Source organism: Aeromonas enteropelogenes (assembly GCF_020097295.1).
Classification (GTDB): domain Bacteria; phylum Pseudomonadota; class Gammaproteobacteria; order Enterobacterales; family Aeromonadaceae; genus Aeromonas; species Aeromonas enteropelogenes.
On sequence record NZ_CP083625.1, the window covers coordinates 1,457,501 to 1,507,500 of the forward strand.

The window sequence follows — 50,000 nt, forward strand, 5'->3', positions numbered from 1 at the left end:
AAGCAGGTTAATATTCCTGCACGACTTGTAATTGCGATGGGGGGACGGAGAAGGCTAGGTGGGCCAGGCGACGGTTGTCCTGGTGAAAGTGCGTAGGCGGTACCTTTAGGTAAATCCGGAGGTGCAACGCTGAGACACGAGACGAACGCACTACGGTGTGGAAGCCATTGATGCCCTGCTTCCAGGAAAAGCCTCTAAGCTTCAGATTACAAGTCATCGTACCCCAAACCGACACAGGTGGTCGGGTAGAGAATACCAAGGCGCTTGAGAGAACTCGGGTGAAGGAACTAGGCAAAATAGTACCGTAACTTCGGGAGAAGGTACGCTCTTGTTGGTGAAGTCCCTTGCGGATGGAGCTGACGGGAGTCGCAGTGACCAGATGGCTGGGACTGTTTATCAAAAACACAGCACTCTGCAAACACGAAAGTGGACGTATAGGGTGTGACACCTGCCCGGTGCCGGAAGGTTAATTGATGGGGTTAGCGCAAGCGAAGCTCTTGATCGAAGCCCCGGTAAACGGCGGCCGTAACTATAACGGTCCTAAGGTAGCGAAATTCCTTGTCGGGTAAGTTCCGACCTGCACGAATGGTGTAACCATGGCCATGCTGTCTCCACCCGAGACTCAGTGAAATCGAATTCGCCGTGAAGATGCGGTGTACCCGCGGCTAGACGGAAAGACCCCGTGAACCTTTACTACAGCTTGGCACTGAACATTGAACCTACATGTGTAGGATAGGTGGGAGGCTTTGAAGGCGTGACGCCAGTTGCGCTGGAGCCGTCCTTGAAATACCACCCTTGTATGTTTGATGTTCTAACGCAGGCCCCTGAATCGGGGTCGCGGACAGTGCCTGGTGGGTAGTTTGACTGGGGCGGTCTCCTCCCAAAGAGTAACGGAGGAGCACGAAGGTTGGCTAATCCTGGTCGGACATCAGGAGGTTAGTGCAATGGCATAAGCCAGCTTAACTGCGAGACGGACAGGTCGAGCAGGTACGAAAGTAGGTCATAGTGATCCGGTGGTTCTGAATGGAAGGGCCATCGCTCAACGGATAAAAGGTACTCCGGGGATAACAGGCTGATACCGCCCAAGAGTTCATATCGACGGCGGTGTTTGGCACCTCGATGTCGGCTCATCACATCCTGGGGCTGAAGTCGGTCCCAAGGGTATGGCTGTTCGCCATTTAAAGTGGTACGCGAGCTGGGTTCAGAACGTCGTGAGACAGTTCGGTCCCTATCTGCCGTGGGCGTTGGATGATTGAAGGGAGTTGCTCCTAGTACGAGAGGACCGGAGTGAACGAACCTCTGGTGTTCGGGTTGTCACGCCAGTGGCACTGCCCGGTAGCTAAGTTCGGAATCGATAACCGCTGAAAGCATCTAAGCGGGAAGCGAGCCCTGAGATGAGTCATCCCTGACCCCTTGAGGGTCCTGAAGGGCCGTTGGAGACCACAACGTTGATAGGCGGGGTGTGTAAGTGCAGCGATGCATTGAGCTAACCCGTACTAATTACCCGTGAGGCTTAACCATACAACACCCAAGAAGTGTTTCTGGCCTTGTAGCGAATGAACGAACTACGAATTCAGTGATAGCGACCAGGTCGTTATTCACGCCAGCTTTCCAAGATTGAAGAATTTGCCTGGCGGCCATAGCGCCGTGGAACCACCTGATCCCATGCCGAACTCAGAAGTGAAACGCGGTAGCGCCGATGGTAGTGTGGCATTCGCCATGCGAGAGTAGGACACTGCCAGGCATCCAATTAAACGGTGATGTGAGAAACACATGACCGGCTGCGAGGATGACACCTCAGAATAAGCAGCAACAGCTTTAGCGAAAGCTAACCGAATGCGGAGCGGTAGTTCAGTCGGTTAGAATACCGGCCTGTCACGCCGGGGGTCGCGGGTTCGAGTCCCGTCCGCTCCGCCACTAACAAGAAGCCCAGTCGATTGACTGGGCTTTTTTTCGTCTCTACGATCTCTCTATCTCATCTCAGTTAGCCCGATTTCGTTGTTTCATCCCGATTCACGCTCATCTGAAATTCGCCGCCGCCCATGGTTGTCGCTATAATGGCCGCCCTCAAGCAAGGTGGTGGTATGAAAGCAGAGTATCTACAGCGATTCGGGGGCATTGCTCGTCTTTATGGTCAGAGTGCGCTGCGCTCCTTCAGCCAGGCGAAAGTCTGTGTGGTCGGGATCGGCGGCGTTGGCTCCTGGGCGGCAGAGGCGCTGGCCCGTGCCGGCATCAACCAGATCACCCTGATCGACATGGACGACATCTGCATCACCAACACCAACCGCCAGATCCACGCCATGCAGGGCACGGTTGGTCGCCTCAAGACGGAGGTGATGGCCGAGCGCATTCGTGCCATCAACCCGGATTGCGAGGTGATGGAGGTGGATGACTTCGTCACCGCCGACAACCTGGCTGAGCACATCAAACGGGAGTTTGACTATGTGGTGGATGCCATCGACTCGGTCAAGGCCAAGGTGGCGCTGATTGCCTTCTGCAAGCGCAACAAGATCCCGGTGGTAGTGGCGGGTGGTGCAGGCGGGCAGATGGACCCCACCCAGATCACCGTGGCCGATCTGGCCAAGACCATTCAGGATCCGCTGGCCGCCAAGGTGCGCTCCGACCTGCGCCGGCTGCACAACTTCAGCAAGAATCCGGCGCGCAAGTTCGGGGTGGAGTGTGTCTTCTCTACCGAGCAGTTGAGCTACCCGGACGGCCATGGTGGCACCTGTCAGGCCAAGGCGGCCAGCGATGGCAACATGAAGATGGATTGCGCCTCCGGCTTTGGTGCCGTGACGCCGGTGACGGCGACCTTCGGTCTGGTGGCCGCGTCCCGGGTGTTGAAGAAGATTGCCGAGCGCGGGGCCCGCGCCGAGAAAGAAGCTAGAAATGAAGAAGTAGGGTCGATTGGCGAAGCCTAATCGACCACTGAACAAGGCGGGTTAGACGGCTTGTTGCCGGATCGCCAACACTATTGCCCTGAGCCCGTTGCCCCGCGACGGGCTCAGGTGTTTCTCGAGCCCGAGCTCGCTGAAATAGGCATCCATATCAAAAGCCTGGATAGCATCGGCAGTCTGATGATTGAGCGCCGCCAGTACGATGACGATCAGACCGCGTACGATGCGGGCGTCGGAATCGCAGGCAAAGTGCCAGTTGCCGTCCTCACCCACTTCTCCCTTTAGCCAGGCCTGGCTCTCACACCCTTTCAGGCGGTTCTCTTCCTGTTGCCACTCTGTTGGCAAGGCGGGTAACAGCTTGCCTAGCTGGATGATAAGTCGGTACTGGTTCTCCCAGCCATGGGTGGCGGCAAATTGCTGGCGGATAGTGTCGGCGTTGGGTTCCAGGCCGATCTGGGTATAGGTTGCGAGGCTACTCATGAAATTGTCTGCCTTAAAAGAAGTCGCTTAACTTGTGCAGGGCGGCCAGCAGGGCGTCCACATCGTCCCGGTTGTTGTAGCAGGCCAGCGAGGCACGCATAGTACCGCCGATACCGAGCGAGTCCATCAACGGCATGGCGCAGTGGTGGCCGACTCGCAGGGCGATCCCCTGCATATCGAGCAGGGTGGCGGCATCCTGCGGGTGGATATCCGTTAGCAGAAAGGAGACCGCGCCGGCACGCTGACCGGGTTCGCCGACCAGATGCAGCCCCGGCACCTGCCGCAGGCCGGCGACCAGATAGTCGGTCAGCACCGCTTCATGGCTGGCCAGCAACCCCCGGTCTTGCTCCATCAGAAAGTCGATGGCGGCGGCAAGGCCGATGGCGCCGGCGATATGGGGAGTGCCCGCCTCGAACTTGAAGGGCAGGGTATTGAAGGTAGTGCCGCTGAAGCTGACTCTGTCGATCATCTCGCCGCCGGCCTGCCAGGGCGGCATCCGCTCCAGCAGTGCAGTGCGCCCCCACAGCACGCCGATGCCGGTCGGGCCGTAGAGCTTGTGGCCGGAGAAAGCGTAGAAGTCGCAGCCGATGGCCTGCACATCTACCTCTAGGTGAGCCACAGCCTGGGCACCGTCGATCAGGGTCAAGGCACCGACCGCCTTGGCGGCCGCCACTATCTGCTCAACTGGATTGACGGTACCGAGGGCATTGGAGACGTGAGCCACGCTCACCAGCCGGGTACGTGGTCCCAGCATGGCCAGATAGGCAGCCATGTCGAGATCGCCCCGTTCATTGAGGGGGATGACCCGGATGACGGCGCCGGTACGCTGGGCGACCAGCTGCCAGGGGACGATATTGGCGTGATGCTCCAGAGTGCTGAGCACGACTTCATCCCCTGCCCTCAGCTCGCTCATCCCCCAGCTCTGGGCTACCAGATTGATCGCTTCAGTAGTGCCACGGGTCCAGATCACCTCGTGACTGTGAGGCGCATTGATAAAGCGGGCAACCGTCTCGCGGGCGGCCTCGAAGGCCCGGGTGGCCCGGCCGCTCAGCGCGTGGGCGGCACGGTGCACGTTGGCGTTGTCGGCCCGATAGTAGTGATTGATCGCATCCAGCACCGCCAGCGGCTTCTGGGTGGTGGCGGCGTTGTCCAGATAGACCAGCGGGTGGCCGTTGACCTCCTGCGCCAAAGCCGGAAACTGGCTGCGCAGCCGGTCGTGCTGTTGCTGGTTCATGCTCCCCTCACTGTCTGGAAAAGTGGTCATCATCTCGAAAAGTCGGTCATGATCCTGAAAACCGTCGCCGAACACAAGGCATCTGGCGAGCTATTGCTCGATGGGGCTGGCCGGGTGATTTCTGTTACAATGCCGCCCCTCATCATAAGCCAAGAGATCCGGCCCATGAAGCTCAACCCCAATCAGAACGAAGCGGTCAAGTATGTCTCCGGCCCTTGCCTGGTGCTGGCGGGTGCCGGATCGGGCAAGACCCGCGTCATCACCAACAAGATTGCCTATCTGGTGCAGCAGTGCGGCTACAACGCGCGCAACATAGCGGCGGTCACCTTTACCAACAAGGCGGCGCGAGAGATGAAGGAGCGGGTCGGCCAGACCCTTGGCCGCAAGGAGGCGCGGGGGCTGATGGTCTCCACCTTCCATACCCTGGGGCTCGAGATAATTCGCCGCGAGCACAAGAGCCTGAACCTCAAGGCCAATTTTTCCCTGTTCGACGATACCGATCAGTTGGCGCTGCTCAAGGAGCTGACCGAGGCGGAGCTCGACAACGACAAGGACAAGCTCTCGGCCCTCATCAGCCAGATCTCCAACTGGAAGAACGACCTCATCCTGCCGGCCAGAGCCATGCGCATCGCCCGCGGGCCGGAAGAGGTGTTGATGGCCCAGCTCTACGAGCGTTATCACCGCCAGATGGTGGCCTACAACGCCCTGGATTTCGACGACCTCATCGTGATGCCGACCCTGCTGCTCAAGAGCAACCAGGAGGTGCGCGAGCGCTGGCAGAACAAGATCCGCTACCTGCTGGTCGACGAATACCAGGACACAAACACCAGCCAGTACGAGCTGGTGAAGCAGATTGTCGGCGAGCGGGCCCGCTTCACCGTGGTGGGGGATGATGACCAGTCCATCTACTCCTGGCGCGGGGCCAAGCCGCAGAACCTGGTGCTGCTGAACGAGGATTTCCCCAATCTGCGGCTCATCAAGCTGGAGCAGAACTACCGTTCCAAGCGGCGCATCCTCAAGTGCGCCAACATCCTGATCGCCAATAACCCCCACGTCTACGACAAGGCGCTCTTCTCCGAGCTGGACGAGGGGGTGAAGCTCAAGGTGCTGTTCGCCAAGAACGAGGAGCACGAGGCGGAGCGCATCGCCGCCGAGCTGATGGGCCACAAGTTCATGAACCGCACCCGCTTCAAGGATTACGCCATCCTCTACCGGGGCAACCATCAGTCGCGCATCTTCGAGAAGGCGCTGATGACCAACCGCATCCCCTATCGCATCTCGGGGGGCACCTCCTTCTTCTCCCGCACCGAGATCAAGGACATCATGGCCTACCTCAAGTTGCTGGTGAATCCGGACGAGGACACCGCCTTCCTGCGGGTGGTGAACCTGCCACGCCGCGAGATAGGCCCCACCACGCTCGAGAAACTGGGCCAATATGCCAATCAGCGCGGCAAGAGCCTGTTTGCCGCCAGCTTCGAGCTGGGGCTGGAGCAACACCTCTCCGGGCGTGGCCTCACCGCGCTGCAGGTCTTCACCAACTGGTTGGTGCGGCTCGGCGATCAGGCCCAGCGTGGCAATCCGGTGGAGGCCGTGCGGGACATGATCAAGGAGATCCACTACGAGGAGTGGCTCTACGAGACCTCTCCCAGCCCCAAGGCGGCCGAGATGCGGATGCAGAATGTTTCCACTCTCTATCGCTGGATCACCGAGATGCTGGAGGGGGACGAGCTGGAAGAGTCGATGACACTCGCTCAAGTCGTGACCCGTCTCACCCTGCGCGACATGATGGAGCGCAACGAAGGGGAGGACGAAGCGGATCAGGTGCAGCTGATGACATTGCACGCCTCCAAGGGGCTGGAGTTCCCCTATGTCTACATGGTGGGCATGGAGGAGGGGTTGCTGCCTCACCAGACCAGTATCGACGAGGACAACGTGGAAGAGGAGCGGCGTCTCGCCTACGTAGGCATCACCCGGGCCCAGACTGAACTCACTTTTACCCTTTGCAAGGAGCGGCGCCAGTTTGGTGAGTCGGTGCGACCGGAGCCGAGCCGCTTTCTGCTGGAATTGCCCCAGGATGATCTGGAGTGGGAAAACCAGAAGAAGGTGACCGCCGAGGAGCGCCAGCAGAAAGGACAGATGGCAGTGGCCAACCTGAGGGCCATGTTCAAGAAGGATTAGGCCTGCGGGCTGTCCGGGGTCAACAAGGGGATGATGTCCGTTCCCGGCATGGGGGGAGATATATAGCGGCCTTGCCCCATCTGGCAGCCGATATCGATCAGCTTCTGCAACTGCTGCTGGTTCTCGATCCCCTCGACTACCATGGTGTAATCGAGATCCTGACAGATATCCCTCATGGCGCGGATCAGGGCCAGATCCTTGGGGGATTGCAGCATGCGCTGGGTGAAGCTGTCATCCACCTTGATGTAATCCACCGGGAAATGGAACAGGGCGTTGAGGGAGGAGAAGCCGGTCCCGAAGTCATCCAGGCTGATCTGGATTCCCTTGGCCCTCAGATCGTGCAGTGATGCCAGGGCGTCCGAGTCTTGCCGCGACAGCTCCCGCTCATTGAATTCAAAGATGAGGTAGCCGTGGGAGATCCCTTCCTCCTCGATGATCTTCATCAACCGCATGATGTGCTCATGGTTGACCAGATGCTTGCCCGAGAGATTGATCGCCACCTTGAACTTGCCTTGCCCTGACAACGGCAGCCAGTTTTTCAGCTGTTGGCAGGTGTGGCGCAGGATTTGGTAATCCAGCTCCAGGATCAGGCCGCACTGCTCTGCCAGCGGGATGAAGTCGAAGGCATCCTTGATAACCCCCTCTTCGGTCAGCCAGCGGGCCATCACTTCCAGCCCGGTCAGGCGGCTGTCCTGCAACCGGATCACCGGCTGGAAATAGGGTACGATCCGCCCGTCCCGCAGGGCCCTGGCCAACATCTCTTCCGGCGAGTTCCAATTCTGGCTGATGCACTCTTCCGAGTAGGTGACGATGCGGCTGCGACCATTGCGTTTGGCCTGATACATGGCGAGATCGGCCTGATGGAGCAACTGGCTGATGTCCGTGGTCTGCTCGGATACGCTTGAAACTCCCAGGCTGACGGTGATGCCCAGTTCGTTGCCCATCAGCCGGAACGGGTAGGAGAGCCGGCTGACGATGCGGTTGAGTACCGGGCTGATGTCATCTTCGTGCCTGCTGTTGTCCAGATAGATGACGAACTCGTCTCCCCCCAGCCTGGCCACCATGTCATTTTGCCGGATGCAGGTCTGCAGGCGGCGGCTGATCTCCTTGAGCAACATGTCTCCCGCGCTATGGCCTAGGGTGTCGTTGATCTGCTTGAAATGATCCACATCGATGAAAATCAGGGAAAATCCCGGCGACTTGTAGCGATTGAAGTGGGTCATGGCGTGGTTGAGGTGGTTCATCAGCAGCGCCCGGTTGGGTAGCTGGGTCAGCGGATCGTGGAGGGCGTCGAATTGCAGGCGCCGTTCCAGCTCCTGATGCTGCTTGAGCTGCTTCTGCAGCCTTATGTTGGTTTGGCGCAGCTGTTGTAGCCGCTGGTTGATGGACTCTTCCGAATTGATTTCATGGAGCTGCTGACGGATCCGCTTCAGTTCCAGCAACAGGGTCAGTTGAGCGCGAAGGAAATCGAGAAACAGCTTGTCGTCTGTCTCCAGTGGCTGGGATGTGCTGATGATGAAATGAGCGAAATATTGTTGCTGTAGCCGCAGCGGCATGCTGTGCCAATAGTGTGACTCCCGGTTGACCTCGATATTGCTGGTGCCATGGCACAGTCCGCTGATGAAGGCGTCACTCTGGTGAGGGTGAGCGGGGTAGATCCGTTCCAGCTTGTGGTTGTTGAGCCGTACCAGCAGCATGTCATCGATGGCCAGCATTTGGCGCAAAACGGCTTCCAGCTGGGAAAAGAGCGCCTGACCGGGTAGGGTATTGGCCAGTCGCATGATGCGGCTGATGCTCTCTATCTTTTTTTTCCAGTTCGGATCCTTGCGGATCAGGGGGGAAGGAGGCTCGGCAAGGTGGGTGCCCGCCTGGGTTTCGGTCAACCGCTTGGCCAGACACTCCAGCAACAGACGCAGAGTCGGGAGATCGGCCGGGGTGCCCCGTGCCAGCAGCCACTGCACCTGGCCATGTTCGATAGGGAATACGCACCAGCCTTCCACTTCGTCCAACTGGGTGAGCTGTTCCGTGATGCGGGACTGCTCCCGCCCCAGCTGCTGTTTGAAGGCGTTGCTGATCTTGTAGGCATAGAGCCAGTGCAAGCCTGAGCCAGAGAGGCCCAGCATGCCAAAATGCTGCAGTGGGCAAAGCTCGTCGATCTGGTGGATGAGGGCGTCGTAATCCTGGGTCGTGGCGGTATGGGGCGCAGGGAAGTCCATGATAGTGGAAACCAACGCCAGCAAGGGAGTCGAATAATGGGGTTCGATGGATTGGGCCGACATGAGCAACTCCCGAGGTATCTACCCTACAAGAGTAGCCGGAAGCCGAGAGATTAAAAGGGCCGCAATTGCGGCCCTTTCAAATACTTAGAGGTTGTCGGTCATGTAATGAATCGCGTTTTCAATCTCTTCATCGCTACAATTCGCGCAAGTCCCTCTCGGCGGCATCATACCGGATTTGCCGGTGAAGCCTTCGATGGCATGTTTCTTCAGTGTGTCTATCCCCTGGGCAACGCGGGGTTCCCAAGCGGCTTTGTCACCGCGTTTGGGGGCACCGGCAGCGCCCGTATCGTGGCAGGCAAAGCAGGCGCCCTTGTAGACGGCTTCACCATCACGGGGGCCGGATGCGGCCGCCGCGGCCGGGGCTGCACCCGCACCGGCAATGCCTTCCAGGTCCTTGGCGGTATAGACTTCACCGACCGGTTTGATCCGCTCGGCAATCGCTTCCGGTGACAGTTCATCGGCAGCCAGTACGGCACCAGACAAGCTGGCGGCCGTCATCCCGACAGCCAGCAAATAGCTCAGTTTTTTCAACACGCTCATATACTCCCAGCAGTCTTTTATTATCCCTGTAAACGACGGGATTATAACCGAATAGTTACAGCCATTTAAACGCTTGTGTGTGAAGTGTTAAACACTCTGCGTACAAAGTTTTGCCCGTATCGGGTCGTGTCAGGGAGCCCTGATCGTAAAAAACCCGGCATTGAGCCGGGTTTCGTGGTCACAGGCGTAGAAACGCTTATTTGTCCCAGCTCAGGATCACTTTGCCGGATTGGCCAGACCGCATGGCATCGAAGCCTTGCTGGAAGTCGTCGATGTGGAAGCGATGGGTGATGATGGGGGAGAGATCCAGCCCGGACTGGATGAGGCTCGCCATCTTGTACCAGGTCTCGAACATTTCGCGGCCGTAGATCCCCTTGATGAACAAGCCCTTGAAGATCACCTTGCCCCAGTCGATGGCCATGGTGGAGGGCGGAATGCCGAGCATGGCGATTTTGCCGCCGTGGTTCATCTTGTCGATCATGTCCTGGAAGGCGGAGGGAACGCCGGACATCTCCAGCCCCACGTCGAACCCCTCGGTCATGCCGAGCTCGCTCATCACATCGGAGAGCTGCTCCTTGGCCACGTTGACGGCGCGGGTCGCGCCCATCTTGCGAGCCAGTTCGAGTCGGTACTCGTTGACGTCGGTGATTACCACGTGGCGGGCACCGACATGGCGGCAGACGGCGGCCGCCATGATGCCGATAGGGCCGGCGCCGGTGATGAGCACGTCCTCACCCACCAGGTCGAAGGAGAGGGCGGTGTGCACCGCATTGCCGAACGGATCGAAGATGGCGGCCAGGTCATCCGGGATGTTGTCCGGCAGCTTGAAGGCGTTGAAAGCGGGTATCACCAGATACTCGGCAAAAGAGCCGGGACGGTTGACGCCGACACCTATGGTGTTGCGGCAAAGATGGGTGCGACCGGCACGGCAGTTGCGACAGTGACCACAGGTGATGTGACCCTCACCTGAGACCCTGTCGCCGACCGCGAAGCCGCGCACTTCCTGACCCACGGCGACCACTTCGCCTACGTATTCGTGGCCGACCACCATGGGGACCGGGATGGTCTTCTGGGACCATTCGTCCCAGTTGTAGATGTGGATATCGGTGCCGCAGATGGCGGTTTTGCGGATCTTGATCAGCAGATCGTTATGGCCGAGTTCGGGGGCCGGGACGTCCGTCATCCAGATGCCGACTTCTTTCTTGAGCTTGGAGAGGGCTTTCATGCTTGTTCCTTCACGATGAATACAGAAAAAGGGGCGCTCGGCCCCTTTTGTTCAAATCAGATGATGCCGAGTTCGCGGCCGATGCGGATGAAGGCATCGATAGCCTTGTCCAGCTGCTCGCGGGTGTGGGCGGCAGACATCTGGGTGCGGATGCGAGCCTGGCCTTTGGGGACCACGGGGAAGGAGAAACCCACCACATAGATGCCGGCAGCCAGCATGCGACTTGCCATCTCGGACGCCAGTTTGGCATCCCCCAGCATCACCGGGATGATGGCGTGATCGGCACCGGCCAGAGTAAAGCCGGCGGCGCTCATCCGCTCGCGGAAGTACTGGCTGTTCTCCTTCAGGCGGGCGCGCAGGTCATGTCCTTCGGCCAGCATGTCGATCACCTTGATGGTGGCCGCGACGATGGAGGGGGCCAGGGAGTTGGAGAAGAGGTAGGGACGGGAGCGCTGACGCAACCAGTCGATCACCTCTTTCTTGCCGGAGGTATAGCCACCGGAGGCGCCACCAAGCGCCTTGCCCAGGGTGCCGGTGATGATGTCTACCCGATCCATGACGCCACAGTATTCGTGGGTGCCGCGGCCGTTCTCGCCGATGAAGCCGACGGCGTGGGAGTCATCCACCATCACCAGGGCGTCGTATTTGTCGGCCAGATCGCAGATGGATTTCAGATCGGCGATGACGCCATCCATGGAGAAGACACCGTCGGTGGCGATCAGTTTGAAGCGGGCGCCATCGGCGTCGGCCTGCTTGAGCTGGGCTTCCAGCTCGGCCATGTCGTTGTTGGCATAGCGATAGCGCTTGGCCTTGCACAGGCGTACGCCATCGATAATGGAGGCGTGGTTGAGAGCGTCGGAGATGATGGCATCTTCGGCGCCAAACAGGGTCTCGAACAGGCCGCCGTTGGCATCGAAGCAGGAGGAGTAGAGGATGGTGTCCTCGGTGCCGAGGAAGGCGGACATCTTCTGCTCCAGCTCCTTGTGCTGGTCCTGGGTGCCGCAGATGAAGCGCACCGAGGCCATGCCGAAGCCGTGGCTGTCGAGCCCCTGATGGGCCGCCGCGATAAGGTCCGGGTGATTGGCCAGCCCAAGGTAGTTGTTGGCACAGAAGTTCAGAACCTGTTCGCCTGCGACGGCAATGCTTGCCTGCTGGGCGGAAGTGATGACGCGTTCCTGTTTGTACAGGCCCTCGGTTTTGACCTGGTCGAGCTGCTCGGTCAGGTGACGATAGAATCCGTTAGACATCCTCGATCCTTATTGGCTATTTCAGCTGCGTATCAACAGAGAGCAACATTTTACTGCAATTTGTTGCGCGTAATTCAAATGATTGTGCTGATTTTCAACAAATGTGAAAAGGATCTCACCTGGCTGGTTGGGCCAGCTGGCGGTAATGGTGCTCCAGCTGACGGATCTGGTTAGCCACCTGGGGCTGTACGTAGGGACGCAGCAGGAACAGCACCTTCAATACGCCCTGATAAAGCAGGGGCTTGGTGATGCGGGTATTGGGGGCCTGGGCGATCTGGAACGGGATCCAGCAGGTGACCACCATCTTGATGGTCTGACCGAGATCCGGCAGATCCTCGTCGTTGACGTCTATGATGCCGCCCTCGCGCAGGCTTTTGAGCAGGGCGACCACGGAGGCACGCATCTGCTCCTGGGCCTTGAGGTACTTCTGCTGCAGCGGCTCGTCGCGGCTCAGGATGTCCGGCAAGTTGGCGTAGAAGAAGCGGAACTGCCACATCAGGTAGAAGATGGCATCCAGATAGCCCATCAAATCCTGCAGGGTAATCTCGCGGTTGCGCGCCGGGACGAAGCTCTCACTCAGGTGGCGGGCATATTGATCGAAGATGGAGTGGATGATGTCTTCTTTATTGCGGAAGTGGTAATAGAGGTTTCCCGGGCTGATGCCCATGTGTGCCGCAATGTGGTTGGTGGTGATGTTGGGCTCACCCTGATCGTTGAACAGCTCGGTCGCGCTGTGAATGATCCTGTCTCTGGTTTTCATCACGCCTCTCTCCTGCGGGATTCGCCCGGGTCGACTGAACGTGGTCGAATCCCCTGACTGCCCATGATAAACTTTTCGGCAATTTCAAATTGGCTCACTATACACAGCTTTAACAAGCAGTCACATGTAGCCATCAACGTACGCGAGGCAAACTCCATGATCGTAGTAACTGGCGGTGCTGGCTTTATCGGCAGCAATCTGGTCAAACAGCTGAACGCTCAAGGACGGACCGATATCGTGGTCATCGACGACCTGACCGACGGCACCAAGTTCGTCAACCTGGTCGACCTGACCATCGCTGACTACATGGACAAAGACGAATTCCAGGCGCGGATCGTCTCCGGTGATGAGTTTGAAGAATGGGATGACGGTATCGAGGTGATCTTCCACGAAGGTGCCTGCTCTGCTACTACCGAGTGGAACGGCAAGTTCATCATGGAGGTCAACTACGAGTACTCCAAGGATCTGTTCCACTACTGCATCGAGCGGGAAATTCCCTTCATCTATGCGTCCTCCGCCGCTACCTACGGTGGCCGCAACGACAACTTCATCGAAGATCCCAGGTTCGAACAGCCGCTCAACGTCTATGGCTACTCCAAGCAGTTGTTTGATCAGTACGTGCGCCGCCTGATGCCGGAAATCAATTCACAGGTGGTGGGCCTCAAGTACTTCAACGTCTATGGCCCGCGCGAGCAGCATAAGGGTTCAATGGCTTCCGTTGCCTTCCACCTCAACACCCAGGTGAAGAAGGGTGAAAATCCCAAGCTGTTTGAAGGTTGCGATGGTTTCCCGAACGGCGGCCAGATGCGCGACTTCATTTATGTGGATGACGTCTGCAAAGTGAACCTGTGGTTCTGGCAGAACCCGCAGCACTCAGGCATTTTCAACTGCGGTACCGGCCGCGCCGAGCCGTTCCAGAACGTGGCAGAGGCGGTGATCAAGTATCACCAACAGGGGTCTGTCGAATACATCCCCTTCCCGGATCACCTGAAAGGCCGCTATCAGAGTTTCACCCAGGCCGATATGACCAAGCTGCGCAGCGTGGGTTATGACGCCGAGTTCATGACGGTGGCCGAAGGGGTGGCCGATTACATGGCCTGGCTCAATAGATAACGCGTAATAGCAATATATTGATACTGTTAGTGAAACCGGAAGCGGACTCTACTCCGCTTCCGGTTTTTCTGGGCTGACTTTCCCTTTCTGCAACGAGTAACCACGCAATGAATATCTTGATGGCACTCTCCCAGCTCGAAGTAACGGGCGCAGAGGTCTATGCCACCACGGTCGGTAACGAACTCACCCGGCGTGGTCACAATGTTTTCTATGTGTCAGATACTCTGACCAAGCCCACGTTGGGCCCGGTATTCAAGCTGCGGTTCAACAAGCGCAGCATTCTGCGCCGTTTCTGGCACGTTTTTTACCTCATCTATCTCATCAAGAAGCATCACATCCAGCTGGTTCATGCCCACTCTCGCGCCTCCGGCTGGAGCAGCTATGTGGCTTGCAAGCTGACCGGTACACCCATGATCACCACTGTGCATGGCCGCCAGCCGGTGCATGCTTCCCGCAAGGCCTTCCATGCCCTCGGCTATCGGGCTGTGGCGGTGTGCGAAGATATTGCCAGCCAGATCATCGACAATCTGGGAGTCGATCCCGCCATCGTTCAGGTGCTGCGCAACGGCATCGAGACCGACAAATTTCAGCCCGTCGCCGCGCCCGCCAATGACAAGCCGGTGATCGCCATCATTGGTCGCCTGAGCGGTCCCAAGGGGGAGCTCTGTTATCGTCTGCTGGACGAGGTGCTGGATCTGGACGCCTGCCAGGTGCGGGTCGTGAGTGGCAGCCAGGTGCCCGAGCGCTTCGCGCGTTTTCGTGACCGGGTCGACTTCGTCGGTTACGTTGACGATGTCCCCGCTCTGATGGCGCAGTGCGATCTGGTGATCGGTGCCGGCAGGGTGGCGATGGAGGCCCTGCTGTGTGGTCGCCCGGCGTTTGCCATCGGCGAGGCCAAGGCCATCGGCCTGGTGACGGAAGAGAATCTGGCCGAGGCGCTCGCCAGCAACTTCGGCGATATAGGCCCCAAGGATCTGGCGATCGATTTTGTCGCCCTCAAAGCCAGTATTGCCCCTGCGCTTGCCAGCAAGGCGGTGCCGGAGGCGATCCGCCAGCGTATCCAGGATGAGTATGGCTTGCAGGGGGTTGTCTCCGGGCTGGAGTCCATCTACCAGGATGCAGTGGTCGAAACCCTGCGCCGGGAGATGCCGGTCATCATGTATCACCGCTTTATCGAGCATGAGAGCGAGAAGGGGGTACACGGTACCTGGATGCCGATCACCATGTTCGAGAAGCACCTTCGTTTAATGAAGTGGCTCGGCTATGAGACTCTGACGTTTGGCGATTTGGCAGACAAGGGCTTCATCCATCGTCTGCAGTACGGCAAGAAGTATCTGATGATCACTGCCGATGACGGCTATCAGGACAACCTGACCCGCATGTTGCCGCTGCTGGAAAAATACGGTTATAAAGCTGTGGTATACGTAGTCACGGGGGAAGGGTATAACCGTTGGGATGTGGAACATACGACCAACCCGGATACCCGGGTGTCCCTGATGAACGGTGAGCAGATCAAGGCGCTGGCGGCCAGCGGCCATGTGGAGATCGGGGGCCATACCCTGACCCATCCCCGCCTGAGCCAACTGTCTGTAGAGCAGCAAGTTCATGAAATTCAGGAAAATAAGCGTCAGCTTGAGGCCCTGCTTGGTTATCCGTTGATGTCGTTTGCCTATCCTTACGGGGATATGAACGAGAGTGCCAAGGAACAGGCCAAAAATGCTGGTTATCGCTTTGCCGTCGCCACCAACAGCGGCCCCAAAGCCATGCACCAGGACCCTTTCCAGATCCGCCGGATCGCCATCTTCCCTCGTACCGATGTGTTCGGGCTATGGCGCAAAATCCGCGGGAATTATGTTTTTAGAAAGGCATAATGAATATGGCGCAGCACTTTCATCGGTTGAATGTTCTTCTTTTTTCTTGCACTTTATTTTTTACATTGTGTGGGTTATTTCTCGTTCCACAGGGAAATCATTATCTTTCCAAACTATTGGTTCTGTCATCTGTTGTTGGCTTCATAAATTATTTTATTGGAAACAAGGATAAGCTTGGCGTATCAGCTAGGAACCTTTACGTCTGTGTTCTTATTTATATTGCTGCTATTGGTGCCAGTCGACTGGTACATGATGATGAAAGCTGGTTGATCCGAAACTTGTTCTATATTTTGGTGTTCTTTCTGCTCATTCCGAGAGAGGCTATCGTCATTCGTGCTTTCAAATTAGGGGCACTTCTTGGTGGTATATCCATTGGTTTACTTGCCATTTGGCAGCATCACAATGGTATGTTCAGAGTCGAAGGTTTCACCAATGCCATATTATTTGCTCAAGGTGCATTGATTCTGGTGGTTCTAAATGGATTCCTCGGTCAAGTTGAGTCCAACAAGTTTGTTAAGTGTGGTCATTTTATCGGTGCTGGGGCTGCTGTTATCGCTATTTATTTATCACAGAGTCGAGGCGTGTGGCTTGCTTTATTGATGCTTACAATGCTGGCACTTTCGATAAAAGCAATTAAAAAACCAGTGAAGTATATAGCTCTATTCATCATGGTATTTATTTTGCTTACTATCGTTTTTTCTGAAACTGAAATATTTAAAATTCGCATCCAGGAAAGCCTATCTGAATTGAGCATGATGGAGAGCAACAACTACAATACCTCTTGGGGATTGAGAGTGATGGCTTGGAAAAGTGCCTGGTTTGGTTTTATTGAACATCCAGTATTGGGGATCGGTCTGGATGGATTTAAGAACATACAACACCAGCAACTATTGGATGGGATAGTTGACAATTTCTATGTTAATTACGGCATGTATCATGCCCATAATCAGTTTATGCAAAACATGGTGGTTCGTGGCATTTTTGGGTTGCTTGGCGCAATTGCTGTTCTTGTTTACCCAATGATATTTTTTTACCATAGAACAAAAGTGCTCTCTGCAGGCTTTATGGTATCTTTTGGTATCTTTGTTTGTGCTCTTTCCGATGTGCCAATGGAGCATCAAAACACTTTATATATATACATGATAACATTGTTTTCATTGTGCTTGTCCTATGAGATAGAAAAAAATAAAGAGGCCATGTCATGACCAAGAACCTTTTGTTTTTCATCCACTCATTGGGCATGGGAGGGGCTGAAAAGGTTCTTCTTTCTTATGTGCGCAGTTTGGTTGACCGCTATGGTTATAAAATAACGGTAGCAACGAACGAAGACAGTAGTCAGCATATAGTTGCAAAATCAATAGCTGACGTGGCAACAGTGGTTCATTTCGATTTTGATGGCAGTAAAAAAAATAATTTCATTGAAAAAATAAATTTTTCTTTCAAAAAACAGTCAAAAATAAACAAGTTGATTGATGAGCATGATGTCGTAATTGATTTTTTGGATGGCGATTTTTTCAAATATCTGAAGAGATGCAAGAGGCCTAAAGTGATGTGGCTGCACTCCAGTTTCTTTAATCTTGAAAAGAGAAAAAGGCACATGGGTAAACGATGTGCCAGTTATGATCGCGTCGTTCTTATTTGTCAGGATATGCTGACCGAGCTCCAGCGTGAACATGTTAGTTGGTTGCACAAGGCTCGTGTGATTTATAACCCTTTCGATTTTAACCGACTACTCAATCTGGCAGAGCAGGCCGCTGAAAACTCGCAGGAAGAGACAGTACTGCTTGAGCAAGATTATATATTGAGTGTCTCTCGTCTTGATGAACAAACCAAAGATATTGAAGGTCTGCTTCTTGCCTATGCCAAAGCGGTTGAAGGGGGACTAGATAAAAAGCTGTTAATCATTGGTGACGGGCCAGACAGAACACATCTGGAACGCGTGGCTCAACGCCTGGCGTTGCAGGACCGAGTCCATTTTCTCGGGCTTAAGGCCAACCCCTATGTATGGATGAAACATGCCGATACGTTTGTCCTTAGCTCCAAGGGGGAGGGATTCGGGTTGGTACTGGTGGAGGCTCTGTATTTGTGTGGCAGAGTCATCTCGACAGATTGTCCTGTGGGGCCAAGTGAGATCCTTGAGCGAGGACGATTGGGCACTTTGATCCCCATGGGGGATGTCTCGGCATTGGCCGAGGCTCTTTCAAACACGGGGCCAAAGCTTCCAAATATCGATCTTGATAAATATTCAAGCGAGAGTGTGCTGCGTGACTTTGATACTATGCTGCAAGAGCTTTTATAGCCGTTTATGACGCTTGGCGTTTTTGCATTTTTCGGCCTCTTGAGTGATATATTCCATGATTCCAGTTTTTGTCATCAGTCTTTCCCGTAGTCTCGAACGTCGGGAAATGGCGCGTAAACAGATGAGCCACCTAGGCATCAGCTACAGCTTTTTTGATGCCGTGGATGGCCGCAATCTGATGGATGAGGATGTCCGTCGAGTCGACCAGGTTGAAGCCAAAAAGTTTTCTGGCCATGATTTGAGCCCGGGCGAGATTGGTTGTGCGCTCAGTCACATCAAGCTCTACGAGATGATGGTTGAAGAGGGAATTGAACGCTGCGTCATTCTCGAGGATGACGCCTATCTGCACATGCATTTCAAGAAAATTGTTGAAGCCATCGTCTCCTGCAATCACTCTGACATTGTTTTTTTGCATCATGGCAAAGCCAAAAAATGGCCCCTCTTGCGTGCCTTGCCAGAAGGCTACCGGCTTGCCAGATATCGAACGCCCAGCAAACATTCCAAACGGGCTGTGCTTTCCGCAGCAGGTTATGTACTGACTCTTGAGGGGGCCAAAAAGCTGTTGGCTCAGGCTTATCCCGTTCGCATGCCGGCAGATTATCTGACCGGTCGCCTGCAAATGACCGGCCTGAGCGCCGCCGGTGTCGAGCCCTGTTGTCTGGATGTGGATCTGTTTGCCACGACCATAGAGGACCGTGCCTATGGCCACTATCTCGAGCAAAACGAGAGTGACAAGGGTTAAGAGCAAGGCTGTTGCGTTATGAATCTGAAAAAATGGGTCAAATACCGGTTTGCTCGCCGTTTGATGGCGGCGCAGCCGGCTGTCGCCGAGATAAATGAGCCGGTCAAATCTCTGCTGGTGATCTGTTTCGATGCCATCGGGGATTTCGTGCTCTCCCTACCGGCGCTTGATGCACTGCGGCGTCGTTACCCTGATGCGCAGATGGAGTTGCTTTGCAGCCCGCGCAATCTGGTGCTGGCCAGACAGGTGGATGGCGTGGTGGCCTGCCATCCGGTGACGCTCAATGATCGTCTGTTTGATCGTGCCGGTTGGAATACGCTTCGTGAGCTGAAGGTTCGGCGGTTTGATGCGGTAATTAACCTTTTCGATGAACCGGACGAGCTGGCGATGGCCAGAATGCTCTATGTGGCCAATGGCCGCCTGCTTTCCCTGCCGCTGCGTCGAAAGAGCGACAACCAGCAAAAACTGTTACCGCTTTTTCGCCAGTGTGCGCGTGAGGTGGCCGCAACGACCCAGCCCCATTTCGTCTACCGGATGCTGGCCATCGTGGAGGGAGAGGGGGCCTTGCCTGCCAATATTCCCTGCCCATACAGCCCGGACTATGACACGCGCCGGTTTGGGCGTTATGTCGTCGTCAACCTGGCGGGAAGTCAGAGCGGCAACTCCATCAGCCGGGAGCGGCAAACGGCCATTCTGGCCGCCCTGCCGATATTGGATGATGTACGCTATCTCTGCTTCAGCTCCGAGCCGCTGGCGGTCGAGCGTTCCGACCTCACTGCGCTCTACCCCGATTCGATCCTGGATGCCGCCAGCCTGGTGCGTGATGCGGTGGCGGTCGTCTCGACAGATACCTCGATCGTCCATATCGCCGCCTCCCATGAAGTGCCGACCCTGATCCTGATGAACGACGAGCCCTGGCGCGAGGCCTTCATTCCCCTGCACGGTCCTCACCGCATTATCAAGGTGCCTGGCAACAGTCTGGATGCACTCAAGTCTGGTGAAGTGGCTGCCGCCCTGAGTGACATGCTGGTATCCTGAGCCCCTTTTCTCTGCATTCGAGGATCCCATGGCGTTGATTAACAAGCTGCAGCTGGCGCGCGATGTGCTGCGTCGCCGACTGGGGCGCTGGCTGTTTGACAAAGCCTGCTCGCGCCCTGCCGATGATGGCAAGAGCAAGGTCGTATTGTTGCGCTGGGATGCCAAGCTGGGAGACGCCATCGTCTCCTCCTGGGTGGCGCGGGAGATCCACAAGGCCCAACCCGGCCGTGAAGTCTGGGTGGTGACGACACCGGCCATGGCACCGCTGTTTCGCGAGCATTTCGGGGTGGACAGGGTGGTCGAAATCCCAAAACGTCCCGGTTATGGTGAACTCAAGCGGTTGGCTCGTTCCCTGGGGCGGGTCGGCTATCTGGTACATCTGGGCAAATCGCTGAAGATGAAGGATATCTACTTCCTGAGCCAGGTCGATGCTTGCCACGTGGCCGGGATGGATGACGAGCTTGCCTGCATCGATATCAAGCTGGGAGCCCGCACTGCAGGGCGCCATTTTGCCGACAAGTTCGCCGAGCTGCTCGCCTGCATGGGGATCGCATCCCCTGACACTCGCTACATCATCCCGGCAAAAGCTGAATGGGAGAGTGCCCTGGCCGTATGGTGGCCGACGGATCGACCCGTTATTGCCTTCAATCCCTATGGTAGCGGTGGTGCCCGTCGGCTACGGCCGGACCGCATCGCTTCCATGCTGGAAATCATGCTGGCAGGCTGCTCGCAATCCATCTGTCTGTTGTTTCCACCCGGGTTGGAACAGGAAGTTGCCGGCCTCAAGGCCGGCGCTTCTGCGCCAGAGCGGATCCGGCTCTCTCCCGAGCAGCCCTCACTCGGCGGCCTCTTTACCCAGCTTCGGCACAGTGCCGCGCTGGTGTCGGTCGATACGGCAACTGTGCATATCGCGGCCGGGCTGGGTCTGCCCATCCTCGGGCTCTACAACCCGGATCTGGGTGGTGGAGGCGAAAATTACGCCGAATGGCATCCGAACACACCGGATGCGATGATCCTGTTTTCAACATCGCTGGAGACCCAGGATATCAACTCGCTGGATATGCAGGCTTTCGAGCAGGCATTTGCCAGATGGGTTGCCACCATGGGAGGAGAAAATCGTGCTTAATACCGCAGTGACAACCAACCGAGCCACAGGGGCTGAATGACATGAATGAGAAGGCGAAGTCGGACAGACTTTTTTATCTGGGGGTTATCGGGGGCTTGCTGATGTCTCTTGTCTTCTTCCAGTTTCAGCTCCTCACCGGCGACCAGACCCAGATGCTCTACAAGGGCTATCTCGGTGCCTATGAGGGGGTCTGGCTCAGCTACGGCAACGCGGCGAGTGCGGTGGGCAATGTGCCGGGCAGCTTGTCGGCCTGGCTGATCGGCGGGCCGCTGCTGCTGTGGGATTCACCCTACGCGCCCGTGCTGCTGTTGCTGGCGATGCGGCTGGTGGGTTTCCTGCTGTTTGATGCGGTGATCCGTCAGGTGTTTGGTGACAGGGTACGGCTGCTGTTTCTGGTGCTCTGCTGGCTCAACCCCTGGTTCCAGTACGAGAGCCTGCTCTACAACCCTTCCTATCTCTTCCTCTTCTCGGCCATGCACTGCTGGTCGGCCTGGCATATGCGCGAGCGGGCCTCCTTCTGGCACATGATCGTCCATCTGCTGGCCATCGGCATGGCGATGCAGCTGCACTACTCCTGGCCGCTGCTGGCGGTGATGTCGACCTACCTGTTCTGGCGTCGCATCCTCAAGGTGAGCTGGAGCGGCGTGGCGGTAGCGGCCCTGTTGATCGGCGCCTCCCTGATCCCCTACGCCATGGAGGTGATGAGCAACAGCCAGATCACCCAGAACGTCGACCCCGAGGCGCGCCAGCGTTACATCGGCTGGGGTCTGGTGCACGTCTATCCGGTGCTCAAGTCCGTACTCTACTGGCTGCGTTACGGCTCCTGGTTGTTTGCCAGCAAGCTGGTCAACGATACCCAGTTCATCTGGCTGGCGGGCCATGAATATTTGCAACTGGTCGCGGTCTGGCTGTGGCGCCTGGTGATCTACGGGGTAGGCTCGGCCACCGTGCTGCTGGCGGCCAAAGCCAACTGGCAGTTGTGGAAGAGGCTCAAACCGCGGCTGATGCGCAGCGACCGCGCCCTCGTGGATGGCGAAAGCTGGCTCGGCCTCTATGCCGTCGCGGCCGTGTTGGCGGTGCTGGTGAGTGCGGCGCTATCGCCCATCATCTTCAACTACTGGCACCTGATGCTGATATTCCCCTATGCCCTGTTCCCCATGCTGTTGTTGCTGGTGGAGTGGAGTCGCCGTTATCCCCAGTGGGTGGGCAAGGGACTGTTGGCTGCGACCCTGTTTTGCACGGTCGTCAACCTGATTGCCGCCACCGACAGCACCAAGTTCTCCTATCAGGCGGACTACCAGCAGCAGGTCGAAACCTATCTGCAAGAGGAAGGCCTCGCCCCTCGCCAACCCTGATAACCCGTCAGCCCCGCTCTCGTGCGGGGCTGATGCTATTTGGGGCGTGCTGGCTGGGCCGGTTATCTCTTCACATACATCAAAGGTGCGATCGCGCCGCGCTCCTATACTCCATCAAGATGCTCATCTCAGGAGTAAACGGCCATGCGTCTACTGTTTCTCTGCTGCTTGTTCGTAGGGACTCCGCTGCTGGCGGCGCCGATCCAGCTCAAGTTGCTGGAGTGGGGTTATCTGCCCGCCGGGTATGAGCAGCAGTTTGCCGACTATGCCAGGGCCAACGGGATGGAGGTGACGGTCAGCCGGGTCGAACCACTGCTGACCGACTTTGACAGCGTTTACCGGGCCTTGCGGACCCGCTCTGCCGATGTGGTGATGCCGACCAGCTATTTCTACAAGGCGCATCATCACCCCCTGTTCAAGTTGCTGTTGCCCATCGACTTCAGCCGTCTGAGCCACTATCCGGAGTTGAAACCGACCCTCAGGAATACCGAATATGACAAGCAGGGGGAGCGCAATTACTCAGTCCCGTTCACATACGCCATGTTCAGCCTGGCCTACGACAGTAAGCAGATTGCCCAGGCGCCGACCAGCTGGCAGGTGTTGGCTGACGATCTGCCCCAGGGGCAATTTGCCGTGTTTTGCGATCAGTTCGAGCCCCTGTTGTTCTCCGTGCTGCTCTCCCTTGGCAAATCACCCGCCCTGTTTGCCAGTGGCGAGATGCTGGCCGATCAACCATTGCAGCAGGAGGTGGAGCGGCTCCTGACCCGGCGTCTGAAGTCCAGTCGCGGTTTCTGGTTCAATCAGACCAATAGCTGCGAGGCTCTGCGTCAGCAGCGGCTGGCCACCACCTGGGGACTGGAGCTGGTGGAGTGCAACCGGCAAAACGGCCAGCAGTGGCGGATCGCCATGGTGCAGGAGGGGGCCATCTATGCGCTGGATGCGCTCTCCATCGCCCGCCATGTGAAGGATGACCCGGACAAGCTCAAGGCTGCCTACCTGCTGATCGACTTTCTGCTGAGTGCCCCGTTGCAAAGCCGGATGCTGGTGGGCACCCCCACCATATCAGGCAGCAACCTGGCTGCCCGACCCCCGCTCACTCCCGAGGAGCAGGCTGTGCTGCCCGAACGCGCAATGCCTGAATTTGATGAACGGCTGCTGGTGCCCGCACTGCCCGCCCATATCAAAAACCGTTACAAGCGGATGGTGCAGCAGGCACTGGTCGCCAGCGGCAAGGCGGAACTGGCCAAGCAGTGTCCCTGGGATGTGGAGAACTGACGTCTGCCCCGTGATTGACCGCTATCGTGGGATCGTCAGAGCCAAACAACGGCAATTCTGGCTTTTTCTTGAACCGAGTGGCTTGGCCTTTCCGTCATCCCGAGGCTTGGCATGGTTCACGCCTCTTTCTTTTTTCGGCCTTCTCCCGGCGCTTATACCGGATCGATCTGCGCTCTCCTGCCTGTCTGGCCGTGATCGCTGCGACAATATTGCGCGCGCTCTCTTGATAGAGTGGTCATTTTGAGACTGGAGAACACCAGATGAAGCGAGTGCTATTTCCCATCCTGATGGCGGGCATGCTGGGGGCCTGCAGCAGCACGCCGCAGCAACCGCAATGTGCCGCGCTGGCCGGTGGCTGGCAGGTTCAGGCCCTGCCGAATACCCAGGCCGACGCCGCACTGGCCAGTGTGCTGGCACGCATGAACACGGCTGCCAAGCTCGAGAGCATCCGCGAGGTGCGCAGCCAGGTGGTGTCCGGAGTCAACTACGATATCGAATTCCAGCTCGACAATGGCGAGGTATGGAACACCCGCGTCTATCGGGATCTGAAGGGCAATTATCAGATGACCCGGGTTGCCCAACAGGGCGAACTGCCCCCGCTGCCATGCATCAAGGGGAAGTAACAACGACTCCCATCAAGCCCCTCGCCTGAGGGGCTCATCTGGCCAGCCGACTTCCGCTATTCCTATGCCCAGCAGCAAAGGTAGGATGAGCGTCCACCTTTAGCGCCCGTGCCACAGGAGCCCGCCATGAGCCGTCACCCATTCATCAAACACTGGAGCGAACTGCAAGATCCGGGGCCGGGTTGCTACGCCGGCAGCCAGGAGCGACTGTCCCAGGGTAGTCCCCTTGGCAGGCACTACGGCTTTGCCCGCATCGGCATACACCACGAACTGCTGGCCCCGGGTCATCGCACCAGCTGGCCCCACGCCGAAGAGACCGAGGACGAGTTCGTCCACGTGCTGGAAGGCACTCCGGATGTCTGGCTCGATGGCACCCTTCATCGGCTGCAGCCCGGCGACTCGGTCGGCTTCAAGGCGGGCGATGGCTTGGCCCACACCTTTATCAACAATACCGACAAGCCGGTGCGGCTGCTCTGTGTCGGCGACAGGGATCGGGATGACAATCGCATCCACTATGCCCTGCACTCCGAGCGAAACCGCCAGATCGGCGAGCGCCACTGGGACGATGTACCGGCCCGTGAGCTGGGGGATCACGATGGCCTGCCCGACAAGCTGCGCGAGAGCCAAGGGCCGTTTTAGCGCCTGGCTGCCCCTCTGAAACGCAACAGCCTGCCGGATGGCAGGCTGTTGGTTATCTGGTGGCTTGTTCTCGCGACGGTGATCCGGTGTGGTGCCGGCAATCCTTACTGCAGCTTGATCCCGCCCAGATAGTCGCGCTTGCCGAGATCGACTCCCGCCTGGCGCAGCAGGGCATAGGTCATGGTGAGGTGGAAGTAGAAGTTGGGAATGCCGTACTCATGAACGCAGGTATGGCCGTCCATCCCCTTGCCACCGGCCCAGTAGGGGAAGTAGTGGCCGCTTTCGTAATCGCTGTAGTCGGCATCCAGCTTGCTTTGCAAAAAGGCGATGGTGTTGCCGATATGGGCGCGCAGATCCGCCATGGTTTTGGGGTCGTCCACCATGGCCGGTGTCTCGCTGTGGCTGGCGGTGGCCACCACGGCGCGGGCCGAATCGCAGCAGATCAGCACCTGTTTGGCGAGCGGCAGCATGTCGACGATAAGGCGCTCGTTGAAGAAGTTCTCCACATTGAACTGTTTCGCCTCGGCATGGGATTGCGCCTTGGCCAGGCAGTGGTCGAGGTTGGTCAGCATCTTGATAAACTGGGCTGTGATATCGCGGTTCATGGTGCATTCCCTATAGGTTGAAAGCGGCTTGGTGCTAGCGAGGTTCACTATAACGGATCCGCCTTTCGCTTCGAGCCCATGGCGGCAGAAAGCGCAGCTCGCGGGCGTGTAACGCGACAGGCTCTGCCTGCGATCCCGGGTTTCCTCGCCGTGATGAGTCCCTCTTTGCCCCTTTTTTGATCTGTGACATACATCCCGTTTTTTCAGGGGCGTAGTCTGGCTCCGTTGTCCCGGGCACAGGCCCGGACACAGGAAAAGGAGAAAGTAATGAAGATCTATGATCGCAACAGAAACGTGCTGAACATCGGCCAGCGCGTAATGATTGCCGCCACCGGCGCCGTCGATACCCTGAAGGAGGCCCACACCGACAATATGACCCCCTATGAGGCAGAGCATGAGAAGTGTGTGCTGCTGGCAAACTCCGGGGAGCGTTACGCGCCCATCGAGTTGATTAGACTAGGCTGATAACCCGCTTTATCTGTCACCCTATTCTTTACAATTCACCCGGCCGCAGCACCTCGTCTGACGGCCGGGTTTCTGACTCACCTCCGGCTTTACCACCAACGTTTATTACGTGGATGTGAGTCTGCGCCCCGGCCTTATCCATGGCCTCTTATGATGCCAATACGATGCAACTGGCCGGTATCCAGCCGGATTCGCCCCGTTCCCCTTGCACCCAGAGCCAGCCGGCCAGCTCACGTACTACCGTGACCAGCTCCCCCACCGCCACATCCAGCTCGCGGGCGGTGTAATCCTGCTGCGCCAGCGCCTCTCCTTCGCCGATGGAGGTGAGCAGCGACAGCGGGGCCCACCCCTCGTTGCCATCGGACGTGACGGTACGCACCCAGCCTGGAAATTCGTCGTCTTCATGGCCAATACGCACTCGCTCCCCGGCCTGAAAGCCGATGGGATTGGGGTAACTGGTTTGGTGAGCTGTGGTGATCAATGCCTGCATGGTCTCTCTCCAGATGAGTCATCCTCTCGCCACTATCGCAGCAACCGATCAGCTAGGGGGAGAGAAGCTGCATATCGGCCTCGATTAATTCCCGGAAAAGAGAGGCGGGTCACGGCTTGAAGGGCAATGGGTAATTGCCTGCCAACCAAGCTCCATGCGAACCTTTACCTCCCTTTAATCCAATAAAAACAAAGACTATGTTCAGGAAAATAATGGTAACCGCCGCCCTGCTGTCGGCGGGTCTGTTGTCTGGTTGTGCCTCCGTGCCCATGGCCGATACCTCGGCGGATGCCCAGGCCAAGCAGTTTGTCGCCCCGGCCAATGCCGCCAACCTCTATATCTATCGCAATGAAACCTTCGGAGCCGCCGTCAAGATGCCGGTGCTGGTGGATGGCATGGCGGTCGGTGACACGGTTGCTCACACCTATATCCTCAAGCAGGTGACGCCGGGCAGCCACACCATCACCTCCAAGTCGGAGAACGATGCCACCCTGACCCTCAGCACTGAGGCGGGTAAAAACTACTACGTCTGGCAGGAGGTCAAGATGGGCCTGCTGATGGCCCGCTCCAAGCTGAGTCAGGTCAGTGAAGAGGAAGGCAAGCAGGGGGTGATGGAAAGCAAGCTGGTCAAGTGACCAGATATTTTCACCTAACAAATACGGCGTAGCCTCATCAGCTACGCCGATGTCAGAAAGGTGGGTGTCCCAGATGGTCCATAGTTAACAAGAAACTTATAGTCTGTAGACTTATAGTGTTCAGCATGCAGATAATATCTGCATGAAAGAAATAAAAAAGAAGTTTGGTGAAAATATGAAATTTCACCGACAAGAGCAACATCTATCACAAGAAGAACTTGCGGATAGATGTTCTTTACATAGAACGTATATCAGTTCTGTTGAACGTGGTGAGCGAAATATTAGCTTGGAGAATATTATTATCATATCCAGAGCATTAGATATTACACCAGCAGAGTTGCTTAGAGGTATTAAATGAACAGATCTCCCTACGCCGGTCGTGACAAGTCAGAATGGAAGTCAATAACAGATAAATTAATTAATGAACATCCATTATCAGGTGAATTTATTGTAAAGGTGGTACATGCTGCTTGGGATGGTCTATTCAATACATCCATAGGAAATAATGGACTTAAAATAGGTGAGCATATATTCCCTAAACCTCAAGTCATTGGCGCATTGCTCCATGAACTTATTCCAGCAGAAATAGAAGCTACTTTACCAAGGGAATGGAGAGGCGAAAAAAATGCAGGTGATAAAGACATCGTGTATATTCCAGATGACTTTTATTCTATAGAGTTAAAAACATCGTCAAATTCATCTCGAATTTTTGGCAATCGCAGTTATGCTCAACAGCCTACAAAAGGTAAAAAAAGTAAGGATGGTTTCTATTTGGCAGTAAATTTCTGGAAATTTACTGCCAATAAAGTAAAACCTGAAATTCAGACTATCAGATTTGGATGGCTTGACCATACTGACTGGAGAGGCCAGAAGGCTCCATCTGGACAACAATCCAGTCTTTCACCAGAAACTTACGAGCTAAAATTTAAAACTCTATACTCAAAAAGATAAAGCACACTGAGCTGTTTTTAGCTTTGAATCCTCTTGGTAATTGGTTATGCGTTGGCCTGCATAACCAATATATTTCTCTTCAAGCTCAAATCCTATAACCATTCTCTTGTTTCTAAGAGCACACTCTGCCGTACTACCAGATCCCATGAAAGGATCTAATATCAGATCTCCTTCATTGCTAGAGGCAAGCATCATCCTCTCAACCATTGCCATAGGGAATTGAGCGGGATGTGGAGTCCTTTCCGCTGATGAGCGATTTTTACCTGATGTAACTTTAGGAATCTGCCAAACATCAGAAGGATTCTTACCATTAGGATTACATTTCAATTTTCCATTTTTTTTCTGATTTGGATACTTCACATCCGGATCGCGGACATCGTCCAAATTGAATATGTAATCATTTTTGTCCTTTACATACCACAATAACTTTTCATTCCGTGGGGAGAATCTTTTCTTGCATGCAACTCCAGCAGAATAATTCCAGACTACTTCTTGAATTAGATAAAAAGGTGTTCTATCCCAAAGAAGGTATGGAATAGGAACAGCCAACCCTTTGGATTCAACTTCTAGGTATCCTAAGTTAAGCCAAAATGTCCCATTGGGTTTCGTTATTCTGTGAACCTGTTGTATCCACGACTCACACCAAGACAAGTAATCATTAAGATTACTTAACGTCTCGTACTCTTTACCTATATTGTAGGGAGGAGATGTAATAGTGGCATCAATTAATCCATCAGGTATTTGTTTCATGCCCTCGAGGCAATCTCTATTATAAATAACCACACCATCTTCTTCAAAAGAAGGCGTGCCTAAAATAGACTTAATTAAGTTTAATTTTTTCATTGTCATGAAACTTATAGTATTCACCAATTAATGTTGAGTCAAGCTTATTCATTGCAAACTCCCCGACAAAAAACAGTTTGTCACAGAACCATATGAGCACCACTTGGAGTCAAACATACCGCTTAGCAAAGCCGAAGTGGCCTCGATTGGGCGCAAGGATACGGGAATCCGAAGTGGACTTGGGCTGGAACCATGGAAGAAGAAGACGCAAGCTCAAGTGCTGTCTGCGGCGGCCCGTCCGACGTTGGCTTTGAACCGAGGGAACTGACGAAGTCAGCGCATTAGCGGGGGGGGGCTTTTTTTCGGTGACTTTTCTTTAGCTACACAAAGAAAAGTCACCCGCCTAAGCCCGAAGGGCGGGCGAAACTCTGTCGAGAGCAGAGACCTCGTGCCCTGCACCGCATTAGCCGTGCCACGCTGTCAGCGACAAGCCCTAGCGAATGGTACGATCCATTCATCCCAAAACCAGCTCCCGTGAGGAGAGAAGGACACAAGACGGCGGTGGCGGGTATGCTTGCGCACTACAGCGCTTCCAATCTGGCATACGCCGTCACCAGCCACTTGGCGCCGACGTCGTCGAACTGGATCTGCACCCGGCTCTGCTGGCCGACCCCTTCGAAGTTGAGCACTATGCCTTCGCCGAATTTTGGATGCAGCACCCGCTGGCCGAGCTTGATGCCGCTGGCGTCGAAGCTCTGCTGCACCTCGTTCTGGCTAAAGCGGCCGTACTGGGTGGGGCGGCTGACCTGGGTGCGCAGCCGGATCTCTTCCAGACACTCGGCGGGCATCTCGCGGATAAAGCGGCTCGGCTTGTGGAACATCTCGCGGCCGTAGATACGGCGGCTCTCGGCATAACAGATGTAGAGCTTCTCCATGGCGCGGGTCATGCCCACGTAACAGAGGCGCCTTTCCTCTTCCAACCGGCCCGACTCCTCGGTGGATTGCTGGCTGGGGAACATCCCTTCTTCCACGCCGACCAGCAACACCAGCGGAAACTCCAGCCCCTTGGCGCTGTGCAATGTCATCAGCTGCACCGCGTCGGCATATTCGTCGGCCTGATTCTCGCCGGATTCCAGCGCCGCGTGGGCGAGGAAGGCGGAGAGATCGCTCATATCTTCCAGCTCGTCCGGGCGCTGGTACTGGCGGCAGGCGGTGACCAGTTCGTCCAGGTTTTCTACCCGTGCCTGGGATTTCTCGCCCTTCTCCGCCAGATACATGGCCTTGAGGCCGGAGTTCTGGATGGCGATATCCGCCTGCTGGTGCAGGGGCAGCATGGAGACCTGCTCTTCCAGCGCGTCAATGAGCTCGACAAAGCCGCGCACCGCATTACCGGCGCGGCCGGTCAGCACCTTGTCATTGAGCAGCCCCTTGGCCGATTGCCACAGGTTGAGCCCCTGATCCCGGGCGTTATTGCGCAGGATCTCGAGGGTGCGATCGCCGATGCCACGGGTCGGGGTGTTGACCACCCGCTCGAAGCTGGCGTCGTCGCCGCGGTTGTTGATAAGGCGCAGGTAGGCCATGGCGTCCTTGATCTCCTGGCGCTCGAAGAAGCGCAGGCCGCCGTAGATGCGATAGGGCATGGCGTCCTGCATCAGCGCCTCTTCCAGCACCCGCGACTGGGCGTTGGAGCGATAGAGGATGGCGCAGTCGGCGAGCAGGCCGCCTTTCTCTTTCCAGTCCTTGAGGCGGCCGACCACGAAGCGCGCCTCGTCCACCTCGTTGAAGGCGGCGTAGAGCGAAATCGGCTCGCCCTCGGCCCCTTCGGTCCACAGCTCCTTGCCAAGGCGCTCGGCGTTGTTGGCGATGACGCTGTTGGCGGCTTTGAGGATATTGGCGGTGGAGCGGTAGTTCTGCTCCAGGCGGATGGTCTGCGCCCCCTCATAGTCGGTCAGGAAGCGCTGGATGTTCTCTATCTTGGCGCCGCGCCAGCCGTAGATGGACTGGTCATCGTCGCCGACGATCATCACCTTGCCGCTGTTACCCGCCAGCATCCGCAGCCAGGCGTACTGGATGCCGTTGGTATCCTGAAACTCGTCCACCAGGATGTTCTGGAAGCGGTCGCGGTAGTGCTCGAGGATGTGCGGCTTGTTCAGCCACAGCTCGTGGGCGCGCAGCAAGAGCTCGGCAAAATCCACCAGCCCGGAGCGATCGCAGGTCTCCTGATAGGTCTTGTAGATCTGCTGATAGGTACGGGTGACGGGGTCGCCGTAAAGATCGATGTCGCCGGGGCGCAAGCCCTCGTCCTTCTTGCCGTTGATGTAGCCCATCACGGCGCGCGGGGCCCAATGCTTCTCGTCGAGGTTGAGCGCCTTGAGCACCCGGCGAATGAGGCGGTACTGGTCGTCGGAGTCGAGGATCTGGAAGTCCTGGGGCAGGCCCGCATCCAGATAGTGGGCCCGCAGCAGGCGATGGGCGATGCCGTGGAAGGTGCCGATCCACATGCCGCGTACGCCGTCACCGATCACCTTCTCGACCCGGCCGCGCATCTCGGCCGCCGCCTTGTTGGTAAAGGTCACCGCGATGATGGAGAAGGGTGAACAGCGTTCCACCTGCATCAGCCAGGCGATACGGTGCACCAGCACCCGGGTCTTGCCCGAACCGGCACCGGCCAGCACCAGCAGGTTGCAACGGGGGGCCGCCACCGCGTCTCTTTGCTTGTCATTGAGCCCGTCGAGCAGGGTTGAAACGTCCATCACCACTCCTGTTTATTTATACAGGCTGGGATTATACGGCCATCCCCCCGTCAGACCAAACCCAAAGTCAGGGGGCGGGCATCGGGGGAGGGGCCAGCATTCCGATGTGATGTCTATCTCGGGCGTAAACCGAAGAAGGGGATGAAGGGGGCGGCGGGCCACACTGTCGTCACAGCCCCGGCGCAGTGCGGGAATTTACGAGCCGAATCACGGACGGGCAGGGGGAGAGATGAATCTCGGGAAAACGATTTACATTAACCCATTGAACAATAAGAGAAATATCTTTTGGGCCTTTAGTCATTCAGAACAAAAAACTTAAAAATCGCCAAAAAACAACATGTTATATAGTTACTTGCTTATAACTCAAACCGTTAGCGCAAACGTTTTTCTATTATCATCTGCTTGACCCCCACCCGGGCTGACTTAGAGTAAGTCTGCGTGCTAGTTGGCCTGCCCGGGCAGGCAAGCAGGTTCCCTCACTTAATAACAATCAAGGATACGATCGTGACTAAAGTGCTCAAGCTGGCCACCGTGGCCACCCTCACCCTCGCCGCCCTCTCAGCTCAGGCTGCTTCCGAGCCCGCCGTGATCTACGACACCGCCGGCAAGTTTGACAAATCATTCAACGAAGCCGTGTTCCGCAACGGCGTCGAAGTCTACAACAAGGACAAGGGGGTCAAGGTCAAGGAGTTCGAACCCCAGAACGAAGCCCAGCGCGAACAGGGCCTGCGCCGTCTGGCCAGCCGTGGCAACGGCCCCATCGTAGCGGTCGGTTTCAACATGGGCTCGGCAGTAGAGAAGGTCGCGACCGAATTCCCGAAAACCCAGTTCACCATCATCGACATGGTGGTCGACAAGCCGAACGTGCAGTCCGTCATCTTCAAGGAGCATGAAGGCTCCTTCCTGGTCGGTGCGCTGGCGGCCATCGCCTCCAAGACAGGCAAGGTCGGTTTCGTGGGCGGCATGGATATCCCGCTGATCCGCAAGTTCCAATGCGGCTACGAGCAGGGCGCCAAGTACGTCAACCCGAAGATCGACGTGTTCCAGAACATGACCGGCTCCACCCCGGCGGCGTTTGCTGACCCGGCCAAGGGGGCGGAACTCGCCAAGTCCCAATTCGCCAAGGGTGCGGACGTGGTCTATGCCGCCGCCGGCGGTACCGGCATCGGTGTTTACCAGGCTGCCAAGGACGAGGGCAAGCTGGCCATCGGCGTGGATTCCAACCAGAACCACCTGCAACCGGGCACCATGCTGACCTCCATGGTCAAGTCGGTGGGCCTGGCCGCCTACCAGACCTGGGATGACGCCGCCAAGGGCGAGTGGAAGCCGGGCATCAAGAATCTGGGCCTGGCCGAGGGCGGTGTGGATTGGGCACTCGACAAGGATAACGAGAAGCTGATCACTCCGGAAATGAAGGCCAAGGTAGACGCCATCAAGGCCGACATCATCGCCGGCAAGATCAAGGTTCATGACTACATGAGCGACAACTCCTGCAAATACTAATCAGAACCTAGCTACGACTCTCAACGCACCGACCGGCCCGCACGGGCCGGTTTTTAGTCTTACTTCATGACACGCAGGGCTGCATCATGGACCAGACAGATCGCTATGCCATCGAATTAAGAGGTATCGATAAGCGGTTTGGCGACGTATACGCCAACAAGCTGATTGACCTCCAGGTTCGTAAAGGCAGCATTCACGGCATTGTCGGCGAGAACGGCGCCGGCAAATCCACCCTGATGAGCATCATTTACGGTTTCTACCATGCCGACAAAGGCGAAATGCTGATCGACGGGAAACTCTTCAAACCCCATGGCTCACAAGATGCGATTGCCGCAGGGGTGGGCATGGTGCACCAGCACTTCATGCTGGTGAACAACTTCACTGTGTTGGAAAACGTCATCCTCGGCGCCGAAAACGGCTGGCACCTGCGCCAGAGCGTGGCGGCGGCGGAAAAGCTGCTCGGCGAGCTGGCGCGGGACTATGGTCTCGAAGTGCCGCTGCACGAGAAGGTGGAAGATCTGCCGGTGGGCCTGCAGCAGCGGGTCGAGATCCTCAAGGCGCTCTATCGCGGCGCCCGCATCCTGATCCTCGACGAGCCGACCGGGGTACTGACCCCGCAAGAGGCGGATCACCTGTTCGAGGTGCTGAAAAAACTGCGGGATCAGGGGGCGACCATCATCCTCATCACTCACAAGCTGCGGGAGATCCTGGCCATCACGGATCAGGTCTCCATCATGCGCCGTGGCGAGATGGTGGCCCACGTGGCCACCAAAGACACCGACAAGGAGCAGCTCGCCGAGCTGATGGTGGGGCGCAAGGTGCGCCTCAAGGTCGACAAGGGCCCGACCCGGCCGGGCGAGGCCAAGCTCAAGGTCGAGGGGCTGTGCTATGTCGACGCCAGCAAGGTGGAGCGGGTCAAATCGGTCAGCTTCGAGGTGCGGGCCGGTGAAGTGGTCGGTATCGCCGGGGTCTCCGGCAACGGCCAGTCCGAACTGCTCAGCCTGCTGGGGGGCATCCTCAAGCCGAGCAAGGGGGGCTTTACCATCAGCAGTCGCGACGGGGTGCACCGAGTGAGCGCCGAGCATCCCGCCGATCCCGAGCTAGTGCGCAACTATGGCCTCGGCCATGTGCCGGAAGACAGGCACAAGATGGGCCTCATCAACCGCTTCGAGGCGAAAGAGGCCTTCATCCTCGGCTATCACCGCCGCCCGCAATACAACAAGGGGTGGCTGCAGAACAAAGACGCGATCCAGCAGGATTGTCAGGCCAAGATGGAGAAGTGGGACGTGCGCCCGCCCAGCCCCGAGCACAAGACAGCCAACTTCTCCGGCGGCAACCAGCAGAAGCTGGTGATCGCCCGGGAAGTGGAGCAGGACCCTGACGTGCTGCTGATCGGTCAGCCGACCCGCGGGGTCGACATTGGCGCCATCGAGTACATTCACCAGCAGGTGATCGCCATGCGCGACAAGGGCAAGGCGGTGCTGCTGGTGTCGGTGGAGCTGGACGAGATCATGAGTCTGTCGGATCGCATCCTGGTCATCGCCGATGGCCGCATCGTTGGCGAGCTGGATGCCGCCAAGGCGGATGAGCGCACCATAGGCCTGATGATGGCGAATATCGTTCCCGATGAAGTGGCTGCTGGCCCGACACAAGGAGCGACGCCATGATGATCACCTCTATTTGTCGTCAGCGCGGTCTGATGATGGTCAATACATCCGTGACCGATGACGTTGCCAAGGAGGCCCGCTGATGAGCCAAGTTCGTGTCCCTGCCTGGGTCTCCGTGGGCGTCTTGTCTGCGGTCAATATTCTGCTGGCCTTTCTGGTGTCGGCGATCCTGTTCTACTACCTCGACATCAACCCGGTCGATGCCGCTGAGATCATGTGGTACGGCGCCTTCGGCACCGGCGAGGGGATAGGTTTCACCCTCTACTACGCCACCGGTTTCATCTTCACCGGTCTGGCGGTGGCGGTGGCCTTTCACGCCGGCTTGTTCAACATCGGCGGTGAGGGGCAAGCCTACATCGGCGGTCTCGGCGTCGGCCTGGTTTGTCTGCTGCTCGGCGATGTGTTGCCGTTTGCCCTGCTGCTGCCGCTGGCCATCATTGCCGGCGGCCTGTTTGGTGCGGCCTGGGCCTTTATCCCGGCCTGGCTGCAGGCCAAGCGCGGCAGCCACATCGTCATCACCACCATCATGTTCAACTTCATCGCCGCTTCCCTGATGGCCTATCTGCTGGTGGAGGTGTTCAAGCCGCCCGGATCCATGGCCACCGAGAGTCGGGTGTTCGCCGAGGCGAGCTGGCTGCCCAAGCTGAGCACCATGGCGGCCAGCTTCGGGATGGAAGTGCCCAATAGCCCGCTCAACATCAGTTTCGTCTGGGCGTTGATCTGTGCGCTCCTGGTGTGGGTCTTCATCTGGCATACCCGCTGGGGTTACGAGATCCGGGCGGTGGGGGCGAGCCAGAGTGCCTCCGCCTACGCGGGCATCTCCTATCCCAGAGTGGTGATCCTGGCCATGGTGATCTCCGGCATGCTGGCGGGTTTCTTTGCCCTCAACGTGCTGCAGGGGGAGCTGCACCAGATCAAGCTCAACTTCGTGGAAGGGTTTGGCTTCACCGGCATCGCGGTGGCCCTGATGGGGCGCAACCACCCGGTCGGCGTCATCATCGCCAGCCTGCTGTTCGGCTTCCTCTATCAGGGGGGCGCCGAGCTCAGCTTCGAGTTCGGCGTTGACCGCAACATAGTGGTGGTGCTGCAGGGGTTGGTGATCCTGTTCTGCGGCGCGCTGGAGCACATGATGCGCCCGCGCATCGAGCAGCTCTATCTGGCCTTTGCCAGCCGCTCAACTGCACAAGTGAAGGGGGCCTGATCATATGTTTGAACTGCTGATCCTGATGCTGGATGCCACCATCCGCACCGCGCCGCCCCTCATACTGGCGGCCATGGCGGGCATGTTCTGCGAGCGCTCCGGGGTGGTCAACATCGCCCTGGAGGGCAAGCTGCTGGCGGCCGCCTTCGCCGGCGGTGCCGCCGCCGCGGTCTCCGGCTCGGCCTGGGTCGGGCTGGGGGCCGGGGTGCTGGTCTCGGTGCTGTTTGCCCTGATGCACGGCTTTGCCACCATCACCCACCGGGGTGATCAGGTGGTGAGCGGCATGGCCATCAACATCCTGGCGGCCGGTCTGACCGTCACCCTGGGCCGTTACTGGTTCGATCAGGGGGGCCAGACACCGGCGCTCTCCGGCGATGCCCGCTTCGCCCCCATCGATCTGCCCTATGCCAAGGAGCTGTATGACGTGCCCGTCATAGGCCAGCTCTACAGCGAGCTCCTGAGCGGCCACTCCCTGCTGGAGTACCTGGCGTTCGCCGCCGTGCCGCTGGCCTGGTGGGTGCTGTTTCGCACCCGCTTCGGCCTGCGGCTGCGGGCGGTGGGCGAGGCCCCGGCGGCGGTCGATACTGCCGGCATCTCTGTGGTGCGGATGCGCTACACGGCGCTCATCATCGGCGGCCTGCTGGCGGGGCTGGGCGGCGTCTACCTGTCGGTGGCCCAGACTGCCCAGTTCATCCCCAACATGAGCGCGGGCAAGGGCTTCATGGCGCTGGCCGCGCTGGTGTTCGGCAAGTGGCGCCCCTGGAATGCCATGGCTGCCTGCCTGCTGTTCGGCTTCCTCGATGCGGTGGCCATCCGCCTGCAAGGGGTGAGCGTGGGGGGCTTTGCCATCCCGGTACAGGCCATCGAGGCGCTGCCCTATATCCTGACGGTGTTCCTGCTGGCCGGTTTTATCGGTCGTGCGGTGGCGCCCAAGGCGCTCGGCACCCCTTATGTGAAGGAGCGGGAGTAGCGTCTACGCGTTCTCTATGCCCGGGGCCCCATTGGCGGGCCCCGTTCCAAAGCCCCCTCGTCATAGAGGGGGCTTTTGTTTTTACAGGATCTGGCGTTGGCAAATTGCCCGACAAGAGGTTGATGCGCGATGACGACCCGTTTCCGGCCCATTGGAGTTACAATACCGGCCTCCATGTGACCACTGCAGGTCAGATGCACCGAACTGAAAGGGTCTCTTGTTATGATGAAGCTTCGTTATCCCCTGATTTTTCTGCTGTTGACAAGCTGCCTCATCTTCGCGTTCTACGTCACCCGGCCAGAGATGCCGGAGCATGCCGACTACTATCCCGCCGCACGGGACATCAATGACTTCACCTTTACCGACGCGGACAATCAGCCCTTTACCCCCGCCAATCTGCTGGGACACTGGACCTTCCTGTTCGTCGGCTACACTTTCTGCCCCGATATCTGTCCCACCACCATGGCCGATTTGCGTTCCATCTACGGCGAGCTCAAGCAGCTGGCACCCAACAGCCAGGTGGTGTTCGTCTCGGCGGATCCCCAGCGGGATACCCTGGAGCGCCTCAAGACCTACACCGCCTTCTTCAATCCCGAGTTCAAGGCAGTGACGGCAGATCACGACAAGCTGTTTCCCTTCGTGCGCAACCTGGGGCTCATCTACTCCATCGCCAATCAGGGGGAGAAGGATTACCTGATCGATCACTCCGCCTCCATCGTGCTCATCAACCCCAAGGGCAAGCTGCAGGGCGTGTTTCGCCCGCAGGTGGCGCCGGGTCAGGTGCCACGGGTGCAGATGGCGACCCTGCTCTCTGACTTCTCCCGCATTCTGAAGCTGTCGGGCAACCGGGAGTGACCCGTCCGGTTGCGCCCTGGTGGCGGGATCCCGCTCGCCACGGTGCCGTCTTTGCCCTCGCCCTGCCCATGGTGTTTTCCAACATCACCACCCCCATGCTGGGGCTGGTGGACACCTGGGTGATCGGTCATCTCGGCGAGGCCTGGTTTCTCGGCGGTGTCTCGGTCGGCTCGACCCTCATCAACCTGATCTTCTGGCTGCTCGGCTTCCTGCGCATGTCCACTACCGGGCTCACGGCCCAGGCCCATGGCGCCGCCGATCAGCGCGCCCAGCTCGATGCCCTGGTGCGGGCGCTGGGGCTGGCCATCGTCATGGGATTGGGGCTGCTTGTGCTGCTCTTTCCCCTGTTGCCCTGGCTCATCGCCCTGAGTGGCGGCTCTGCCGAGGTGCAGCTCTATGCCGGCCAGTACGTGGCGGTGCGGATCTGGAGTGCGCCGGCGGCGCTGTGCAATCTGGTGATCATGGGTTGGCTGCTGGGGATGCAGGATGCCCGCAGTCCCATGGTGATGCTGATCCTCACCAATCTGGTCAACATGGCGCTGGATGCCCTGTTCGTACTGGGGCTGGGCTGGCAGGTGCGCGGCGTGGCGGCGGCCTCCGTGCTGGCGGATTACGGCGCGCTGACAGTCGGCATCTGGCTGGTTCGCCACCATCTGCGCCAGTTGTTGCCCGAGGTGTGGCAGGACGGCTGGCAGCGCTGGCGGCGGCTCGCCCCCCTGAAGCGGCTGCTCGGGCTGAACCGGGACATCTTCCTGCGGGCGCTCTGCCTGCAACTCTGTTTTGCCTTCATGACCCTGCAAGGGGCCAGGCTGGGGGACGTGGCGGTGGCTGCCAATGCGGTGTTGCTCAACTTCCTGATGCTGATCTCCTACGGGCTGGACGGCTTTGCCTACGCGGTGGAGGCCATGGTGGGCCGCGCCATCGGCCAGCGGGATCGCCAGAAGCTGCGGGAGGCCATCCTGCTCAATCTGGGCTGGGCCGCCCTGATCGCGGCTGGATTTACTTTGGGATTTGCCCTGCTGGGCAGCCAGTTTATCGGCCGGATCACCGATATCCCGGAGGTGGTGGTCGCGGCCAATGGCCAGCTGCCCTGGCTGGTGGCCATGCCGCTGCTGGCGGTCTGGTGCTTCCTGCTGGACGGGGTCTTCATCGGCGCCACCCGGGCGCAGGAGATGCGCAACAGCATGCTGCTGGCGGTCTTCGGCGGTTTCTTCCCGGTCTGGTGGCTGACCCAGTCGTGGGGCGTGGCCGCCCTGTGGGCGGCGATGGCCGCGCTCATGGTGGGGCGTGGCCTAACCCTGGGGTTCCTGTGCTGGCAACTGGAGCGCAGCGGCCGCCTGCTCGACGCCCGCCACTGATTTTCCAACCTTAGAGGGCGCCTTCGTAGCCCAGCTGGCGCCAGCTTTCGTAGACGAACACCGACACCGCGTTGGAGAGGTTCATGCTGCGGCTCTGGGGCAGCATGGGGATGCGCAGCCGCTGTTCGAACGGCAGGCTCTCGATAAGATCCGCAGGCAGGCCGCGGCTCTCCGGGCCGAACAGCAGGGCATCGCCCAAGGCAAACTGGGCTGCCGAGTGGGCGGTGCGTCCCTTGGTAGTGCAGGCGAACACCCGCTTCGGCGCCACCGCCGCCAGGAAGGCTTCAAAGTTCGGCCAGCGCTTCACCTCGGCAAATTCGTGATAGTCGAGCCCCGCCCGCTTCACCCGCTTGTCATCCCACTCGAACCCCAGCGGCTCTATCAGATGCAGCCGGTAACCTGTGTTGGCACAGAGCCGGATGATGTTGCCCGTATTGGGCGGAATTTCGGGTTGGTAGAGCACGATATCGAGCATGGCAAGGCTCCTGCTGGGACGGAAAGGGCGCCAGCATACCCAGCGCCCGTGGCGTTGAAAAGATCAGGCGATGGGCAGGCGGATGGTAATGGTCAGCCCGGTCGGCTGGTTGCTGCTGGCCTGAATGGTGCCGCCGTGACGATGGATCGCCTCCGAGGCGATGGCGAGCCCGAGCCCTGTGCCCCCGGTCTTGGCGTTGCGGGCATCGTCGACCCGAAAGAAAGGCAGAAACAGCTGCTCCTGCTGCTCTGGCGGCACGCCTGGGCCGTCGTCGCGGATGATCATCACCCACTCCCGCCCCTCCCGATACCACTCCACCTTGATGAATTCGCGGGCATATTTGAGCGCGTTGCGCAGCGGATTTTCCACCGCCCGCGCCAGCAGCTCGGGCCACATCGGCAGCGACTCGGCCGGCAGTGGCGGCAGGCGCAGCTGCTTGCCGCTCTGGTTGGCTTCGAACATGGCGTCTTCTAGAATGGGCTCCAGCAGCTCGGCCAGCGGCTGCACCACTGGGGCCTCTACATGCTGCTGTACCCGCGACAGATCCAGCAGGTCGCCGATCAGCTTGTCCAGCCGGCCAATCTCCGACTCTATCCGCGCCAGTTCGGCGCTGTCGCCCTGCTTGCGGCGGATCAGGGCCTGGGCCAATTGCATCCGGGTGAGCGGGCTGCGCAGCTCGTGGGAGATGTCAGATAGCAGCTGTTTCTGCTTCTGGATCATGCTCTTGAGGGTATCCACCATGTGGCTCACGTTGTCGGCCAGCTGGCCTATCTCGTCACCCCGGCCGAGGTTGGGGATCTGGGTCTCCAGGCTGCCGGCAGCCAGCAGGGAGACCGCTTTTTGCAATTGCAGTATGGGGCGGGTCAGGCGCCAGGCGAGCAGCAGGCAGAGCGGTGTGCTGACCAGCATGGCGACCCCGAGGATGCGGATCGGGTGATCCAGGATCTGGATGAACAGGAACAGATAGGGGGTATCGACGTTGAGCCCGAAATAGACGTGGTACTGCTGGCCGCGATGCTCCATCAGGAAGGGACCGACGATGGCCTTGCGATCCTCGTGACCCAGCATGGGGTGGTTGGGGTTGTCGGCATCTACCATGAAACGGACCACGAACTTGCGGGGATGGACGGTGGACTGGATCTGGCCGTTGGCACCGCGCACATAGACGTTGTCCACCGGCAGCATGGTGATCTTCTCCATCGCCTTTGCCAGATCGAAATCCCGCGCCGGGTCGGCGGCATCCTTGAGGATCTGCACGTTGTGCTGCATCCGCATCGCCTCGTGGGCAGGCAAAGGGAGCTGGTTGCGCGGATCCAGGTTGGGCAGGCTGATGACGGCGGCCATCATCACCAGCAGGATCAGCCAGAACCAGACGAAGATCTGGGTGGAGAGGCCGCTGATCGAGGGCGCTTTGATTACTCCTGTTCTAGCCACAGATAGCCGCGCCCCCGTACAGTCTTGAAGCGGGGCTGGCCATCGAGCCGTTCCGGCAACTTTTTGCGCAAGTTGCTCAGGTGCATGTCGATGGCGCGATCGAAGGGCTCCAGCTTCTTGCCGAGCACCTGTTCCGAGAGGTGACTCTTGCTGATGATCTGGCCCGGGTTGCGCAGCAGGCACTCCAGCAGGCCGAATTCGGTGGCGGTCAGCTCCAGCGGCTGCTCGCCGCAGCATGCCTGCTGCAGGCCCGGTTGCAGTACGATGTCCATGAAGTGAATTTCGTCGGAGCCGTGGCCGCGTTGGGGCTGATGATTCTGGGTGCGGCGCAGGATGGCCCGCACTCTTGCCAGCAGCTCCCGATCATCAAATGGCTTGGCCAGATAGTCATCGGCGCCGGCCTCCAGGCCGTTGACCCTGTCCTGGCTGTCGCCGCGGGCGGTCAGCATCAGCACCGGGGTGTCGTGGGTCTTGCGCAGTTGGGTCAGCATGGCAAAGCCGTTCAGTTTGGGCATCATTACGTCCAGCAGCACCAGATTGAAGCGTTGCTCTGCCAGTCGCTGCAATCCCTCTTCACCATCCTCGGCGACCGTGACCTGAAATCCTTCCAGGGTCAGAATTTCGGTGAGCAGCTGGGTCAATTCAAGATCGTCATCGACCAGGAGTATTCTGTTCATCGGGTGTTCTTCCGCAGATTTTCGCGCCAAACTGACGCCGGGGTGAAGGTATAATAATTTTTTACGCGATAGAGGAAAGCCGGATTTGAGCCATCAACACTATTCCCGTTGGGTGACCTTTGCCAGCATGGCGGCGGTGGCGACAGCCACCCTGCTAATCATCGGCAAGCTGATCGCCTGGATCATGACCGACTCGTCGACCCTGCTGGCCTCCCTCACCGACTCCTTCATGGATGTCAGCGCCTCCATCATCAATCTGCTGGCGATCCGCTATGCGCTGGCTCCCGCCGATGACGAGCACAGCTTCGGCCACGGCAAGGCCGAGTCCCTGGCCGGGCTCATCCAGGCGGCGTTCATCTCGGGCTCGGCCCTGCTGCTGGTGATGCACGGCATCTCCTCCCTGCTCAACCAGACGCCCATTCTGCGGCTGGAGGCGGGGATCTGGGTGACGGTCGGTTCCATCGTGCTGACCCTGCTGCTGGTCAGTTTCCAGAGTTTTGTCATCCGCAAGACCAACAGCGTGGCCATCAAGGCCGACATGCTGCACTACCGCTCCGATCTGCTGCTCAACGGTGGCGTGCTGCTGGCGCTGGTGCTGGCGGGGCAGGGCTGGTATTGGGCAGATGGTCTGTTTGCCGTGCTGATAGGTGGCATTTTGCTGTGGGGAGCCGTCCATATCGGCTACGAGTCAGTGCAGGCGCTGCTCGATCGTCAGTTGCCAGCGGAAGAACAAGCGAGAATAATGGCCCTCTGCTGTGCCGTAGATGGCGTTCACGGCGTCCACGATCTGCGTACCCGTCAATCCGGGCCGACCCGATTCGTTCAGTTGCATCTGGAGCTTGACGATCAGATCCCCCTGGTCAAGGCCCATCAGATAGCCGATGAAGCCGAGCAGGCGATACGCCAGGCATTCGAGCGAATGGATGTCATCATCCACATGGACCCCATCTCGGTACTGATAAAAGAACAACAGAGTCCTCACCCCGAACAACAGTAGGTTGCACCACATGGATGATCTGGTTGCCAAAACCTGGCAAAAAATTCAGCAAGAAGCGCTCTGCATGGCGGCCGAAGAGCCCATGCTGGCCAGCTTCTTCCACTCCACCATTCTCAATCACAAGAATCTGCGTTCGGCTCTCAGCTTCCAGCTGGCCAACAAGCTCGACAGTGCCACCATGCCCGCCATCGCCCTGCGCGAGGTGATCGAGCTGGCCCTGCGCAGCGAACCCGAACTGCTGGCCATGGTGGCGGCCGATATCTGCGCGGTGCAGGAGCGTGACCCGGCGGTCGATCTCTTCTCCACCCCGCTGCTCTACCTCAAGGGCTTTCATGCCCTGCAGGGGTACCGGGTCGCCAACTGGCTGTGGCGCCAGGGGCGCCGTTCCCTGGCGCTCTATCTGCAAAACCAGATCTCCGTAGTTTTCGGGGTGGATGTGCACCCGGCGGCGCGCATCGGCAAGGGCATCATGTTTGACCATGCCACCGGCATAGTGGTGGGTGAGACGGCGGTGATCGAGGATGATGTCTCCATCCTGCAGAGCGTGACCCTGGGCGGGACCGGCAAGGAGAGCGGCGATCGTCATCCCAAGATCCGCGAAGGGGTGATGATAGGGGCGGGCGCCAAGGTGCTCGGCAATATCGAAGTGGGCAGGGGCGCCAAGATAGGCGCCGGCAGCGTGGTGATCAACCCGGTGCCGCCCCATACCACGGTGGCCGGGGTGCCGGCCAAGATTGTGGGCCACCCGGAGTGCGACAAGCCTTCCCTGGATATGGATCAGTGCCTCTGATCCCCTGACCGAGACGATTCGATGGCCAAGCGCTGGTCAGGTTATCTGATCCTGGGGATGTGGCTGCTCAACCTGCTGCATCTCTATCTGGGATTCTCCCCCTGGCCCGCGGCCATCGCGGCCTGGGCAGCCTCTCTCCTCACCTGGCCCTGGCTGGTGGGGGCGGCCAGACGCCAGGCGCTGGCCCTGTACGGAGCGGCCCTGCTGCTGTTGCTCTTCGCCTGGTGGCAGGGGGCCAGCCTCAAGGCCGGCGACTGGCTGCTGCCCAACATCAACATGCTCACCATGTTTGCCGCGGTGAGCACCCTCAACCTCGCCACTTCCGGCCTGCTCACCGACACCACCTCCTGGCCCGGTCGCAAGGGGTTGTGGAGCACCATGGCCGGCCTCAACCTGCTGGGGGCCGTCATCAACCTTTCGGTGCTCTTCATCATCGGCGATCGGCTGGAACGCAACGGCAACCTGGAGCGGCGCCAGGTGATGGTGCTGAGCCGGATCTTCTGCGCAGCCGCCTTCTGGTCCCCCTTCTTCGTCGCCATGGCGGTGGCGCTCACCTACGCTCCCGGCCTGCAGCTCTCGGCGATCCTGCCCTTCGGCATCGTCGGCGCCCTGTTGGCGATGGGGCTGACGGCCTGGCAGGTGGAGCGACTCGGCGTGCAGGATTTTGCCGGGTATCCGCTGCGCCTGCAGACCCTGGGGCTGCCGGTGGCGCTGGCGTTGCTGGTGCTGCTCATCAAGCAGATCTGGCCAGAGCTCGGCATTCTGGCGGTGATCGCCCTGGTGGCGCCGCTGCTGGCACTGATCTTCATGCCAAGCGCCGGCCGCAAGGCGGCAATCAAGCGCCAGGTGGTGGAGCGCTTCCCCGCCATCGGCGGTCAGCTGGTGCTGTTTCTCGGGGCGGGTCTGCTGGCTGCCGGCATCAACAGCGCCCTGTCGGTGATCGATCTGGGAGGCGGCCACGGGCTGCCGTTCTTCAACCACTTCGGCTGGCTCGAAGCCTCCCTCACCCTGCTGCTGATCCTGCTGGTGGCCATCGTCGGGGTGCATCCCCTCATCAGCATCTCGGGGTTGGCACCCCTGCTCTGGCCCCTGGCGCCGGATCCCAGCCTGCTTGGCATGAGCTTTTTGCTGGGTTGGGGGCTCGCCACCGGCACCAGCCCGCTCTCGGGATCCAACCTGGCGCTGGCCTCCCGCTACAGCCTGAGTGCGGGGTCTATTCTACGCTGGAACCTGGGTTATGGCCTGGCGATGTACGGTGTTGCCTGCCTGTTGCTGGGGGCCTATATCGCCCTGCACGGCTGATGGTCGGGGCTGTCCCCTACTTGGGAAGCAGGATGCGAGAAAAATAGACGCATATTTGGACAATACCTCTACGGAAGGCGCATTTTACAGCGTGCTGGCTTGTTTGTGCCGATGTGCTCGGGGTATGCTGGCTTCACGCGCTTGAATCGCCCTTTGTGGGGCATCGCAATTGAACAAACAGGTATGCATATGTCACTAGAAGTCCTTGAGCAACTCGAATCCAAAGTACAATCCGCCGTCGACAACATCTCCCTGCTGAAGATGGAGCTGGACGAGCTGAAAGAGCAGAACAGCAAGCTGCAAGACGAGAACCATCAGCTGCGCAACGAACACGTTGCATGGCAGGAGCGTCTGCGTGCCCTGCTGGGCAAGATGGATCAGATGGGCGAAAGCATCTAATCCGTCGCTATACGCGAGAATTGAAAACGGGCCGCTCCATGAGCGGCCCGTTTGTTTTGGCGCAGCGGGGGATCACAGGGCAAGCAGCTGCTTGACCGTCTTCTCGATGCCGTCCGCGGCCTCCACTATGTTGCTGGCCAGCATGTAGGCGGGAGTGGAGATCACCTTGCGCTCCTGATCCACCACGAACTCGTCGACCGGGCAGTTGAGATGGCTGCCGCCCATCGCCTCGATGGCGTTGGCGGTACCCTCGTCGTGGCCTACGGTGGCTAGGGTGCCGGCGCCGTAGATAAGCGGGATCATGGCCGGGGCGATGCAGATATAGGCCGCCGGTTTGCCGGCCTTGGCAAAGCTCTGGCAGGCCTTCAGCACATCCGGCTGGATCTGGCACTCCGCCCCCTTGATGGCGAAGTCGCACAGGTTCTTGGCGGCGCCGAAGCCGCCCGGCACCAGCAGGGCATCGTAGTCGGCCGCATCCAGCTCGGCGACATCTTTGATCTGGCCACGGCAGATGCGGGCGGCTTCGACCAGCACGTTGCGGCTCTCTCCTTCACTCACCTCGCCAGTCAGGTGGTTGATCACGTGGAGTTGCGCCACGTTCGGGGCAAAGCATTGGGTGGTGGCGCCATGGCGAGCCAGGGCCAGCAGACTGATGACGGCTTCATGGATTTCTGCCCCGTCGAAGACGCCACAGCCACTCAAAATCACGGCCACTTTTTTCATGGAAAACTCCTCGTTGTTGAAAATGTGAGCCAGGATGGATTGTTGTACTTTTGTATGGTTATCGCTCGCCATCCGCTGGTCAAGTCATCTCGCTGTGCTAGGATTGTTTCGTTTTGGATCCTGCCGTACCTACTCCCTTAAAACTTTTTCCACATTGATCGAGATCATTTCAACGGTCTATCGATCTGATCTTGTGTTTCTATTTAATTGTTTTTATTGGCATTTATGGTTTTTATGCACAGCTTTGTCACTACTGGTAATAATTAGCCCCATTTTTGAACACAGAGTTATCCACAGATTTTTATCCCGTCAGCAGCCATGCAGGCTGTTACCAGGCCCCTTGGTGTGAAGGGGGCCCTGTGGCATCCTAGCGGCTGTTTATCTCTGGCAGGACGATTTCATGGCCCCTAGCAATCCCCTTATTCTGGTCGACGGCTCTTCATACCTTTACCGCGCCTTTTTTGCCTCCCAACAGGCCGATCTGCGCACCTCGACCGGTTTGCCGAGCGGCGCCGTCCGTGTCATGGCCAACATGATGCGCAGCCTGCGTAAGCAGTACCCCGACTGCCACGTGGCCGTGGTGTTCGATGCCAAGGGCAAGACCTTCCGCGACGACATCTATCCCGAATACAAGGCCAACCGGGCCAGCATGCCGGACGATCTGCGCAGCCAGGTCGCCCCCATCCACCAGATGATCAAGGCGATGGGCTTCCCCTTCCTGATGGTGGAAGGGGTCGAGGCTGACGACGTGATCGGCACCCTGGCCCGCCAGGCGACCGAGAAGCAGTTGCCCGTGCTCATCAGCACGGGGGACAAGGACATGGCGCAGTTGGTCTCCGACCATGTCACCCTGATCGACACCATGAAAGATGTGAAGACCGATCGGGAAGGGGTGATCGAGAAGTTCGGCGTACCGCCCGAGCTCATCATCGACTACCTGGCCCTGATGGGAGACAAGGTGGACAACATCCCCGGCATGACCGGCGTCGGCGAGAAGACTGCACTGGCCCTGCTACAGGGCATCGGCAGCATCGACGAGATCGCTGCTAATCTGGACAAGGTGGCTGCGCTCGGTTTCCGTGGCTCCAAGGCGTTCGCCGACAAGTTCCGCGAGCAGGAGGAGCAGGTGCGCCTCTCCTACGTGCTGGCCACCATCAAGACCGACGTGGCGCTGGAGCAGGAGCTGGAACAGCTGACTCTGGGGCCGGTCGACAAGGAATCCCTGCTGGCGGTCTATCGCGAGTATGAGCTGCGCAACCTTATCAAAGAGCTGGAGTCCGGCGGCGAGGAGAGCGGCACCGAGGGTGATGAGGAAGGCTCCGCCCCGGCAACTGCCATCGAGACCGACTACCGCTGCATTCTGGACGAGGCCGAGTTCGACGATTGGCTGGCCCAGTTGCAGGCGGCGCCATTGTTTGCCTTCGACACCGAGACCACCAGTCTCGACTATATGGAGGCGCGGGTCGTTGGCGTCTCCTTTGCCATCGAGCCGGGCAAGGCGGCCTACGTCCCCTTCGGCCACGATTATCTGGGAGCGCCGGTACAGCTGACCGAGGCCGTGGTACTCGGCAAGCTAAAACCACTGCTGGAAGATCCGATCCGCCTCAAGGTGGGGCAGAACCTCAAGTACGACCGCAACGTGCTGCTCAATCACGGCATCGAGTTGCAGGGTATCGCCTATGACACCATGCTCGAGTCCTATGTGCTCAACTCCACTGCCAGCCGCCACGACATGGATTCGCTGGCCCGCAGATATCTGAACGCCGAGACCATCTCGTTCGAAGATATTGCCGGCAAGGGGGTCAAGCAGCTTACCTTCAACCAGATCGAGCTGGAGCAGGCGGCTCCTTACGCGGCGGAAGATGCCGACATCGCCCTGCGCCTGCATCAGGCGCTGTGGGGCAAGCTCGCTGCTGAGCCGGGCCTCGCCAAAGTGTTCAGCGAGATCGAGCTGCCGCTGCTGCCGGTGCTGGCACGGATGGAGCGGCTCGGGACCACCATCGAGCCCAAGCTGCTGCATCAGCAGAGCCAGGAGATCGAAGTGCGACTGGCGGAGCTGGAGAAACAGGCCCACGAGCTGGCCGGGCAGGAGTTCAACCTCTCCTCGCCCAAGCAGCTGGGGGAGATCCTCTTTACCAAGCTGGGGCTGCCGATCATCAAGAAGACCCCCAAGGGAGCCCCATCCACTGCGGAAGAGGTGCTGGCCGAGCTGGCGGAGACCTATGAGCTGCCGCAACTGCTGATGGAGCACCGTGGCCTGGCCAAGCTCAAGTCCACCTACACCGACAAGCTGCCGCTGATGATCAAGCCGCAGACCGGGCGGGTGCACACCTCCTATCATCAGGCGGTGGCGGCGACCGGGCGGCTCTCGTCTACCGATCCCAACCTGCAGAACATCCCGGTGCGCAACGAACAGGGGCGTCGCATTCGGCAGGCCTTCATCCCGTGCGCCGGTTACAAGCTGGTGGCGGCGGACTACTCCCAGATCGAGCTGCGCATCATGGCCCACCTCTCCGGTGACAAGGGGCTGCTGACCGCTTTCGCCGAGGGCAAGGACATCCACAAGGCGACCGCTGCCGAGGTATTCGGGGTTGAACTTGATGCGGTGACCAGCGACATGCGCCGCAGCGCCAAGGCGATCAACTTCGGCCTCATCTACGGTATGAGCGCCTTCGGTCTGGCCAAGCAGCTGGGCATCGGCCGTGCCGAGGCGCAGAAGTACATGGATCTCTACTTCGAGCGCTACCCGGGCGTGCTGGAATACATGGAGCGCACTCGCCAGCAGGCAGAAGCCCAGGGCTATGTCGAAACCCTGTTTGGTCGCCGCCTCTATCTGCCGGATATCAAGTCGCGCAACGCTGGTCTGCGCAAGGCTGCCGAACGGGCCGCCATCAACGCCCCCATGCAGGGCACGGCCGCCGACATCATCAAACGCGCCATGATTAACGTGGATGGCTGGATCCGGGGCATTGAAGACCAGTCGATCCGCATGCTGATGCAGGTGCACGATGAACTGGTGTTCGAGATCCGCGAAGAGAAGCTGGAGGAGTACATCGCCATCATCAAGGAGAAGATGTCGAGCGCTGCCGAACTGCATGTGCCGCTGGTGGTCGAAGCGGGCACCGGTGACAACTGGGATCAGGCCCACTGATCACTGTCAGTCGTCATCGACAACATATATAGCTATACCTAAGAAGCGAAGCCCGGCATCATGCCGGGCTTCCTGTTTGTGGCTACGGTGTTTCAGGACTCTTGCAGGTATTCGTCCTTGAGCAGGACATAGTTGTCGGCCGAGGTTTTGAGGAAGGCGACCTCGGCCGGCTTGAGAGGGCGCGCCTGCTTGATGGGATTGCCCATATAAAGAAAGCCGGCCTCGAGTCGCTTGCCCGGTGGCACCAGACTGCCGGCACCGATCATCACATCATCTTCGACCACGGCCCCGTCCAGCAGGATGGCACCCATGCCGACCAGCACCCGGTTGCCAATGGTGCAGCCATGCAGCATCGCCTTGTGGCCGACCGTGACATCTTCCCCGATCAACAACGGATAGCCGGCAGGGTTGCTGGCACTCTTTCGAGTCAGGTGCAGCACTGTGCCGTCCTGAATGTTGCTGCGGGCACCGATGCGGATATGGTTGACGTCCCCTCTGGCGGCCACCATGGGCCAGATGCTGGCATCATCACCCAGCTGGATATCACCCACCAGGGTGGCACAGGGGTCTACATATACCCGTTTGCCCAGTTGCGGGCGTTTTCCCTTGTAAGGTCTCAGTCGCAAGTCCATCTCGGCCTCCTTGTTTTCGGCCATTCTAGCAATTCGGTGCTGGTTTCTGTGGATAAGTTTGTATAAAAGCTGTGCTTGGATATGAATAACTAAAAAAGTGCAGTTTTTTGCAATTTTATTGCAAGGAAGGGGTTGCCAGAACGAATTCACTCCCTATAATGCGCCTCCATCGACACGGCAAGCGGCAACGCAAAGCCCGAGTCGATAACCTCGAAAAGCCTTTGAAAATAAGACTTGACTCGAGAAGGCGGTTGAGTAGAATG

General features: G+C 58.4%; 44 protein-coding genes, 1 tRNA gene and 2 rRNA genes (1 of these 47 cut by a window edge). 31 read left to right on the forward strand and 16 right to left on the reverse strand.

Annotation, left to right across the window (positions count from 1 at the left end; genetic code table 11):
* The 4 genes from LA321_RS06860 to tcdA all read left to right on the forward strand — a co-directional run.
* Positions 1–1,521: ribosomal RNA gene (locus LA321_RS06860) — 23S ribosomal RNA — on the forward strand (it extends 1,368 nt beyond the left edge of the window).
* A 108-nt stretch (positions 1,522–1,629) separates the two neighbouring features.
* Positions 1,630–1,744: ribosomal RNA gene (rrf, locus tag LA321_RS06865) — 5S ribosomal RNA — on the forward strand.
* A 96-nt stretch (positions 1,745–1,840) separates the two neighbouring features.
* Positions 1,841–1,917 (forward strand) — tRNA-Asp (locus tag LA321_RS06870).
* Positions 1,918–2,084: 167 nt separating this feature from the next.
* Positions 2,085–2,921: a tRNA cyclic N6-threonylcarbamoyladenosine(37) synthase TcdA gene (tcdA, locus tag LA321_RS06875; protein WP_042072484.1), complete on the forward strand. Its 837-nt coding sequence runs from the start codon at positions 2,085–2,087 to the stop codon at positions 2,919–2,921.
* Positions 2,922–2,942: 21 nt separating this feature from the next.
* Here the strand turns inward: tcdA and LA321_RS06880 are convergent, their stop codons facing one another.
* Complete coding sequence (locus LA321_RS06880; RefSeq protein ID WP_042072435.1) at positions 2,943–3,377, reverse strand: SufE family protein; 435 nt, start codon at positions 3,375–3,377, stop codon at positions 2,943–2,945.
* Between the two features lie 13 nt (positions 3,378–3,390).
* Positions 3,391–4,611, reverse strand: a complete 1,221-nt coding sequence (locus tag LA321_RS06885; protein WP_042072436.1) for an aminotransferase class V-fold PLP-dependent enzyme — start codon at positions 4,609–4,611, stop codon at positions 3,391–3,393.
* 165 nt (positions 4,612–4,776) lie between these two features.
* Here LA321_RS06885 and rep point away from each other — a divergent pair, with 165 nt between their 5' ends.
* Positions 4,777–6,789 (forward strand): DNA helicase Rep, encoded by a 2,013-nt coding sequence (gene rep, locus LA321_RS06890; RefSeq protein ID WP_042072437.1) that lies wholly within the window; start codon positions 4,777–4,779, stop codon positions 6,787–6,789.
* Here the strand turns inward: rep and LA321_RS06895 are convergent.
* The 5 genes from LA321_RS06895 to LA321_RS06915 form a co-directional block, all read right to left on the reverse strand.
* Positions 6,786–9,068, reverse strand: a complete 2,283-nt coding sequence (locus LA321_RS06895; protein ID WP_042072439.1) for a putative bifunctional diguanylate cyclase/phosphodiesterase — start codon at positions 9,066–9,068, stop codon at positions 6,786–6,788. The genes rep and LA321_RS06895 overlap by 4 nt on opposite strands.
* A gap of 84 nt (positions 9,069–9,152) precedes the next feature.
* The gene (locus tag LA321_RS06900) at positions 9,153–9,608 is read right to left on the reverse strand and encodes a c-type cytochrome (protein ID WP_026458477.1); all 456 of its coding nucleotides are present in this window, start codon (positions 9,606–9,608) and stop codon (positions 9,153–9,155) included.
* Positions 9,609–9,804: 196 nt separating this feature from the next.
* The gene (gene tdh, locus LA321_RS06905; RefSeq protein WP_042027022.1) at positions 9,805–10,833 is read right to left on the reverse strand and encodes an L-threonine 3-dehydrogenase; all 1,029 of its coding nucleotides are present in this window, start codon (positions 10,831–10,833) and stop codon (positions 9,805–9,807) included.
* A gap of 56 nt (positions 10,834–10,889) precedes the next feature.
* Positions 10,890–12,080 (reverse strand): glycine C-acetyltransferase, encoded by a 1,191-nt coding sequence (locus LA321_RS06910; protein ID WP_042072443.1) that lies wholly within the window; start codon positions 12,078–12,080, stop codon positions 10,890–10,892.
* 115 nt (positions 12,081–12,195) lie between these two features.
* Positions 12,196–12,840 carry a TetR/AcrR family transcriptional regulator gene (locus LA321_RS06915; RefSeq protein WP_026456568.1) on the reverse strand — a complete coding sequence of 215 codons (645 nt, stop codon included), beginning with the start codon at positions 12,838–12,840 and terminating at the stop codon, positions 12,196–12,198.
* 156 nt (positions 12,841–12,996) lie between these two features.
* On the opposite strand from LA321_RS06915, the gene rfaD reads away from it, so the two are divergent.
* From rfaD to LA321_RS06970, 11 genes are all read left to right on the forward strand, one after another.
* Positions 12,997–13,953, forward strand: a complete 957-nt coding sequence (gene rfaD, locus LA321_RS06920) for an ADP-glyceromanno-heptose 6-epimerase (RefSeq protein WP_042027023.1) — start codon at positions 12,997–12,999, stop codon at positions 13,951–13,953.
* Between the two features lie 107 nt (positions 13,954–14,060).
* Positions 14,061–15,824 (forward strand): polysaccharide deacetylase family protein, encoded by a 1,764-nt coding sequence (locus tag LA321_RS06925; RefSeq protein ID WP_042072445.1) that lies wholly within the window; start codon positions 14,061–14,063, stop codon positions 15,822–15,824.
* Positions 15,825–15,829: 5 nt separating this feature from the next.
* Positions 15,830–17,029: an O-antigen ligase family protein gene (locus tag LA321_RS06930; RefSeq protein WP_167335335.1), complete on the forward strand. Its 1,200-nt coding sequence runs from the start codon at positions 15,830–15,832 to the stop codon at positions 17,027–17,029.
* Positions 17,026–18,123, forward strand: a complete 1,098-nt coding sequence (locus tag LA321_RS06935) for a glycosyltransferase (RefSeq protein WP_052445747.1) — start codon at positions 17,026–17,028, stop codon at positions 18,121–18,123. The genes LA321_RS06930 and LA321_RS06935 overlap by 4 nt, the downstream gene beginning before the upstream one ends.
* A gap of 55 nt (positions 18,124–18,178) precedes the next feature.
* Positions 18,179–18,865, forward strand: coding sequence for a glycosyltransferase family 25 protein (locus LA321_RS06940; RefSeq protein ID WP_042072447.1), 687 nt, complete (start codon positions 18,179–18,181; stop codon positions 18,863–18,865).
* 18 nt (positions 18,866–18,883) lie between these two features.
* Positions 18,884–19,903, forward strand: coding sequence for a glycosyltransferase family 9 protein (locus LA321_RS06945; RefSeq protein WP_042072448.1), 1,020 nt, complete (start codon positions 18,884–18,886; stop codon positions 19,901–19,903).
* A gap of 28 nt (positions 19,904–19,931) precedes the next feature.
* Positions 19,932–21,029: a glycosyltransferase family 9 protein gene (locus LA321_RS06950; protein ID WP_042072450.1), complete on the forward strand. Its 1,098-nt coding sequence runs from the start codon at positions 19,932–19,934 to the stop codon at positions 21,027–21,029.
* 152 nt (positions 21,030–21,181) lie between these two features.
* Positions 21,182–22,384, forward strand: a complete 1,203-nt coding sequence (locus tag LA321_RS06955; RefSeq protein ID WP_082043441.1) for a 3-deoxy-D-manno-octulosonic acid transferase — start codon at positions 21,182–21,184, stop codon at positions 22,382–22,384.
* A 144-nt stretch (positions 22,385–22,528) separates the two neighbouring features.
* On the forward strand, positions 22,529–23,659 hold the full coding sequence (locus tag LA321_RS06960; RefSeq protein ID WP_042072452.1) for an ABC transporter substrate-binding protein: 1,131 nt from the start codon (positions 22,529–22,531) through the stop codon (positions 23,657–23,659).
* Positions 23,660–23,919: 260 nt separating this feature from the next.
* Entirely contained in the window at positions 23,920–24,282 is a 363-nt protein-coding gene (locus tag LA321_RS06965) for a cystatin domain-containing protein (protein ID WP_042072453.1), read from the forward strand.
* Between the two features lie 126 nt (positions 24,283–24,408).
* Positions 24,409–24,921, forward strand: a complete 513-nt coding sequence (locus tag LA321_RS06970; RefSeq protein WP_042072455.1) for a cupin domain-containing protein — start codon at positions 24,409–24,411, stop codon at positions 24,919–24,921.
* Between the two features lie 104 nt (positions 24,922–25,025).
* Here the strand turns inward: LA321_RS06970 and LA321_RS06975 are convergent, their stop codons facing one another.
* Positions 25,026–25,526, reverse strand: a complete 501-nt coding sequence (locus LA321_RS06975; RefSeq protein ID WP_042072456.1) for a DUF1993 domain-containing protein — start codon at positions 25,524–25,526, stop codon at positions 25,026–25,028.
* Between the two features lie 267 nt (positions 25,527–25,793).
* On the opposite strand from LA321_RS06975, the gene ydfZ reads away from it, so the two are divergent.
* The gene (ydfZ, locus tag LA321_RS06980; protein WP_042072458.1) at positions 25,794–25,991 is read left to right on the forward strand and encodes a putative selenium delivery protein YdfZ; all 198 of its coding nucleotides are present in this window, start codon (positions 25,794–25,796) and stop codon (positions 25,989–25,991) included.
* Positions 25,992–26,139: 148 nt separating this feature from the next.
* Here ydfZ and LA321_RS06985 read toward each other — a convergent pair whose 3' ends face one another.
* Positions 26,140–26,481 (reverse strand): SH3 domain-containing protein, encoded by a 342-nt coding sequence (locus tag LA321_RS06985; RefSeq protein WP_042072459.1) that lies wholly within the window; start codon positions 26,479–26,481, stop codon positions 26,140–26,142.
* A 197-nt stretch (positions 26,482–26,678) separates the two neighbouring features.
* Here LA321_RS06985 and LA321_RS06990 point away from each other — a divergent pair, with 197 nt between their 5' ends.
* The 3 genes from LA321_RS06990 to LA321_RS07000 all read left to right on the forward strand — a co-directional run bounded on the left by LA321_RS06990 (position 26,679) and on the right by LA321_RS07000 (position 28,067).
* Positions 26,679–27,116, forward strand: coding sequence for a DUF2846 domain-containing protein (locus tag LA321_RS06990; RefSeq protein WP_026456495.1), 438 nt, complete (start codon positions 26,679–26,681; stop codon positions 27,114–27,116).
* 142 nt (positions 27,117–27,258) lie between these two features.
* Entirely contained in the window at positions 27,259–27,474 is a 216-nt protein-coding gene (locus LA321_RS06995) for a helix-turn-helix domain-containing protein (RefSeq protein WP_082043439.1), read from the forward strand.
* Positions 27,471–28,067, forward strand: a complete 597-nt coding sequence (locus LA321_RS07000) for a ScaI family restriction endonuclease (protein ID WP_082043440.1) — start codon at positions 27,471–27,473, stop codon at positions 28,065–28,067. Before LA321_RS06995 ends, LA321_RS07000 begins: the two co-directional genes overlap by 4 nt.
* Here the strand turns inward: LA321_RS07000 and LA321_RS07005 are convergent.
* Both LA321_RS07005 and uvrD read right to left on the reverse strand, forming a co-directional pair.
* Positions 28,056–28,910 (reverse strand): DNA-methyltransferase, encoded by an 855-nt coding sequence (locus LA321_RS07005; RefSeq protein WP_209418317.1) that lies wholly within the window; start codon positions 28,908–28,910, stop codon positions 28,056–28,058. The genes LA321_RS07000 and LA321_RS07005 overlap by 12 nt on opposite strands.
* A 521-nt stretch (positions 28,911–29,431) precedes the next feature.
* Positions 29,432–31,603 carry a DNA helicase II gene (uvrD, locus tag LA321_RS07010; RefSeq protein WP_042072460.1) on the reverse strand — a complete coding sequence of 724 codons (2,172 nt, stop codon included), beginning with the start codon at positions 31,601–31,603 and terminating at the stop codon, positions 29,432–29,434.
* Positions 31,604–32,107: 504 nt separating this feature from the next.
* Between uvrD and LA321_RS07015 the strand changes: the two genes are divergently transcribed.
* From LA321_RS07015 to LA321_RS07040, 6 genes are all read left to right on the forward strand, one after another.
* A complete protein-coding gene (locus LA321_RS07015) occupies positions 32,108–33,106 on the forward strand; it encodes a BMP family lipoprotein (protein ID WP_042072461.1) in 999 nt (332 codons plus the stop codon).
* Positions 33,107–33,192: 86 nt separating this feature from the next.
* The gene (locus LA321_RS07020; RefSeq protein WP_042072463.1) at positions 33,193–34,773 is read left to right on the forward strand and encodes an ABC transporter ATP-binding protein; all 1,581 of its coding nucleotides are present in this window, start codon (positions 33,193–33,195) and stop codon (positions 34,771–34,773) included.
* Between the two features lie 82 nt (positions 34,774–34,855).
* Positions 34,856–35,974: an ABC transporter permease gene (locus LA321_RS07025; protein WP_042072464.1), complete on the forward strand. Its 1,119-nt coding sequence runs from the start codon at positions 34,856–34,858 to the stop codon at positions 35,972–35,974.
* A 4-nt stretch (positions 35,975–35,978) separates the two neighbouring features.
* Positions 35,979–36,944, forward strand: a complete 966-nt coding sequence (locus LA321_RS07030) for an ABC transporter permease (RefSeq protein WP_042027341.1) — start codon at positions 35,979–35,981, stop codon at positions 36,942–36,944.
* Between the two features lie 222 nt (positions 36,945–37,166).
* Positions 37,167–37,799 carry an SCO family protein gene (locus tag LA321_RS07035; protein ID WP_042072466.1) on the forward strand — a complete coding sequence of 211 codons (633 nt, stop codon included), beginning with the start codon at positions 37,167–37,169 and terminating at the stop codon, positions 37,797–37,799.
* Positions 37,800–37,867: 68 nt separating this feature from the next.
* Positions 37,868–39,157, forward strand: a complete 1,290-nt coding sequence (locus LA321_RS07040; protein ID WP_082043442.1) for an MATE family efflux transporter — start codon at positions 37,868–37,870, stop codon at positions 39,155–39,157.
* A 10-nt stretch (positions 39,158–39,167) separates the two neighbouring features.
* Here LA321_RS07040 and trmL read toward each other — a convergent pair whose 3' ends face one another.
* The 3 genes from trmL to LA321_RS07055 form a co-directional block, all read right to left on the reverse strand.
* The gene (trmL, locus tag LA321_RS07045) at positions 39,168–39,632 is read right to left on the reverse strand and encodes a tRNA (uridine(34)/cytosine(34)/5-carboxymethylaminomethyluridine(34)-2'-O)-methyltransferase TrmL (protein ID WP_042072469.1); all 465 of its coding nucleotides are present in this window, start codon (positions 39,630–39,632) and stop codon (positions 39,168–39,170) included.
* Between the two features lie 63 nt (positions 39,633–39,695).
* Entirely contained in the window at positions 39,696–41,066 is a 1,371-nt protein-coding gene (locus tag LA321_RS07050; RefSeq protein ID WP_042072472.1) for an ATP-binding protein, read from the reverse strand.
* The gene (locus LA321_RS07055) at positions 41,048–41,743 is read right to left on the reverse strand and encodes a response regulator (protein ID WP_042072473.1); all 696 of its coding nucleotides are present in this window, start codon (positions 41,741–41,743) and stop codon (positions 41,048–41,050) included. The genes LA321_RS07050 and LA321_RS07055 overlap by 19 nt, the downstream gene beginning before the upstream one ends.
* A gap of 85 nt (positions 41,744–41,828) precedes the next feature.
* Between LA321_RS07055 and fieF the strand changes: the two genes are divergently transcribed.
* The 4 genes from fieF to LA321_RS07075 all read left to right on the forward strand — a co-directional run bounded on the left by fieF (position 41,829) and on the right by LA321_RS07075 (position 45,231).
* Positions 41,829–42,740: a cation efflux pump FieF gene (gene fieF, locus LA321_RS07060; protein WP_042072475.1), complete on the forward strand. Its 912-nt coding sequence runs from the start codon at positions 41,829–41,831 to the stop codon at positions 42,738–42,740.
* Positions 42,741–42,750: 10 nt separating this feature from the next.
* Positions 42,751–43,530 carry a serine O-acetyltransferase gene (cysE, locus tag LA321_RS07065; protein ID WP_026457437.1) on the forward strand — a complete coding sequence of 260 codons (780 nt, stop codon included), beginning with the start codon at positions 42,751–42,753 and terminating at the stop codon, positions 43,528–43,530.
* Between the two features lie 21 nt (positions 43,531–43,551).
* The gene (locus LA321_RS07070; protein WP_042072476.1) at positions 43,552–44,832 is read left to right on the forward strand and encodes a hypothetical protein; all 1,281 of its coding nucleotides are present in this window, start codon (positions 43,552–43,554) and stop codon (positions 44,830–44,832) included.
* A 189-nt stretch (positions 44,833–45,021) separates the two neighbouring features.
* On the forward strand, positions 45,022–45,231 hold the full coding sequence (locus tag LA321_RS07075) for a cell division protein ZapB (RefSeq protein ID WP_005307594.1): 210 nt from the start codon (positions 45,022–45,024) through the stop codon (positions 45,229–45,231).
* A gap of 72 nt (positions 45,232–45,303) precedes the next feature.
* Here LA321_RS07075 and elbB read toward each other — a convergent pair whose 3' ends face one another.
* A complete protein-coding gene (gene elbB, locus LA321_RS07080; RefSeq protein ID WP_042072478.1) occupies positions 45,304–45,954 on the reverse strand; it encodes an isoprenoid biosynthesis glyoxalase ElbB in 651 nt (216 codons plus the stop codon).
* 400 nt (positions 45,955–46,354) lie between these two features.
* Between elbB and polA the strand changes: the two genes are divergently transcribed.
* The gene (gene polA, locus LA321_RS07085; protein WP_042072479.1) at positions 46,355–49,105 is read left to right on the forward strand and encodes a DNA polymerase I; all 2,751 of its coding nucleotides are present in this window, start codon (positions 46,355–46,357) and stop codon (positions 49,103–49,105) included.
* Positions 49,106–49,197: 92 nt separating this feature from the next.
* On the opposite strand, the gene LA321_RS07090 is transcribed toward polA, so the two are convergent.
* Positions 49,198–49,737 (reverse strand): gamma carbonic anhydrase family protein, encoded by a 540-nt coding sequence (locus LA321_RS07090; RefSeq protein WP_042072481.1) that lies wholly within the window; start codon positions 49,735–49,737, stop codon positions 49,198–49,200.
* Positions 49,738–50,000 lie beyond the last annotated feature (263 nt).

Bases quoted from the DNA above. Each gene is read 5' to 3' on its own strand.
- LA321_RS06990 (WP_026456495.1), top strand. From the start codon at position 26,679: ATGTTCAGGAAAATAATGGTAACCGCCGCCCTGCTGTCGGCGGGTCTG.
- rep (WP_042072437.1), top strand. From the start codon at position 4,777: ATGAAGCTCAACCCCAATCAGAACGAAGCGGTCAAGTATGTCTCCGGC.
- LA321_RS07070 (WP_042072476.1), top strand. From the start codon at position 43,552: ATGGCCAAGCGCTGGTCAGGTTATCTGATCCTGGGGATGTGGCTGCTC.
- LA321_RS06945 (WP_042072448.1), top strand. From the start codon at position 18,884: ATGAATCTGAAAAAATGGGTCAAATACCGGTTTGCTCGCCGTTTGATG.
- LA321_RS07025 (WP_042072464.1), top strand. From the start codon at position 34,856: ATGAGCCAAGTTCGTGTCCCTGCCTGGGTCTCCGTGGGCGTCTTGTCT.
- LA321_RS07090 (WP_042072481.1), bottom strand. From the start codon at position 49,737: ATGGACTTGCGACTGAGACCTTACAAGGGAAAACGCCCGCAACTGGGC.
- LA321_RS06975 (WP_042072456.1), bottom strand. From the start codon at position 25,526: ATGAACCGCGATATCACAGCCCAGTTTATCAAGATGCTGACCAACCTC.
- LA321_RS06915 (WP_026456568.1), bottom strand. From the start codon at position 12,840: ATGAAAACCAGAGACAGGATCATTCACAGCGCGACCGAGCTGTTCAAC.
- rfaD (WP_042027023.1), top strand. From the start codon at position 12,997: ATGATCGTAGTAACTGGCGGTGCTGGCTTTATCGGCAGCAATCTGGTC.
- LA321_RS06880 (WP_042072435.1), bottom strand. From the start codon at position 3,377: ATGAGTAGCCTCGCAACCTATACCCAGATCGGCCTGGAACCCAACGCC.
- LA321_RS06940 (WP_042072447.1), top strand. From the start codon at position 18,179: ATGATTCCAGTTTTTGTCATCAGTCTTTCCCGTAGTCTCGAACGTCGG.
- LA321_RS06895 (WP_042072439.1), bottom strand. From the start codon at position 9,068: ATGTCGGCCCAATCCATCGAACCCCATTATTCGACTCCCTTGCTGGCG.
- LA321_RS06960 (WP_042072452.1), top strand. From the start codon at position 22,529: ATGCGTCTACTGTTTCTCTGCTGCTTGTTCGTAGGGACTCCGCTGCTG.
- LA321_RS07040 (WP_082043442.1), top strand. From the start codon at position 37,868: ATGGTGTTTTCCAACATCACCACCCCCATGCTGGGGCTGGTGGACACC.
- LA321_RS07020 (WP_042072463.1), top strand. From the start codon at position 33,193: ATGGACCAGACAGATCGCTATGCCATCGAATTAAGAGGTATCGATAAG.
- LA321_RS06955 (WP_082043441.1), top strand. From the start codon at position 21,182: ATGCTCTACAAGGGCTATCTCGGTGCCTATGAGGGGGTCTGGCTCAGC.
- tcdA (WP_042072484.1), top strand. From the start codon at position 2,085: ATGAAAGCAGAGTATCTACAGCGATTCGGGGGCATTGCTCGTCTTTAT.
- LA321_RS07000 (WP_082043440.1), top strand. From the start codon at position 27,471: ATGAACAGATCTCCCTACGCCGGTCGTGACAAGTCAGAATGGAAGTCA.
- LA321_RS06995 (WP_082043439.1), top strand. From the start codon at position 27,259: ATGAAAGAAATAAAAAAGAAGTTTGGTGAAAATATGAAATTTCACCGA.
- ydfZ (WP_042072458.1), top strand. From the start codon at position 25,794: ATGAAGATCTATGATCGCAACAGAAACGTGCTGAACATCGGCCAGCGC.
- tdh (WP_042027022.1), bottom strand. From the start codon at position 10,833: ATGAAAGCCCTCTCCAAGCTCAAGAAAGAAGTCGGCATCTGGATGACG.
- polA (WP_042072479.1), top strand. From the start codon at position 46,355: ATGGCCCCTAGCAATCCCCTTATTCTGGTCGACGGCTCTTCATACCTT.
- LA321_RS07055 (WP_042072473.1), bottom strand. From the start codon at position 41,743: ATGAACAGAATACTCCTGGTCGATGACGATCTTGAATTGACCCAGCTG.
- LA321_RS06900 (WP_026458477.1), bottom strand. From the start codon at position 9,608: ATGAGCGTGTTGAAAAAACTGAGCTATTTGCTGGCTGTCGGGATGACG.
- LA321_RS06965 (WP_042072453.1), top strand. From the start codon at position 23,920: ATGAAGCGAGTGCTATTTCCCATCCTGATGGCGGGCATGCTGGGGGCC.
- cysE (WP_026457437.1), top strand. From the start codon at position 42,751: ATGGATGATCTGGTTGCCAAAACCTGGCAAAAAATTCAGCAAGAAGCG.
- LA321_RS07030 (WP_042027341.1), top strand. From the start codon at position 35,979: ATGTTTGAACTGCTGATCCTGATGCTGGATGCCACCATCCGCACCGCG.
- LA321_RS07075 (WP_005307594.1), top strand. From the start codon at position 45,022: ATGTCACTAGAAGTCCTTGAGCAACTCGAATCCAAAGTACAATCCGCC.
- LA321_RS06935 (WP_052445747.1), top strand. From the start codon at position 17,026: ATGACCAAGAACCTTTTGTTTTTCATCCACTCATTGGGCATGGGAGGG.
- LA321_RS07005 (WP_209418317.1), bottom strand. From the start codon at position 28,910: ATGAAAAAATTAAACTTAATTAAGTCTATTTTAGGCACGCCTTCTTTT.
- uvrD (WP_042072460.1), bottom strand. From the start codon at position 31,603: ATGGACGTTTCAACCCTGCTCGACGGGCTCAATGACAAGCAAAGAGAC.
- LA321_RS06950 (WP_042072450.1), top strand. From the start codon at position 19,932: ATGGCGTTGATTAACAAGCTGCAGCTGGCGCGCGATGTGCTGCGTCGC.
- LA321_RS07035 (WP_042072466.1), top strand. From the start codon at position 37,167: ATGATGAAGCTTCGTTATCCCCTGATTTTTCTGCTGTTGACAAGCTGC.
- LA321_RS06985 (WP_042072459.1), bottom strand. From the start codon at position 26,481: ATGCAGGCATTGATCACCACAGCTCACCAAACCAGTTACCCCAATCCC.
- LA321_RS06885 (WP_042072436.1), bottom strand. From the start codon at position 4,611: ATGAACCAGCAACAGCACGACCGGCTGCGCAGCCAGTTTCCGGCTTTG.
- LA321_RS06930 (WP_167335335.1), top strand. From the start codon at position 15,830: ATGGCGCAGCACTTTCATCGGTTGAATGTTCTTCTTTTTTCTTGCACT.
- LA321_RS06910 (WP_042072443.1), bottom strand. From the start codon at position 12,080: ATGTCTAACGGATTCTATCGTCACCTGACCGAGCAGCTCGACCAGGTC.
- elbB (WP_042072478.1), bottom strand. From the start codon at position 45,954: ATGAAAAAAGTGGCCGTGATTTTGAGTGGCTGTGGCGTCTTCGACGGG.
- LA321_RS06970 (WP_042072455.1), top strand. From the start codon at position 24,409: ATGAGCCGTCACCCATTCATCAAACACTGGAGCGAACTGCAAGATCCG.
- LA321_RS06925 (WP_042072445.1), top strand. From the start codon at position 14,061: ATGAATATCTTGATGGCACTCTCCCAGCTCGAAGTAACGGGCGCAGAG.
- trmL (WP_042072469.1), bottom strand. From the start codon at position 39,632: ATGCTCGATATCGTGCTCTACCAACCCGAAATTCCGCCCAATACGGGC.